The sequence below is a fragment of the Kitasatospora albolonga genome (assembly GCA_002082585.1).
Classification (GTDB): domain Bacteria; phylum Actinomycetota; class Actinomycetes; order Streptomycetales; family Streptomycetaceae; genus Streptomyces; species Streptomyces stephensoniae.
On sequence record CP020563.1, the window covers coordinates 7,979,720 to 8,027,788 of the forward strand.

Here is a 48,069-nt window from a genome sequence, read left to right on the forward strand (position 1 = left end):
GGAACGGTCCTCGGTACGGCGAAGATGAACCGGAACCACATGGGCAACGGTTCGCACGTCGCCAGCGCCACGTACATGGTCGACCCCGACCGCTCGGGCAGGGGCGTGGGACGGGCCCTGTGCGAGTACTCGGTCGAGTGGGCCCGCGCGTCGGGCTTCCGGTCGATGCAGTTCAACGCGGTGGTAGAGACGAACACCCGCGCGGTCAAGCTGTACGAGTCGATCGGCTTCGAGGTGATCGGAACCCTCCCCGAGGGCTTCAACCACCCGACCGAGGGCTATGTGGGGCTGCACATCATGCACAAGGCCCTCTGAAGCCCGTACGGCGTCGCCTTGTACGGCGTCGGTCCCGCATTGCATCCGCCCCGTACGGCGTCGCCGCCGCAGCCGCATCCGGGCACTGCCCGCCCGGCCCGGCCACTTGACCCACTGTTTGCCGACGGTGGCGTGAAGCGACTGTCCGCCTTGTGCGAAGTGGCGGAGGTATGGGTGCAGTTGGTTCGTGAGGCGGCGCACGGGGCGACTGCACCCTCCCGGGGCGATGGCAGTACTGTGCGCCCCACCGCCATTCGGGCGATGAGATCCAGCTGGAGGAAGTACCCATGATCATTTCCAGGAGGTCGTGGCGTGGCGCGGGAGCACTCGTGGCCGCCGCGGTCGTCGGTCTGACCGGAGGCGTCATCTCCGCCGGTCCGGCCATGGCCCACACGCCCACGTGGTCCGTGACCTGTTCCGAGGTGACGGTCGACCTCAAGGACTACACGAGCGGCGTCCCCAACACGGTGACCGTCTCCGTGGACGGCAAGGACCTGCTGCCCACCCGGACGTTCGACCGTGAGTTCCACGAGAAGCTCACGCTTCCCGAGCACTCCGCGCCGGTGACCGTCCGACTGGTCGTCAAGGACGCGGGCGAAGGCGGCAAGCACTCGCTCGACGAGACGAAGACGGCCGAGGTGTGCGAGGGGACGACTCCCTCGCCGACGCCGCCCTCGCCGACCCCGACCGTCACCGAGCCGACCCCGACCGAGTCGACGCCGTCGGAGACCCCGGGCACGCAGACGCCCGAGCCGAGCACCACCCCCAGCGGGCAGCCTTCGGAGTCCGCTCCCGCCGTTCCCGCCCCGAGCCCCACCACGCCGGATCTGGCCGAGACCGGTTCCTCCTCCGCCACGCCGGTCATAGGCGCTGCCGCCCTCGCGGTTCTGCTCGCAGGCGGCGGCATCCTGTGGGCCGTCCGCAAGCGGCGCACCTCCGAGAACTGACCCCGGACACTCGGCGGCCGAGGGGCGTGCCGCACCGCTGAAGGCGGTGCGGCACGCCCTCATCGCCGCCCGGCGGGCGGGGCCTGCGCCTCGGCGGCCGACGGAGGTGCGGCGGTGGCGGGCGGGGGAGCGGGGCCGATCTCGCACCAGACGGCCTTGCCCTCACCGCGGGGTTCGATGCCCCAGCGGGTGGCCACCGCGTCGAGCAGGAGCAGCCCCCGGCCCGACGTCGACGTCTCGCCCGGGGTACGCCGCCGGGGCCAGGCGCTCGACCGGTCCTGGACCGAAAGCCTGATCCGCCGCACCGGCTCGGGCAGCACCTCCAGGGTCAGGACCGCCCCGCCCTCGGTGTGCAGCAGCACGTTCACCAGCAGCTCACCCGTGACCAGTTCGGCGTCGTCGGCGAACTCGCCCATGTCCCAGTCGGCGAGCGCCTGGCGCACGATCGCCCGGGCGTCCGACAGCCCCTCCGGGTCCGCCTGATGGATGTACTGGTGCAGCCGGGGCGCGTGCGAGGACCCCACATCGGGGCTGCGCCGCAGGACCAGGAGGGCCACGTCGTCCCCCGACCCCCACCGTTCCCAGAGCCGGTCCGAGAGATGGTCGGCCAGCGCCTCGGCCCCCGCGGGCCCGGCGCTCACCTCGTTCCGCAGCGCCTCCACCCCGGTGTCCAGATCGGCGCCCGGCTCCTCCACCAGACCGTCCGTGTACAGGACGAACGTCTCCCCGGGCACCAGGTCGAGCCGGGTCTCCGGATACTCCTCGTCCTTGAACTCCGTGGAGATCCCCAGCGGCAGCCCGCCGCGCACCTGCGGACTGCCGACCCGCCCGTCGGTATGCCGGATCAGCGGCCCGAGGTGCCCGGCCCGGACCACCCGGGCCGCCCCCGTCGCCAGGTCGACCTGGGCGTAGGTGCAGGTGGCGAAGCGATCGGTGTCCAGTTCGGAGAGGAAGCGGGAGGCCCGCGCCAGCACGGTCGCCGGGGGATGCCCCTCGGCCGCGTACGCACGCAGGGCGATGCGCAACTGGCCCATGATCGCGGCGGCATGGGTGTCGTGCCCCTGGACGTCCCCGACGACGAGCCCGTAACGGTTCTTGGGCAGCGAGATCACGTCGTACCAGTCGCCGCCGACCTGCCGCCCGCTCCACGCCGCGTGGTAGCGCACCGCGATCTCGCCGCCCTCGATGTCCTGTATGCGGGGCGGGAGCATCGCGGACTGGAGCTGGGTGGCGAACTCCCGCTCCTCGTCGAAGAGCATCGCCCGCTGGAGGGACTGGGCCACGATGGCCGCGAGGCCCAGGCACAGAATCCGCTCGTCGGCGTTGAAGACCGTGCGCTCGCGGTAGAAGAGCGCGAGCCCGCCGAGCGACCGGGCCTGGGCCACCAGCGGCAGATAGGCGGCGGCCCGGAACCTCAGCTTCCCCAGATGCGGCTCCAGCACCGGATACCGCCGCGCCAGCGCCGCCAGGGACGTGATGAACCGCGGACGCCCGCTGCGGATGGCGTCCGCCAGCGGAAGGTTGCGCTCCAGGTCCCCGGAACCGAGCCCGTCGAGCGCCTCCAGCGACTCGCCGCTCAGCGCCACGATGTTCAGCGCGGAGTTCTCCACCAGCCCCAGGGCCAGCCCGTCCGCCCCCAGCCGGGCCAGTCCGCCCGGACCGGTGAGCGCGGCCGTCACATCGTCCACGGTCACCGCACGCGACATCGCGCTCGTCGTGCGCTCGACGATGCTGGTCTGACGCTGCCGCCGCTTTTCCAGATCGAGCACGAAGGCCGAATGGGTGACTTCCGCCGTCGCGTCGCGCACGATCCCCACGATCCGGTGGGCCTTTCCGTCCTTCGAGCGCAGGACGCGGGCCTGGACATGAGTCCACTGGGGCGTCCCGTCGTCCAGCGGAACCCGGAAGTGGACATTGAAGGAATTGGTGCCGCCGGTGATCGCCTCGTCGATCGTGACATCCAGCCGGGCCCGCTCCGCCGGCTCCAGCCGCTCCACCAGCGCGCCGGGGCTCGCGTCGAACGTCGCCGGGTCCACACCGAAGACCGCGAGCCCCGCGTCGTCGATGTCCAGGGTCCGGGTGTCGAGGTCCCAGTCGAAGCTGCCGGTCCGGTTCATGGCGAGGCGCTCCGCCGGCCCGATCTCACCGTTGGTCTTCCCGTCGGTCCGGCGGAGCGGAGCGGCTTCGGCGTCCTGCCGCTGTTCGTGGTCGGTCATGCATGCTCCGGAGGTCGTCCGGCGGGGCGCGCGGCGACGCGCCCCGTAGTCCTCAATTGTCGAGCCGCTTCCACCGGAGTGCCACAGCGGATCACCACCGGTTTGCCCTCCGGAACGCACGGAGCAGCGCCTGCCGCAACTCCTGTCCCGGCCCCCTCGCGCACCCCCCCCGAACCAGCCCGCCCGCCCCCCCGTGTCCCGAGCGGGGCCGGGGAGTCGCAGAATGGCAGCCCCAGGTCTCCACCGTGCCCAGTGATCGGAGCGCACACATGACCGACGACCGGCCCGTCCTGCTGGAGACCCGGGGGAGCTCCCTCCACATCGTCCTGAACCGCCCCCGCGCCATCAACGCCCTCACCCACACCATGGTGCGGCTGCTCGACGAGGCGCTCACCGGCGCCGAACAGGACCGGACCGTCACCTCGGTGGTCCTGACCGGAGCGGGCGACCGGGGCCTGTGCGCGGGCGGCGACATCCGCGCCCTCCACGACGACACCCGCGCCGGAGGCCGCGCGTCGCTGGGGTTCTGGCGCGACGAGTACCGCCTCAACGCCCGCATCGCCCGGTTCCCCAAGCCGTACGTCGCCCTGATGGACGGCATCGTGATGGGCGGGGGAGTCGGGGTCTCTGCCCACGGCTCCCTCCGGGTCGTCACGGAACGCTCCCGGGTCGCCATGCCCGAGACCGGCATCGGCTTCGTCCCCGATGTCGGCGGCACCCACCTGCTGGCCGCCGCCCCCGGCGAACTGGGCACCCACCTGGCCCTCACCGGCCGTAGCGCCGGGGCGGCCGACGCCCTCCTGTGCGGCCTCGCCGACCACTACGTACCCACCCTGCGGCTGCCGGAGCTCACCGAAGCCGTGGCCGCGGCGACGACCGCCGACGAGGTGGCGCAGGCGGTACGGGGCTCCGCCGGGGAACCGCCCGCCGGTGAACTCGCCGCGCAGCGCGACTGGATCGACGCCTGCTACGCGGCGGACACCGTCGAGGAGATCGTCCGGCGGCTCCACGACAGCGCTGCCCCCGCGGCGGCCGGGGCGGCGGCGGAGCTCTCGGGCCGGTCGCCCCTGGCGCTCAAGGTCACGCTCGCCGCCCTGCGCCGGGCCGCCCGCCTCGACAGCCTGGAAGCCGTCCTCGACCAGGAGTTCCGCGTCTCCGGCCGGGTACGCGAGGAGCCCGACTTCGTGGAGGGCGTACGCGCCCGGATCATCGACAAGGACGGCAGCCCGCAGTGGAAACCGGCCACCCTCGCCGAGGTGGACGACAGCGCGGTCGCCCGCTTCTTCGCCCCCCTCGGACCGGGTGAGCAGGAGCTCGGCCTCGCCCCCGGCACCGCCGACGGGACGACCTGAGACCGAGCCCCGACCACAGCCCCTCCCTCTGGACCGCTTCCCTTCCTACCGGTCGCTGCCGGACAGGCTCGGCTGCAACTCCCGCACCAGGGCGAACAGCCGGTCCTCGTTCCCCGCCAGCCCCGCGCCGCTCAGGGCCCGGTCGGCCTCCCGCATCGGTGAGGTGAGCAGCGGCAGGTACAGGGGTGCGTCTTCCGGGTCCGAGAGCGCGGCCCGGGTGGCCTCCAGCAGGCGGACGTACGCCTGCGCCGCGGCGAGCTCGTCTTTGTCCATCTCAGCGTCTCCTGGTCAGAGGTGTCGGACCGTCAAGCATCTCCTACGGGTCTGACAACGCCCCTCCGAGCCGGTCAGCGCACCCCGGGAACTCCCGCCGGTGGCTCAACCTCCAGATACCGCCGCCTGCGAGGACCCCGGTAGAGCAGCACGGTCCAGCCGAGCCCGCGCAGCACCTCGGCGCACTCGGCCAGCGCCTCCTCCTCGTGGTGGGCGGCGCCGCTGCCCGGCGGCCCGGCCCAGTCGACCCGTACCGACCTCGCCGCCTCACCCGCCCGCACCCGGTACCCGGCCGACACCCGGCGGCCCGACGCGTCAACGGCCGACGGAGCCGCCCCGGAACTCTCCAGGGCCAACGCGACCGCCCGCACCGGCCGGTGCAGCTCCCACGGGGCCGGACCGGCCCGCCCGCCGCCGGTCAGACGGCGGATCTGGAGCAGCCCCTCGAAGGCGGTCCGCACCGAAGCGGCGCGCGCCTCGGCGCTCCCGGCGAGCGGCGGCCCGTCCCCGGTCGCGGGTTCGAAACCGGTGCTCTCCCCACTGCCCATCCGTCCCCCTGAACTCGGACCACGCGTACGGGCCCAGTGTGCACCGGGGCAGTGACACCGCCCGGCGGCCGGAGCGGGACGTGCGCGGCGGCATGGTTCAGACCGCTCCCCGGAAGTCCTCCTCCACGGCGGCCTTGAGACGCTTGAGGGTGGTCCGGATGTTGCCGCGCTGGAACTGGGCGAAGGTCTTCCCGCCCGTCGCGACGCGATCGAAAGCGCCCGCCAGGAAGTCCGGCCAGGAACGCCGGTCGTCGGTCCAGGTCTCCGTCACCCGGGTCCCGCCGTCCACCGCTTCGAAGCGGTACTCCCAGGTGGCGATCGGCCCGGGAAGCCGGGGCCGCCGCAGGCCGATGGCGTGGACCCGGAAGGCGAAGCGCTCACCCGGGTCGGCCGCCGTCACGGTGCAGCGGGTCGTCCAGCTCATGGCGCCGCGCTTGTTCCGGCCCTCGAAGACCATGCCGACGTACGCGTCGCGCCGCTCACCCCGGACGGTCGCTCCCCGGTTCTCGGGGCTCCACCGGCCCATCGTGGTGGGGTCGCTGAGCCGGTCGTACACCTGTGCCGGAGGCGCGTCGATGACGATGCTGTCCGCCACGGACATGGTGCGGGGCATGGCGCAACTCCTTGTCCACGGTCGTCGTCGGGCCGTACCCGGGGCCGGACGGACCGTGGCGCCGACATCCCGGGCCCACACCTTACTCACGAGTAGCTACGTCTGTGGAGACGCGGGAGCACACCAGGGCCCCGCATCGGAGCCTGGGCATCCGAGCCCCCCGGCATTCGAGCCTCCTGGCACCAGAACCTCTGCACCAGATCCCCCGGCACCAGCCCCTCTGCACCAGACCTCCCCCGGCACCAGAGCCCCGGCACCCAGGTCACCGGGCCCGCCGCTCCCGCCGGTTCGCCACCCGCACCCGTACATCGGCCGGGAGATCGCGTACGCCCGCGCAGCGACGCGCGTCCTCGACGACCCCGGCGGCCACCCGGCGCACCACTTCCGCGGGCCGCGCCTCGGGCTCCACGACCAGCGTCACCGACGCCCGCAGCGGCCGGCCCGCCAGCCGTACCCGGGCGCGCGCCACACCGTCGACCCCGGCCGCCTGCGAGGTCATCGCCCGCTCCCACGCCCGCCGCCGCAGCGTGAGACCGGCACCCCGCAGACCGACCCACCGGGGACCGGCCGTCGACACCTGGGCCGCGAACCACCGGACCGACAATGCCAGTACGAGGGTGAGCGCCACGATCACCACAGGCGTCCACCACCCGCTCTCCCGCAGCCGGGCCAGCCCGCCGCGATCCAGCAGCACCCTTTCGGCCGCGCGCCCGGACCACCAGCCCGGCACTTCGCGCCCCGCCCGGCCCAGCCCCGAACCGTCCCCGACGGCCAGCAGGGTCCCGCCGCCCAGCAGGGCCAGGCCGACCGTTCCGAGCAGCACCCGGTTCACCGCGCCACGCCCGATCACCGACCTGCCTCCCACACCGCCGCTCACGCCCCGCCTCCGTCCCGGGGCCTGCTGACAGCCCCTTCCCCGTGCAGCTCCCGGGCTCCGCCGTCCCGCGGCTCGTCCCGCGCCCCGGACTCCTCGGGCACCCCGGACATGCCCGCGCCCGGTGACCTGACCCCCGTGAGCTCCTGCGGCGCCCGGCCGTACCCGCCCGCCTCGCGCCGTACCCGTACCCGGACCCGTAGAACGGGCGTACGGGCCAGACCCAGCTCCGGCAGGCTCGCGCCCAGTACCCGGACGGCCTCGGCGCGTACCTCGTCCGGGTCGCCGTACCCCACACCGGCCAGGACCCTCGCCCGTCGGCGCCGCACGCTCACCCGGGCGTGGACCACCCCGGGGACGCCGAGGGCCCGTTCCCGCAGGACGCGGGCCGCCGCCGTACGGTCGAGCGCCGCCCGTACGTCCGGGGCGGGCGCCGCCATCCGCAGCCGCCGCCGCAGCCCCGGCAGGAGCGCGCAGCCCAGCAGCCACGCGCCCACCAGGGCCGCGACCGCTCCGCCGAGCCGTACGGCGGTGTCCGCCGGACCGTGGCCCGACGCCCAGTCGAGCACCGCCGTACGCCACCCGGCCGGGGCTTCGCCGAACCGGACCGCGACCACATCCACCAGCACAAGCCCGCACGCCACGGCTCCCACGGCCGCCAGCACCGCCGCGGGAACGCGGCGCCGCGCCCTGATCCGCGGGCCGGAACCGCCCTTGCCGTCGCCCGGGCTGTTGGCCGCCTCCACGGCATCCAGGGCCGCCGTCGGAGCGCCGGGCGACAGCGCGTCGACACGGACCTCGGCGCGCGGCACGGACAGCCCGGTCAGGGTGGCCGTCCGGGTCGCCGCCCGCTCCCGGACCCGCCGCGCGGCCTCGTCGGCCCGCACCGGATAGGGCAGCCGCACCCCGACCGCGATCCGCGCGGAGGCCCCGCGCACGGCGGCCGAACCCCGGAGCACCGACCCACCGTCGGGCAGCGCCTCGGCGGCGGCCCGCTCGGCGATCCGCCGGACCGCACGCGGGGCCACCGTCGTCGTACCGCGTTCACCGGCGGGCACCGTCACCGCCGCCTCCCCGCAAGCGAGTCGAGGAACTCCTGCAGACCGGTGCCCTCGTCCACGAGCCGCCCGGCGAACCAGCCCAGGGCGCCGAGCGCGCCGACCACGAGGAACGCCCCGAACCCGCCGAACCAGCCCGCGAACCCCAGCGCCATGCCCGCCGCCGCCCCGAGCACGCCCCGGCCCGGCACACCGTCCGCCGGGCCGGGCCCTTCCACCCTCGATGTCACGCCGTCACGCCACGCGGGTCTCGGTCACGGCGGCCTCGTCGTCGTCCTCGGGCAGGTGCACGTCGTTCACGGTCACATTGACCTCGACGACCTCCAGGCCCGTCGTCCGCTCCACCGCCGCGATGACGTTCTCGCGCACGTCCCGCGCCACATCGGTGATCGCGACGCCGTACTCGACGACGAGGTCCAGATCGATGGCCGTCTGCCGCTCGCCCACCTCGACCTTGACGCCCCGTCCGACGTTCGGCCGGCCGCCCGGCACGCGGTCGCGCACCGCGCCGATCGTGCGGGAGAGGCCGCCGCCCATGTCGTACACGCCCGGAATCTCCCGGGCCGCCATCCCCGCGATCTTCACGACGACGGTGTCGGCGATCGACGTACGGCCCCGGGTCGCCGCGGGCTCGGACGCCCCGGTGGTCCCGTGCCCCACGGTCGTCGTGCCGTCGGTCCCACGGTTCTGCTTCGGCCCGCCCGCGCCCGCCCGTGTGTCGGCGGCGGGAACGGCTGCGGCTGTCTGGGTGGTGGTCATGGAAACTCCTCGCACATCGCTCGGCTCGTTCTGCCTGACATCTCGTTGGACACGCTGTCCGCCGATTCGTCACGCGGGTTCCCGGAAACTTTTCGCCGATTCCCGATCGGACAGCGCGACCGGGGGCACACCAGTGCGTGACGTTTCGCCGTACCGGGTGTCCAAGAGAAGACCGCGACGGCAGAAGAGAACAGAAGAAGACGACGGAAGAAGACCGACAGGACCCGCAGCACCGAGAAGGTGTCGTGCGACCGACTGAGGGAGGGGCTGGTCCGTGCCCGGCGACGGGAATCAGATGACGGAACGGGCGCCGGAGGGCGCCCGGACCGACGAGGCGCTGCTGGTCGTACGGGCCGGGGAGGGCGACGAGGACGCGTTCGAGACGCTGGTACGGCGGCACAGCCCCGCCATGCTGCAACTCGCGGTGCGGCTCCTGGGGGACCGGGCGGACGCGGAGGACGCCGTTCAGGACGCCTTCGTCAGCGCCTGGCGCAAACTCCCCGAGTTCCGCCGGGACGCCTCGTTCCACACATGGCTCCACCGCATCGTCACCAACCGCTGCCTCAACCGGCTCAGGTCGCGCAGACCGGCGGCCGACCTCGATTCGGTTCCCGAGCAGGCCGCCCCGGAGCACCAGGCATCCCCCGTACGCGCCGTCGAGTCGCGGGCCGCGGCCGACGCGCTGGCCGAGGCGATGGCCGGCCTCTCGCCCGAGCAGCGTGTCTGCTGGGTGCTCCGGGAGATGCAGGGACTGTCGTACGAGAGCATTGCGGAAACGGTCGGAATCAGTCTGCAGGCGGTCCGCGGCCGGGTCTTCCGTGCCCGCCGCTACCTGACGGAGGCGATGAGCGCATGGCGATGAGCGCCAACCCCGGCCGGCCGGAAGAGGGCCGGTACGAAGAGGAGGAACGGCTCGCCTGCGGGCGCCTGCTGAGCGATGTCTGGGACGCCTGGGACACCGGCCGGACAGCCGCCGACCCCCACCTGGCGTCCTGCCCGCACTGCTCGGCGGCCCTGGCGGAACTCACCGGACTGGGCGATGCCGTACGCCGTACCTGCGCCGAGGAGCCCGGCTTCCCCGAAGCGGCCACGGCCGCGGTCACGGCCCGTGTGATGGACCTCGTCCGGCTCGAACTGCGCCCCGGCCGCCCGCTCCCCCTCGGGGAACCGGAGGAGGACCACTGGATCGTCGAGGCCACGGCGGCACGGCTGCTGCGGGCGGCGGTCGACGCGCTGCCCGGGGTACGGGCCGGGAGCTGCCGGATCGCCCCGCTCGACCCGGCCGACCCGACGGGCCCCGTCCATGTACGCGTCGAGGTCGCGGCGAGCCTGGGCCGGTCCCTGCCGGACGTGGCCGACGCCGTACGCGTACGGATCGCCGAGGCCGCCGACCGGGACATCGGCATCCGCCTCGGAGCGGCCGACGTGCGGGTCGTGGACATCCTGGAGGAAGAGGACGGCGGAAGCGGCCACGGCAGGGGAGGAGCGGCGCGATGACCACGGACACACTCCGGGACCGGCTCGCCGAAGCGGCGGCCGGGGCCGCCCAGGACGTCCCCGGCGTCGCCTTCCTGCGCCCCGGCGTCGTGGACCTGCTGCGGACGCGGGTCGCCGACCGGGCGCCGCGTCCGGCCACAGGGCCCGGCGCACGGGCACAGGGGGTACGGGTGAGCCGGGACGGGGCGACCGGCGCCTGGCACATCGACATCCGCCTCGTCCTGCGGCGCGGCCACCGCGCCCTCGACGTCACCCGCGCCGTGCACGCCGCGACGCTGGCCGCGGTCCGCGCCGAGCCGTCGGTCTCGGTACGGGTGACGGTCACGGGGGTGGTCTGAGCGGCCCGCCCGGGGAGGGGCCTGATGGACGGGTCCTCAGACCCCTCCCGCCTCCGCGCCCCCGCTCAGGCGCGCCACTCCGCCGTACGCTCCGGCGACGCCTCCGCCAGCGCCTTCACGACGGTGTCGGCATCGCCCTGGTTGCCGTACACCGGCGTCCCCGGCTGCTGACGCCACGACTCGTCCAGGCCGCCCGCGTCGACCGTGTCGAAGCCGAGCTCGTCGATGAGGTCGCGGACGGTCCGCTTGGCCGCCGCGTCGTCCCCGGCCACCGGGAGCGCCTGCCTGCCGGGGCTGCCCTGCGGACGCCCCCGGTCCAGGATGTCCTGCGCGTACGTCCCGTTGAACGCCTTGATCACGGGGTGGCCGATCTGCCGCTCGGTCCACCGGCTCTCCGGCAGCCCGTCCTCGATGGCCGCGATCCGGCCGTCGCGTTGCCGCGGGTAGTAGTTCCCGGTGTCGATGACCACCGCGCCTTCCGCCGCCGCGTCCAGGAACCCCGCGGGCAGGTCGGGTACGGCCTTCAGCGGGACGGTCACGACGACGACACGGGCGTCCCGTGCCGCCTCGGACGCGGTCACCGGAGTGGCTCCGGTCTCCTCGGCCAGGGCGGTCAGGGTCTCGGGGCCACGGGAGTTGGCCACCGACACCTCGTGTCCGAGGGCGGTCAGGCGCCTCGTCAGATTGCCGCCGATATTGCCCGCGCCGATAATGCCGATCTTCATGAGATCCGACCTTCCGATGAGTCCGGGATGGGGAGGAAGTGGTGCTGCCGATTCACCAACTTCGCTCCCCGGGGGACTATTCCGGGGGTTATGCCGTTCGTGGCGATCCTGCCGTGCGGTGGCCGGCGACGGGGCATCAGGTGAGCAGACGGCGGCGGTAGCCCTCGGCCACCGCCGAGGCCCGGTCGCGGACGCCGAGTTTGCCGTAGATGTGCTGCAGATGGGTCTTGACGCTCGCTTCGCCGATGAACAGCGCCGCAGCGGCCTCCCGGTTCGAACTGCCGTTCGCGACCAGTTGCAGCACCTCCTTCTCCCGATCGGTCAGTGTTCCGGCGCCGGGCCTCCGGACCTGCCCCATGAGGTGCTGCGTCACCGACGGCGCGAGCACCGACTCCCCGCGCGCGGCCGCACGGACGGCGCGCATCAGCTCCTCGGGCAGGGCGTCCTTCAGCAGGTATCCGATCGCGCCCGCCTCGATCGCCGGCAGGACGTCGCTCTCGCTGTCGAAGGTGGTCAGGACCAGCACCCGGGTGTTCGGGGCCGACTCGCGCAGGGCCGCGGTCGCGGCGACGCCGTCCATCACGGGCATCCGGAGGTCCATGAGCACGACATCCGCCGCCAGCAGCTTCGCGCGTTCGACGCCCTCGGCGCCGTCCCCGGCCTCACCGACCACGACCATGTCCTCGGCGTCCGCGAAGGTGTCGCGCAGACCGCCTCGTACGATCGGATGGTCGTCGACCACCACCAGTCGGATCATCGGTCGGTCTCCCCCTCCGCTCCCATGCCTCCGGGGGCGATCGCCGGAACGCGCGCGCTGACGGACGTCCCTTCACCCGGTGCGCTCTGCATCTCTAGGTGACCGCCGACCCCTCTGATGCGCTGGCGCATGCTCGTCAGGCCGAAGCCGGTGCCGTCGCCCTCCGCGAACCCTCGTCCATCATCCCGTACGTCCAGCAGCACCTCGGTGCCCGTGTACGACAGCGTGACACCGACGCGCGAGGCCCCCGCGTGCTTCGCCACATTGGTCAGCGACTCCTGCGCCACCCGGAAGAGCGACACCTCGATCGCCGGGCTCAGCGGCTCCCGGGCGCCGGTGACCTCCACCCGCGCTTCGACCCCCTGCTCCTCCGACCAGCGCTCGGTCAACGTGCGCAGCGCGTCGGGGAGGCGGGCCCGCCCGAGTTCCTGCGGGGCGAGCGCCCGTACGGACCGTCTGGCCTCGGTCAGACTGCTGCGTGCGAGCCGGAGCGCACGCGTGACGTGCTCCTCCGTCCCGCCCCGCACACGCGCGGAACGCTCCGCCGCCTGGAGCTGGGTGATGATTCCGGCGAGACCCTGGGCCAGCGTGTCGTGGATCTCGCCCGCCAGGCGCTGCCGCTCGTCCTGCGCCCCGGATTCACGGGCCTGGGCGACCAGTTGCGCATGGAGTCCGGCGTTCTCGTGGAGGGCCGCCTCCAGCCGCTCGACGAGCTCCTCCCGCCTGCGTTCCTCCGGTTCGCTCCGCGCCGTCAGCAGGATTCCCACCCCGATCGCCGCGGTCTGCACGGCGACGATCAGGACGAACTCCGCGAGGACGTCCGGGGCCGGGTCCGCCCACACGCGCATCGCCGAGCCGTTGAGGGCCACGGAGGTGGCCAGGACCCCGAGCACCCCCACCGGCCACGGCCTGAGCAGATACGCGTGGAAGAAGCCCGCGACGGTGAAGACGAGGAAGATGCCGGAGTACGTCATCAGGGTGACGCACAGCGCCAGCAGCCCGACGAAGAAGACGCCCGCAGACACGGGCCGGAGCGTCCTCCTCCTGATGGGCAGCGTATGGCCGAACAGCACCCACAGCACCGAGACCGCGACCAGACCGAGGACGAACGCGCCCTCGGGCCGGAAACGTTCACCGGAGCCCGGAAGCGCCCACGCGAAGTAGACCGCCGTCGAGACCGTCAGCAGCAGCCACGGCGTGATCAGCTGCAGAAGGTCCCAGACCCGCAGCTGCTCCTTCTTCCAGGCCAGCCGGGAGCGGTTCACGCTCTCCGCCTCTTCCGCGATGGCGGACTCGCGCGTCCCGGGGCCCGGGCGCCCACCGGCCCCGGCATCCCGCGTCATCGGCATCTACTCCCAGCGGAAGAGCTTGGCGGCGAGCGCGCTCGCGGTCACCGCGATACCCGCCATTATGGCGATCTGCAGCCAGAAGGGCTGCCCACCGGCGGTGGCGGTGACCTCGCCCGCTTCGGCGGACCACGCCGTGGTGAGGGCCTGGAGCCCGGGCGGTATGAACTCACCGGCCTCGCGCAGCACATCGGGCATGAGCACACGGGGCAGGAAGGCCCCGCCGAAGAACATCAGCGCGACGAACAGGAGCGTACCGGCCTGGTTCGCGGCACTGCTCGTGCGGGCCACGGCCGCCGAGACCAGACCGAGCCCGAGCAGTGCCGCATAGCCGACGACGAAGGCGACGGCGAACTCCAGGGGCCGCTCGGGCGGCGCGATGTCCAGCACCGCCCACGCGAGGAGGATCATGAGCACCGCGGAGACGACCACGGAGGCGAACGCGACCGCCATCTGCGCGAGCAGGACACTCCGCGGATGCACGGGAGTGGTCGACAGCCTGCGCAGGATGCCGCGCTCACGGTACGTCGCGATGACCGCCGGGACGTGCTGCACGGCGATCATCACCATCCCGAACACCAGGGCGGTCGGCGCCCAGATGTCGATGGACCGGAGCCCGCCGGTTTCCGGCGACGACTCCCTGAGCGCCGGGACGGCACCCAGCCCGAGCAGGAGTCCCGCCGGGAACAGCACACCGAAAACGACGGTGGCGGACTCCCGGAGGAAGAGTCTCGTCTCGACCTCGGCCGTCTTCAGAAGAGCATGCATCAGCCGGCCCTCCTCTCCGGGGGTTCCGGGGACTTCGGGGCGCGGCCCGTGAAGGCCACGAACGCGTCGTCGAGGTCGCGCCGGTCGACGCGGAGATCCTCCGCCACGACCCGCGCCCTGGCGAGAGCCCCCGCGACGCCGCTCAGAAGCTGCCCCCTGCCGGTGACCAGCCAGCGGCCCTCGGTGTTCTCGACACCGGTCACATCGGGAAGCCCGGCCAGGACGTTCCTGTCCAGCGGTTGGCTCACCCGGAACCGGACCCGCTGCACCGCGCTCGACCGCGCGATCAGCCCCTCGGGCGTATCCACTGCGGCGACCCGGCCGCCGTCGATGACGGCGATCCGGTCGCTGAGGCGCTCCGCCTCATCCATGAAGTGCGTGACGAGGAGGACCGTGACGCCCGTGTCGCGGACCCGCTCGATGAGGCTCCAGGTGTCGCGCCTGGCCTGCGGGTCCAGTCCCGTCGTGAGCTCGTCGAGAATCGCGACCTTCGGACCGCCGACCAGGGCGAGCGCGATCGAAAGCCGCTGCTTCTGCCCGCCCGAGAGAGCCTTGTACCGCGTGTCGCGCTTCTCTGCGAGACCGAGGAGCTCCATGAGCTCGCGCCGGTCGGCGGGGTTGCGGTAGAAGGAGCCGTAGAGCTCCAGGGCTTCGGCGACCTTGATCGCGTCCGGGAGGCTGCTCTCCTGCAGTTGCACGCCGAGCCGCTCACGCACCTCCGCCCGGTCCTCGACCGGGTCGAGCCCCAGCACCGAGACCGAACCGGAGTCCGGCGTTCGCAGCCCGGCGATGCTCTCGACGGTGGTCGTCTTGCCGGCGCCGTTGGGCCCGATGATGCCGAAGATCTCCCCCTCCTCGACGGTGAAGGAGACGTCGTCGACGGCAATGTGCCGCCCGTAGCGTTTATGCAGATTCCGTACGTCCAGTGCGGTCATACCGCGAAGTTACGAGCGCACCGCACCCCGCCGCATCGACCGAGGAGTTCGCACAGGGGTTGATTCGCCCATCCACCGTTCGGTGGATGCGCAGCACCTCGCGGAGCGCCCGAAGCCCTGGTCCGGGCCCCGCCGGAGACTTCCCGCACCCGCCGGGCCGGTGTGGGCCATTTGAGTGTCCTTGCCGGGCGCTCGCGCGGGACGGGGAAGGATGTCCCACCGGACCGATCGCCGCGGGTCCATCCTGGTCGCCGAGTCCACACGGGCCGTTGACCGAAGGAGCGTCGCAGTGACGACGAGGGGCATCTCGCAAACGGTGGAGACCGATGCCGCCGAAGGGGACGAACTTCCGGTACGGCGCAAGGAGCCGGGGAGCGTCGTCGTCAAGTGGATGACGTCCACGGACCACAAGACGATCGGCTCGCTCTACCTCGTCACCTCCTTCGCCTTCTTCTGCGTGGGAGGGCTGCTGGCCCTGGTGATGCGCGCCGAACTGGCGCGCCCCGGAACCCAGCTGATTTCGAACGAGCAGTTCAATCAGGCGTTCACGATGCACGGCACGATCATGCTGCTGATGTTCGCGACGCCGCTGTTCGCCGGGTTCGCGAACTGGATCATGCCGCTCCAGATCGGCGCGCCCGACGTGGCGTTCCCGCGGCTGAACATGTTCGCGTACTGGCTGTATCTTTTCGGCTCGCTCATCGTGGTGGCCGGGTTCCTCACCCCGCAGGGCGCCGCCGACTTCGGCTGGTTCGCCTATGCCCCGCTGAACGACGCGGTCCGCTCGCCGGGCATCGGCGCCGACATGTGGATCATGGGTCTGGCCTTCTCCGGCTTCGGTACGATCCTCGGCTCGGTTAACTTCATCACCACGATCATCTGCATGCGCGCCCCCGGCATGACGATGTTCCGCATGCCGATCTTCACCTGGAACGTCCTGCTGACCGGTGTTCTGGTCCTGCTGGCCTTCCCGGTCCTGGCCGCCGCCCTGCTGGCCCTGGAGGCGGACCGCAAGTTCGGCGCCCACGTCTTCGACCCGGCCAACGGCGGCGCGCTGCTGTGGCAGCATCTCTTCTGGTTCTTCGGCCACCCCGAGGTGTACATCATCGCCCTGCCGTTCTTCGGGATCGTCACCGAGATCTTCCCGGTGTTCAGCCGGAAACCGGTCTTCGGCTACATCGGCCTGGTCGCCGCCACCATCGCCATCGCGGGACTCTCCGCGACCGTTTGGGCGCACCACATGTTCGTCACCGGAGCGGTCCTGCTGCCGTTCTTCTCCTTCATGACCTTCCTCATCGCGGTGCCGACCGGAGTGAAGTTCTTCAACTGGATCGGCACGATGTGGAAAGGCTCGATCTCCGTCGAGACCCCGATGCTCTGGGCGATCGGATTCCTGGTCACCTTCCTCTTCGGCGGCCTCACCGGCATCATTCTCGCCTCGCCGCCGATGGACTTCCATGTCTCGGACTCGTACTTCGTCGTCGCACACTTCCATTACGTGGTCTTCGGCACGGTGGTCTTCGCGATGTTCGCCGGATTCCACTTCTGGTGGCCCAAGTTCACCGGAAAGATGCTCGACGAGCGGCTCGGTAAAATCACCTTCTGGACGCTGTTCGTCGGATTCCACGGCACCTTCCTGGTGCAGCACTGGCTCGGTGCCGAGGGAATGCCCCGCCGCTACGCCGACTATCTCGCCGCCGACGGCTTCACCGCACTGAACACGATCTCCACGATCGCATCCTTCGTGCTCGGCCTCTCCCTCCTGCCGTTCTTCTACAACGTCTGGAAGACCGCCAAGTACGGCAAGAAGATCGAGGTCGACGACCCCTGGGGCTACGGCCGTTCCCTGGAATGGGCGACCTCCTGCCCGCCGCCGCGCCACAACTTCGTCACCCTGCCGCGGATTCGCTCCGAATCCCCGGCGTTCGACCTGCACCACCCCTCGGTGCGCGTGCTCGACGAGGCCGCCAACCGGCCCGACGCCTCCGCCACCGTGGCACCGGGGGACAAACAGGAGTGAGCCCGCTCCACCCCGACCCGGACGGCCCGACGAGAGGAGGACGCGTGAAACCCGACAAGGACAGCGCCCGCGGCCTGGCCCAGCTGGAGGGCTATCTGCTGTGGAACGCCGAGGTCGAGAGGGCACGGCGGCAGGCCCGCCGCTTCACCGACGAACTGCCCTGGCTCACCACCGCCCAGCGCGAGGACGTGGAGCGCGTCTACCTCACCGACCGGGTCGCGGTCTCCCGCGAGTCCCTCACCCGCGTCCGCGACCGGGCGGCCGAACTGCGCGGGGAGTACACCCGGCGCTACGAACGGCTCCGGGCGCGCTGCGTCGCACTCTCGATCGTGTCCGTGGGCGCGGTCACCTGCGTCGGTACGTCGCTGGCTCTGCTCCTGCGCTGAGCCGGCCGGGACCCGGTGCGGCCCCGCACCGGGTCCCGGCCGCACCCGAAGGGACGGCGTACGAGAGACGCGTACGAGAGACGTCAGTGCCGTACGAGACAGAAAGGGTGCCCGGCGGGATCGGCGTAGACGCGCCAGCCGCGCCGCCCCTCACCCCCGTCGAGCAGGGACGCCCCCAGCGCGAGCACCTGTTCGTGGGCGCCGTCCAGATCGGTCACGGCGAGGTCCAGGTGGATCTGCTGGGACGGCTCCTGCCCCGGCCACCGGGGCGGCCGGTGGTCCGGGACCCGCTGGAAGGCCAGCACGAGCCCGGCCGAGTGCACGGTGGACCAGTCGTCGTCCAGGGCCCACCGCCGGTCGGGCCGGTCGACCTCCCCGCCGAGCAGCGACGCGTAGAAAGCGGCCATTTCCCCCGGGTTCCGGCAGTCGAGCACCACGCACTGCAACTCAGCGATCATGAACGCATCGTAGAAGGTCCGCCGGACGGGCCCTCACACCAGCACCCCGGAGCGCGCGGACGCCCGGTGCGCCGCCTCGAGATCCGCCAGCTGCGCCGCCAGCCGCTCCGCGTGCGACGGGGGCAGCCCGGCCGCCCGGTCGCCGAGATGGACCGCACAGGCCGTCGTCGTGTCCACGAGCCGCTCCAGCGCACCGGCCACCGCCTCGAAACCGGCCGTGTGCCCCGCGACCGGCGGAAGTTCGGCCGCCGAGAGATCCAGCGCGGCCCGCGCCGCGGCGAGCGAACGGTAGGCGTCGCGGCGCAGCACCCCCCGCCCCGGGCCGTCCTGGGGGCGGGCCAGCACATGCCGCAGATACCGGTGCCCGGCCGCCACCGCCGTGTCCACCGCCTCCCGCACCCCGTGGCCCCGCCGCCCGGGCAGCGGCAGATGCCCCACCAGCAGCACGATCGCGCAGGCCGTCAGCGACTCCACCACCCGGCCCCAGGCGGCCTGCGGCTCGCCCGCCAGCACGACGAGGCAGAGCACGAGCACCGTGACGACCGCGGTCTGGGCCGCGAAGTGCCGGGCGGCGACCGGGATCAGCGCCCCGCACAGAGCCACGGCTACGACCGCGGGCAGCGGACCGGCCACCACCGCGGACAACCCGGCAGCCCCGGCGAACCCCGCGAACACGGCGGCGCCCACGACCGTCCCCGCCGCCCGGCTGAGCACCCGGGAGACGAGCGGCCCGAGATCCGGCTTCACCAGGAACACCGCCGTGGCGGGCATCCAGTACCAGTGCTCATGCTCCAGGGCCAGCGCCACCGCCGCACTCACCCCGCAGCACAGCGCCACCCGGACCCCGTACTCCCGCCCCGCGGGGCCGAGGGCCCGGCGCAGCGGAGGACCGAGCCCCGGGCGCCCGCGCACGGTCCGCAGCGACTGCCCGTCCCGGCGGTCGAAGGCATCCGCGGCCGCCAGCAGGGCGTCGTCCAGGGCGCGCAGCCCCGCACCGGAACGCACCGGCGCGGGCAGCGGCCCGCACGCGCTCCCCGTACGCACCGCGTGCGCCAGCCGCCGAGGCCCCTCCGCGACCCGGCCGGGCAACACCTCACCGGCCCAGGCCAGCGCCGTCGCCGCCTCGGCCAGCGGAAGCGCCGCCGCGTACCGGGCATGCAGCCGCCGCTCCGCCGCCGAGCTCGCGTACCGCCGCAGCCGGGGGCCCGACAGGGCGTCCTGCGCCTGGTCGAGCGCCGCCGTGAGCGCCGCCCGGCGGGCCGGAGCCTCCGGACCGCCCGCCGCGCTCAGCAGCCCGGCCACCGCCGCGTACACCCCGGCGACCGCCTCGCGCTCACCGTCGTACCGGAAAGGGCCACCGGTCCGCCGGTGCGAGGGCAGCACCAGCCGCAGCGACAACGCCCACCCCGCCCCCGCCAGGAACAGCAGCGCCCGCTCCCCGCCGGACTCCGGGAGCGGCATACCGGCCCCGATCACGGCCGCGACCAGCAGCTGCGTACCGCACGCCGAAGCCACGGGCCCAGTCGCGCTGAGCGCCCCCGCCAGGAGCCCCAGCGCACCGAGCAGCACCGGCAGCACGAACACCCCCGCCCCCGGCGGACCGGCCGCCGGGAGCAGCGAACCGGCCAGCAGCCCGGCGGCGCCCGCCAGCGCGGGGACCCCCACCCGCGACACGGAGGAGCGCCGCCCGCCCGGCCGGTCGTTGATCCCGGCGAACATCGCCCCCAGCGCCGCCGGAACACCCGCCGTCGGCCGGTCGGCGAGCACCGCGACGAGCAGCGGGACCATGGCGAGCGCCCCGCGCAGCACCGCCCCGCCACGGACGGGTCCGCGCTGCGTACGCAGTACATGGCCGAGCCAGGGCGGCAACGGCCGGACGGCGAAGGGGAAGAGAGGTGACACCACCGGGCTCCGGTCCACAGGGGAGGGGCGATCCGCCGGAGGACACCGTCGGCCCGGGCGCTGATGTCAGTCTGGACCGGCGAGGTGGAGGCGGTGCTTCCGCCGCGTTTCCACCAGGTGAAAGATCACCGCGTGCCGCTCAGCGCGCCCCGAACTTCTGCGTCCACACCGGGCCGCCCCCGGAGTCCACCTTCCCTATACCCATCTCCTTGAAGGAGCAGTTCAGGATGTTCGCGCGGTGCCCCGGACTGTCCATCCACGCCTGCATCACATCGGCCGCGGTCCGCTGCCCCTTGGCGATGTTCTCGCCGTAGGTGCTCCACCGGTATCCGGCCGCGGTGATCCGGTCGCCCGGGCTGGTGCCGTCCAGGGAGGTGTGCGAGAAGTAGTCCCGGGACGCCATGTCGGCGGAGTGCCGCTGCGCCGCCGTCGCCAGCAGGTCGTTGGAGGCCACCGGACCGCAGCCCTCCTTCGCCCGCTCGGCGTTGACGATCTGGAGGACCTGGCCGCCCACCGACGCCGGGGGCGCGGGCGCCGGTGCGGGCGGCGGCGGGGGCTTGGGGGCGGGGGCGGCCGAGCTCGGGGCGGGGGGCCGGGTGCTCTTCGTCGGGGAAGCCTTCGGCGTACGCGAAGGGGTCGGCGACGGGGACGCGCTGGCCGAGGGGGAGGCGGAGGAGGCCGAGGCCGACGGCGAAGGAGCCGTCGGCGTGGGTGTGGGGGAGGGGGCGGCCGTCGTGGGCGGGGCCGTCGCGCTCTCCGTCGGAGCCCCGGCGCTCAGGGTCGTCGCGTCCCGCTCTTCGCCGTCGGTGTAGAGGTGTACGGCTGCGCCACCGGTACCGAGCGCCGCGACGGCCACCACGGCGGCGATGGCCGAGTTGCGGCGCCGCCGCCGTACCTGGCCGCGCCTGCGCTCGGCGCGGCCCGCACCGGACTCGGGGGCCACGGTGAGGTGCGCGGCCGTCGGCAGGAGATCCGGGGCCACCATGCCTGCGGCGGCCCCGGCCACCGGGACCAGCGCCAGACCCACCAGCAGCCCCTCCGCGGGCACGAGCCCCGAGCCGTGCCCCGAACAGACGGTGCACTCACGGGCGTGGCGGGCGAGCCGCTTGCGCCACAGGGCGGAGGGGACCCCGTCCCAGCCCGCCGTCATGTCCTCCAGCAGTACGCACGGCGGGTCGGCCGCCAGCGCGCCCACCACGACCCTGGCCGCCTCCAGCTGCGCCTTCATCCGCTGGACGCGTACGGCCGTGTGCTGGGGGGAGAGCTCCATGGCCGCCGCGACCTCGGCCCGCGACAGCTGGCCCGCCGTCTCCAGCCACCACAGCGACAGCAACGCGCGGTCGTCCTCGTCCAGCCACCGCGTCGCCTCCGCCACCTGACGCCGCTGCCCGGTCAGCCCGAGCCGCAGAATGGTCACCTCGACGAAGTCGGCGCGCGGGTCGGGCAGGTCGTAGGCGTCGTCCAGCCGGTCGGCGGAGACCGTCCCCGCCTGGCCCTCGCGCCAGTGCCGGCGTATCTCGTTCATGGCTATCGCCACCAGCCAGGAACGGAACCTCTCCGGATCACGGAGCTCGGGCAGGCTGCGCAGCATGCGCAGCACGGTCTCCTGCACCACGTCGTCGACGTCCGCGTGCCCGTTCAACGCCCGGCCGACGACGTTGTACAGCAGCGGCAGATACGACGCGACGAGCCGGTCCTTGGCTCCCTGGTCGCCGCTTCGCGCCGCCTCGATCAAGGCCGTCCCGTGATCCTTGCCCATGCTGTGCTCACTCTTCCGGGGTCCGGTGCTGTCACTTCCCACACTCGGGAGATGCGGTGCGGGCCGGACAATAACAAGAATCGGATAAGCATCCCGGATTTCTTCCCGCACCTCCCGTGTCCTTCAGGGAGCACTCGGCGCTCAGTACCCGGCTTCAGGAAGCACCCGGCACCCGGACGGACAGCGCACCCGGCCCGTGCCACAGGGGTGACCCGTGGCACGGACCGGGTGCGAGCGGACAGGGGCCGGCCGACCGGCCGCGTTCAGGCGCGGGGCGGCCCGTCCTGGTCGCGCTCCGTGCCGAACTGCTGCTTGAGCTTGTCCTGGGCGGTGTCGACCTGACCGCTGTACTTGCCCTTGGTCCGGTCGTCGACCATGTCACCCGCCTTGTCGATGCCCTTCCCGGCCTGGTCCTCATGGCCCTTGAACATCTTCTTGATCTTGTCCAGTGCGGACATGCCTGATCCTCCTCGCCTCTGCACCCCCACCCATCAAGGGTCACCGCACCCGGCCCGGCCCGCATCCGCGCGGCCCCGGCGCAGCGCCCGGAGCCCGTCGCGCGGTGAACCGCGGAAGCCCGGAAGTGTGAACCCGCGTGGGCTGGGCAGATACCGGTCACCTGGAGGAGGTGGTGGCCATGGGCCGCATCCGCATCGTTGTCCGTCGACCCCCGCCCCCGTCCGGGCCGCCCCCGCTCGACCTGCGCACTCCGTCCGGGCGGCCACTGCCCTACTGAACGGAGTACGGCGACCGGGCACCGGCACCCAGCGAGTGCGGCGGGCCCGTCACCGGCCGGAGTGCGGCGGCTCGTCGTCGTACCGCCCCGAAGGCGGTCCCGGCAGCGGCGCGAGCTGCTCCACCAGCGCCTCCAGCTCCACCACCGCGTGCTCCGTTTCGCGGCGGATGTTCTGGTGCTCGGCCACGATCGCCCCGAGCAGCAGCGCCGTGAGCGCCACGCACCCGTTGAGCACGGTCAGATTGGCCATGATCTCCATCAGCGTGTGCCCCGCGAACGGGCCCAGCGCATCCGTCCCGGCGGTGATCGCCAGCACCGACACCACCAGGGCGCACGGCGCGCTGCCGGGCAGCTGGAAGCGGAGCGCCGCCCAGATGATCACCGGGAACACCAGATAGATCATCGAGAGCGAGCTCCTCGTGGAGATGAGCCCCGCCGCGACCACGACGACCGCCAGGAGGCACGCCTCCGGCCACCGGTCGGACAGCCGGGGCCACCGCACCCGGCTCAGCACCAGCAGTACGGGGGTGACCACGAGGACCCCCATGGCGTCCCCGGCCCACCACGACGACCAGACCAGCCAGAACCGTCCCGGGGGGACCTTGTCGTCGAGCATCAGCGTCACGCTCCCGGCGGTGGCGCTGATCAGCATCCCGGCGAACGCGCCGAGGAAGACCAGGCAGACCCCGTCCCGCAGCCTGGCCAGCTCGCCGCGGAAACCCACCCGGCGCAGCAGCGCGTAGGCGGCGAGCGGCGCGAGGGTGTTGCCGAGGACGATGCCCAGCCGGGACATGGTGAACGCGTCACCGATGGCGGAGACGGTGAAGAGCGCTCCCAGGGCGATACCCGGCCAGATCCGGGCCCCGAGGTACAGCAGGGCGGCGAGCGAGATCCCGGTGGGCGGCCAGAGCGGGGTGACCACGGCACCGTCCACCACCACCTGGCGCGTCAGCCCGAGCCGTCCCGACAGGTAGTAGGCGCCGGCCACGCCCAGGACCTGCGCCACGTACACGGCCCCACGTCTGGCTTCCTTGCTGTGGATCACAGCTCTCATCAGACACCGACCGCGCGGGGGAGACCGCCGGTGACACGCCCCCTACGGTTCCCGCGTCACCGTTCCCGTACCGCCGTCGCCGTGCCGCCGGGGCACCCGGTCACCGCCCCCGGGCCGGAGCATGGCGCAGTACGAGCACGGCCGCGTCGTCCTCGTGCCCCGTCAGCTCGGCCGCCCCCAGGACACCGTCGGCCAGCTCGTCCGCGTTCGCCCCGGCATGCGCGGCCACCAGCCGCCGCACTCGGTCCAGGCCGTCCTCGATCAGCAGCGACGGGCCCTCCACCACCCCGTCGGTGAGCAGCACGATCGCGCCCTCGGTGTGCAGGGTGCGCCGGGTGACCGGATACCTCTCACCCGTCTGGATGCCCAGCGGTAGTCCCCCCGGGTCCTCCGTGACGCCCGACCGCCCGTCCACGGTCGCCCACACGCTGGCCACATGCCCGGCCCGCGCACTGTGCAGCTCCCAGGTGCGCGGGTCCAGCCGCAGGAACGTACAGGTCGCGAAGAGACCGGAGTCCACCGAGAGCAGGAGGTCGTTGGTCCGGCCCATCACCTCGCCCGGGTCGGAGACCGTACCGGCGATCGCCCGCATGGCGATGCGCACCTGCCCCATGAAGGCCGCCGCCTCCACGTCGTGCCCCTGGACGTCACCGATCGCGAACCCGAGGGCACCGTCCGCGAGCGCGAAGCCGTCGTACCAGTCGCCGCCGATGTCCAGGCCGTCCCGGGCGGGCGTGTACCGCGCGGCGGACTGGAGACCGGGGAGGGCGGGCAGGGTCGCCGGAAGCATGTCGCGCTGAAGGGCCTGCGCGAGTTCCACTCTGGCCTGGTGGAATTCCACCTCCCGCCGAGCGCGGGCAGTGAGGCTCTGCAACGTGGTGAGCAGGTCCTCGGCGCTTACTGAGCGGGGAGTCCGACGCCGGTTCATGGGCTGCTCCGCGGTGCGTGAGTCCCTGAATCATATGGTCTGCACCCCCCAGCGGCGACTTCGTGGGGCTCCTCAGGGCCGCCGGGCCCGGTACAGATCGCGGAGCAGGGCGATCTCGGCTCCGTGGTGCAGGATCTCCTGGTTCACCCACCAGACGACATCGACGAACAGGTCCTCGGCATCGCTGCCGTACGGATAGACGCTGTGTCCGACAGTGTCGAGAGCGGCATCGTCCGCGCCGAGCAGCGCCGTGCGCCACGCGTCCGCCGCGGCGGAGAACGACGCCACCGCCCCGGCGGCGTCGCCGGGGACGGGGAGGTCGGCCCGGGACAGGGAGCGGCCGCCGTCCGTGTGGTCCGCGCGGAGCGTCAGCATCTCGCTCACATGGCTGAGCCGCCAGGCGATGGTGGTGAACGGCGGCGGAAAAGGGTGCGGCGACCGCGCGGAGTCGCGCCCCCAGTCGCCGCGCCCTTCGAGCACCGTGGCACGCGGCCCGGGCCCCGCCGCACGGCGGCGGACGGACCAGCAGTCCGGCACGGGCTCCCAGAAGTACTCGTCGTCGCCGAGCGGGGTGACGCCGATCCGGACACCGTTCCCGCTGTCCATGAGAGGCCCCGCCAGACGGCCGGTGAGCCGCTCACGGGCGAAGTCGAACTGCTCCAGCAGGGGGACGAGGCGTGGCGGTGTGACCATCGGGGGGGCTGCTCCTGAACGTGCGCGTCGCGTGGGGCCGGTCCGCCGGGACCCTTCCACACGGGTCCACCGACCGCATCCGCTTTCCTGCCGGGGGCTTCGAGGGCTCCGGGGCCTTTCGAGAGCTCCGGGCAGGTGCCGAGGGCGTCCGGCCCGACGCCCGGCCGGTGGCCGGATGGCCCCGCACGCCGGGCCGTTGTCAGTGGCCGGTGGGATGCTGCCTGCATGGACGAGCTGATGAGGCAGCGACGGGTGTACGGCACCGATCACGATGATCCGCACCCCGGCCCGAGGCCGGGCCACGACTACCGGGAACTGGTCGGCGGCCCGCTCGACGGCCTGCTCCTGGACGTCACCGGCTGGAGCGACGAGGCCCTGCGCGAGGGGGCCGGGCTGGTCACCGAGATAGGCGCCTACGGACCGGGCGGCCGTGCCGAGTACGGGCCCCGCTCGATCGACGGCCACCAGTGGGACTGGCGCGGAGACGTGCGCTGAGGGGGACCCGTTCTCCGGGGGAGGCCGCGCCGGGCACCGCCGCGGCACACGCCCGGCTGCCCAAGGCACCCGCCCCGGCCCCGCTGGACGGGAGACCAGCCCCGGCCCCGCTGGGCGGGGGAGGAGAACAGGACCGTCACACCGTCCGATAGATTTCCCGGTCATGTGGGCTTTGAGTGCTGTCGGACACCGTCGGCTGGGCGCGGCAGGCGCCCTGGCCGCCGCAGCGGGCGGCTGGATCTCCGGAAAGCTGCCGGCCCACGACCCCTGGGGCCTGTGGATCGACCACGGGCCCACCGTGCGGACGGCCGCCGCCGTCCTCGCCTACACCGGGCTGACCGTCCTCGTCGTCGCCTGGTGGCAGTACGGCAGAACCGCCTCCTCCGTGCGCGAGACGCTCGTCACCCTCGCCTGGTGGACGGCGCCGTTCCTGCTCGTGCCCCCGCTCTACAGCGCCGACGTCTACAGCTACATCGCCCAGGGCGCGATGGTCATCGAGGGCCACGACGTCTACAGCGTCGGCCCCTCCAGCCTGGACCCCGCCGGGATCGGCGGCGACGCGGCGGCGAGCGTCGGCAACCACTGGCGCGACACCCCGGCCCCGTACGGCCCCCTCTTCCTGCTGCTCTCCGCCGCCGTGGCCAAGGTGACCGGCGGCACGATCGTGCCCGCCGTCCTGGCGATGCGCCTCATCGCGCTCGCCTCGCTCCTCCTGATCGTCTGGGCCCTGCGCCGACTGGCCCGCGAGCACGGCCGCAGCGAGAGCCGCGCCCTGTGGCTGGGGGCGCTCAACCCGCTCCTGCTGATGCACGTGGTCGCGGGCATGCACAACGACGGTCTGATGATCGGCCTGATGCTGGCCGGGCTGGTGCTCGCGCTGCGCGGCAGCTGGGTCGCGGGCAGCGCCCTCGTCGGGCTCGCGATGATGGTCAAGTCCCCGGCCGCCGTGTCACTGCTGTTCATCGGTGTCACCGTGCACGCGTCGGCGACCGGTCCGCAGCTCCGCCGCTGGGCCAAGGGGCTCCTCGCACCGGGCCTCGTCGCGTGCGCCGTGGCCGGGTCCGCGACGCTGGTCAGCGGCACCGGCTTCGGCTGGCTCAGGACCCAGGGCGTCGCGGGCAACATCCACACCGCGCTCTCCGTCGTCAGCGACCTCGGTCTCGGCCTCGGCGAACTGGGCCGCCTGCTCCTGGGCACCGACCCCGAACCGGTCAAGTCCGCCGTGCAGACCCTCGGCCTGGCCGTCGCCGTCGTCCTGATCCTCGTCCTGGCCCGGAAGTCGATGAACGGCCATCTGCCCCCGGTCCACGCCCTGGGCCTGGCCCTGCTCGTCCTGGTCGCGCTCTCGCCCATGGTGCAGCCCTGGTACCTCCTGTGGGGGCTGGTCGTCGTGGCCGCCACCCAGCAGCACGGCCGGGTCACCACGGTCCTCGTCGTCCTGTCGGCGGCGCTCGTGTACGAGACCCACCCCACGGGAGCCACCCCGCCCTACGGGTTCGCCCTCGCCGCGGTCGCCGCCGTCATCGCCACGCTCGCCGTCCGCCGCACCCCGCTCCTCCCGGAGCCCGCCCAGGTGCCCGCACCCCGCAACGGCCGCCCGGCCGCCCCGCTGAACACCGACGCCCGGCTCAGCGGCTGAGCACCGACAGCACCGCGCGGAAAAACGCTCGACGCCCCGCACGGGCCTCCCGTACGCTGATCACGTCCTGTTGTCTCCGATAGAGGTGGACGTTGCGCATCTGAGGTCCGCGATCATCACGCGGTACGGCCCGGCCCGTACGCCGGTCACGACGCTGTCGGCACACCTGCCGCCCGTGGCCCCCGCGTGGATGCGACCTCGGTGCTGAGCCGTCCCGCCCTCCCGCAGGACCTCTCACCCCCACCCTCCGGTTTCCCCGGCCCGGTCGCCGCGTGCTGCTCGCATACGAAGCCCCCCTTCCCAGCGCCTTCGACTGCGAGAACCCACATGAGCCATCCCACCGCGCCCAGCGCTTCCGCCGCCTGTTCCGGCCTGACCTTCCACTGGCCCGACGGCACCACCGTCCTCGACGGGCTCTCCCTCACCGTCCCCCGGGGCTGTACCGGACTGGTCGGCGCCAACGGCACCGGCAAGTCCACCCTGCTCCACCTGCTCGCCGGACGGCTGCGCCCCTCCCAGGGCTCCGTCACCGTCGGCGGCAGCCTCGCCCACCTTCCCCAGGACATCACCCTCGACACGGACCTCAGGGTCGACGCGGCCCTGGGCATCGCAGGGCGGCGCGCCGCCCTGCGCGCCATCGAATCCGGAGACGTAAAAGAAGAACACTTCGAGACCGTCGGGGACGACTGGGACGTCGAGGAGCGCGCCCTGGCCACCCTCGGCTCGCTCGGACTCGGCTCCATCGACCTGGACCGCACCGTCGGCCGGCTGTCCGGCGGCGAGACCGTCCTGCTGTGTCTGGCCGCCCTGCTGCTGGAGCGCCCCGACGTCCTGCTCCTCGACGAACCGACCAACAACCTGGACCTGTTCGCCCGCCGTCGGCTCTACGAGGCCGTGGACTCCTGGCGTACGGGCATCCTCGTCGTCGTCAGCCACGACCAAGAGCTCCTGGAACGGGTCGACCGGATCGCGGAACTGCGCTCGGGCTCCGTCAGCTGGTACGGCGGCGGCTGGTCCGACTACCAGGAGGCTCTCGCCACCCAGCAGGAGGCGGCCGGCCGGATGCTGCGCTCCGCCGAGGCCGACGTACGGCGCCAGCAGCGCGAGCTGGAGGAGGCCCGGATCAAGGTGGCCCGCCGACAGCGCCACGACAAGAAGCTGAACGACCGGCGGCGGGCCCCGCGCATCGTCGCGGGCGAACGCAAGCGCAACGCCCAGGAGTCCGGCGACCGGCTGCGGGTACTGCACGAGGACCGGCTCGACGAGGCCCGCGAACGGCGGGAGGAGGCGGCCGAGGCGATCCGCCGGGACGCCGAGATCCGCGTGGACCTGCCCCACACCGCCGTACCCGCGGGCCGCACGGTGCTGACCCTGGACGGGCTGAGCCTGCCCTTCGGGGAACTGCGCGAGGGCAGCCTCCATGTGCACGGACCGGAGCGCATCGCCCTGGTCGGCCGCAACGGGGCGGGGAAGACGACCCTGCTGCGCACCCTCACCGGCGAGCTGGAGCCGTCGGCGGGCGAGGCCACCGTCTCCGTCCCGCTGCGCTTCCTGCCGCAGCGCCTGGACGTGCTCGACGACGGGCTGAGCATCGCCGAGAACGTCGCCCGCGCCGCCCCCGGCCTCACCGACAACCAGATCCGCTCCCAGCTCGCACGGTTCCTCTTCAAGGGAGCGCGGGCGGAACAGCCTGCGGGGACCCTCTCCGGAGGGGAGCGGTTCCGTGCCGCCCTCGCGGCGACCATGCTCGCCGCTCCCGCCCCCCAGCTGCTGATGCTCGACGAGCCGACCAACAATCTGGACACGGCCAGCGTCCGGCAGCTGACCGGCGCCCTGACGTCCTACGAGGGAGCGCTCCTCGTCGCCAGCCACGACCTGGCGTTCCTGGACGCGATCGGGATCACCCGCTGGATCATGCTCTCGGACGGGCTCCACGAGACGAGCGCGGAGGAGGTGCGCGAGCTGCTGGGCGCATCGGACACCGACTGACCGCACTGATCCGGCCGACCGCGAAGACGAAGACGACGAGTCCTGGACGTGGGCCGGGGTGCGGGAGTGGGGGCAACCGCCCGGGCCCGGTCAGGCCGCTTCGTAGCGGTGGGCCCGCCCACCGCGCCATTCCACCCAGACCGCGTTGTCGAGTATCCGGTCGGGGTCCTCCAGGCCCGCCCCGCTCAGGAACACGATGACGTCGTGATCGCTGTGGGCCAGCCCGAGTATCTCGTCCCGGCCTTCGTAGTGCACGGTCACCCGGCGGCCGCCCGAGGGGGTCGGCCGGTGGATGACGATCGGGGGAGTAGCCATGGCTCCACCCTGCGCCGGGCCCGCCGGACCCGCATCCCCGCCCGGACCCGCCTGCGGCGCCCGCGCCCCCCGCACAGGCCGCCGGAGGGGCTCATCGTGCCGTCGCCGTGAGTTCCACCGTTGTTGTGACGCGGACCAGCGAGGGCCTGCGCGGCGCGGAACCGAAGCCGAAGTCCACCGGGGGATCGAGCGGGGCGAGCCCACCGAGGCTCGTCCCGTCCAGCACCGCCCGCGCCTCCCGTACGGACCACAGCCCCCGCGCCCCGTACCACTCGCGCCGCCCCGACCCCGCGCTGCCCAGCGTGCGTACGCCGGGCATCAGCCGGGCCGGTACGTCGCACAGCGCCGCCCAGGTACGGCTCCGGGCGAGCGGGGCGGGCACGGCGGACAGGGCCAGCCCCAGGGCGGACCTCCGGCCGGTCCGCATCCACAGGTCCAGCCCGCCCGCCTCCACGTGCCACTCGGCCCCGGAGACGGTCACGGCGACGGGCACCACGTCGATCCGTTCGAAGTGGTACGTGGCGGAGACGAACTCCGCGACCCGCCGCGAGGGCGCCAGCAGTACCCGCTCACCGCCGGGCCGCTGCACCATCACATCGCTGAACGCGCCGAACGGTGACCGGGGCCAGTGCCCCACCACCAGCCGGGTCCCCGACGACGTCCCCACACCGGCGATCCAGCCGTCGAACCGGAGCCGTTCGCCCGCCACGGCCGCCTACTCGAAGCGCGACGGGTCACCGGCGCCCCGGCGCACGATCTCCGGTTCGTCACCGGAGAAGTCGATGACCGTGGTGGGCGAGGTGCCGCAGTCACCCGAGTCGATCACGGCGTCCACCTCGTGGTCGAGCCGTTCCTTGATCTCCCAGCCCTGCGTCAGCGGCTCCTCCTCGTCCGGCAGGAGAAGGGTGCTGGAGAGCAGGGGCTCGCCGAGCTCGGTCACCAGCGCCTGGGTGACGGCATGGTCGGGGATGCGGACCCCGACCGTCTTCTTCTTCGGGTGCAGCAGCTGGCGCGGCACCTCCTTCGTCGCCGGGAGGATGAAGGTGTAACTCCCGGGCGTGGCCGCCTTGACCGCCCGGAACACGTCGTTGTCGACGCGGACGAACTGCGCCAGCTGCGCGAAGTCGTGGCACACGAGCGTGAAGTGGTGGCGGTCGTCGAGGTTGCGGATCGTCCGGATACGGGCGATGCCGTCGCGGTTGCCCAGCTGACAGCCCAGCGCGTAACAGGAGTCGGTCGGATACGCGACGAGCGCACCGGAACGGATGCTGTCGACCACCGTGCCGATGGTGCGCGGCTGGGGATTCTCGGGGTGCACGTCGAAGTACTTGGCCATCCGCCGAGCTTACGTGTTTCCCGTCGGCCCGTCCGGCCGGTGGAGGCGACGAGGCCGGTGGAGGCGACGAGGCGGAAAGGCGGCCCGGCACACACCGGACCGCCTTCCCGCTCACCTCCGTACGGCTTTCCTACGGGGCTCCCTCGGATTCCGCGCGGTCAGACCGTGGCGGACCCGACCAGCTCCTCCAGGACGTCCTCCATCGTCACGAAGCCGATGACCGTGCCCTTGCCCCCGGCGACGGCGGCGAGGTGCGTACCGGCGGCGCGCATCGCCGTGAGGGTGTCGTCGAGCGGGGTGTCGATCTCGACCCGGATGACGGGGTGGATCGCGCTCGTGGGCAGCGGCTTGGTGCGCTCCGCGACCCCGAGGGCGTCCTTGATGTGCAGATACCCCAGCACCCCGTCGTCCGGCCCGGTCACCGGCAGCCGGGAGAAGCCCGAGGCGACCGCCGCCCGCTCCAGCTGCTGGGCGGTGATGCCGAGGTCGACGGTGACGGTCCGGTTCAGCGGGACCATCACCTCACCGACCGGCCGGGTGCCCAGCTCCAGGGCGTCCCGCAGCCGCTCGCCGTCGGCCGGGGCGAGCAGACCGGCATCGCTGGAGTCCTTCACCAGACGGACCAGCTCGTCGTCGGTGAAGACCGAGGAGACCTCGTCCTTGGGGTCGACCTTCAGCAGCCGCAGCAGCATGTTCGCGAACGCGTTGATACCGAAGATGACCGGTCGCAGCGCCCGGGTGAGGGCGACCAGGGCCGGACCCAGCGCCAGGGCCGTCGCCGTAGGCGCGGCGAGCGCGATGTTCTTCGGGATCATCTCGCCGATGAGCATGTGGAGATAGGTCGCCAGGGTCAGCGCGATGACGAAGGCGATCGGGTGGACCAGCGGGCCGGGCACCCCGATCGCGTCGAACGGCGGCTCCAGCAGGTGCGCGATGGCCGGCTCGGCGACGGCACCCAGCACCAGGGAGGAGATGGTGATGCCGAGCTGGGCCGTGGCCATGGCGGCCGACAGATTCTCCAGGCCCCACAGCGTGCTCTTGGCGCGCCTGCTGCCCTGTATGGCCTGCGGTTCGATCTGGCTGCGGCGCACGGAGATCAGGGCGAACTCGGCGCCGACGAAGAACGCGTTCGTGAGGAGCGTGAGCGCGCCGATGAGAAGCTGAACGGTGGTCATCGGGCGTCCTCCTCCACGAGGCTCAGGGCCGGTGCGGGCGCCGTGACACGCACCCGGTCGGCACGGTGGTGCTCGATGTCGAGCACGTCGAACTGCCAGCCGTCGACCTCCACCCGGTCCGTGCGGACCGGGATGCGGGCCAGCTGGTTGGCGAGGAGACCGGCGAGCGTCTCGTACGGGCCTTCCGGCGCGGAGAAACCGATCCGGTCGAGCTGGTCCAGCCGGATGCTGCCCTCGGCCTCCCAGACCCGGCGGCCGTCGCCGAGCGGCTCGGCCGGTGCCAGGTCGGGGCGCTCGTGCGGGTCGTGCTCGTCCCGGACCTCACCGACGACCTCCTCCACGATGTCCTCCACCGTGGCGACGCCCGCAGTACCGCCGTACTCGTCGATGACGACCGCCATCGTCCGGTGCCGCCGCATCTGCGCCAGCAACCGGTCCACCGGCAGTGAGTCCGGTACGAGAAGGGGCTCGGTCGCCAGGGCCGTGACCGGGGTCCGGGCGCGCTCGGCCTCGTCCAGGGCCAGGACATCGCGGATGTGGACCGTACCGATGACCTGGTCCAGGCTGTCGCGGTAGACCGGGAACCGGGACAGCCCGGTCGCCAGCGTCAGGTTGGCGGCGTCGGCCGCGGTGGCGTGGGCCTCCAGGGCCCGTACGTCCACACGGGGCGTCATCACGTTCTCGGCGGACAGCTCGGCCAGGTGCAGGGTGCGGACGAAGAGCTCCGCGGAGTCCTGCTCGATGGCGCCCTGACGGGCCGAGTGCTGGGCGAGAGCGATCAGCTCCTGCGGCGTACGGGCCGAAGCCAGCTCCTCGGCCGGCTCCAGGCCGAACCGGCGCACGGCACGGTTGGCCGTGTTGTTCAGATGGCGGATCAACGGGGCGAAACAGGCCGTGAACGCGCGCTGCGGGCCCGACACCACCTTGGCGACGGCGAGCGGACTGGAGATCGCCCAGTTCTTCGGGACGAGCTCACCGATCACCATGAGGACGACGGTGGACAGCGCCACACCGAGCAGGGTGGCGACCGTGGACACGGCACCCCCCGGCAGACCGGCCGACTCAAGGGGGCCGCGCAGGAGCACGGCGATGGACGGCTCGGCGAGCATGCCGATGACCAGGGAGGTCACGGTGATGCCGAGCTGGGCGCCGGAGAGCTGGAACGTCAGCCGCTTGGCGGCCTTGAGCGCGCTCTCGGCACCGCGCTCACCGGCCTGCGCGGCGCGTTCGAGTTCGCCGCGCTCGATGGTGGTGAGCGAGAACTCTGCCGCGACGAACACCGCGCACGCCAGAGTCAGCCCGAGGGCGAGAAGGAGCAGGAGCACTTCGCTCACCGTGTCACCTCCGTCCCCTGGTGTGCCGGGGCAGGGATGACACGGTTCGTACTGGGAGGCTCACCCATTGCGGTACCGCAGCTCCTTCTCTGTTCGGGTCGTCGGGCTCGACGTTGAGGGGCGGGCGAAACCCGCCCTGTTGATAGTAAAGGGACCGCAAAGCAATGGGGAGTGGTGCGCATCACAGCGCGTGTCCGCCGGACAGGGCCCCGAACAGGAGCCTTCCGTCCCGGCGGGCTGATCCACGTGGCCGGAACCGCACGTATACGGACCGGCTCCGGGAACCGCTCCCCCTCTCCGGGCAGTTTGCCGGGCGAGGCGCGGCACGAACGACGGGAGGCGCCGGTGGAGAGCACCGGACCGGCTGGCACACACGGCATGGACGCTCTCGAGCGTCGTGGCCGGGCGATACCCGCCGGGCGTGCCCGGCGAGGGTGATCCACGCCGGGAGGTGATGGATTCCGGTCAATGTGGACCGGGCTTTCGAACCATTTCTCTCCTGACCGCCCACGCACCCCGCGTACACCCGCACACACCCCCTCGATCCCATATGACCAGAGAATTCTCCCACCCATCCAGAGAAGGAGTGGACGCCGGACATGGTGTTCAAGAAGTTGCTCGGAGCCCTCGGCGTAGGCGGCCCCTCGGTCGACACCGTTCTGCGACCGGGCCCCGCCCTTCCGGGCGGCCCGCTCTCCGGCGAGGTCCGCCTGAGCGGCGGCGGCAGCGACGTGACGGTCGAACGGATCTCCCTCCTCCTGGTCGCCCGCGTCGAGATGGAGGGCCATGACGAGGAGCAGGAGGGCACGGTCGTCCTCGAACGGTTCACCGTCGGCGGCGGATTCCGCCTCACGGAAGGCGCCGAACACGTCGTACCGTTCACCGTCACCCTGCCCTGGGAGACCCCGGTCACCGAGCTCCACGGCCAGCCCCTCGGCCCCGTGCTCGGAATCAGGACGGAGCTGGAGGTGGCCGGAGCCCGGGACAAGGGCGACCTCGACGCGCTCGCGGTGGCCCCGCTGCCGGCCCAGGAAGCGATCCTGGAGGCATTCGGACAGCTCGGCTACGGCTTCAAGTCGGCCGATCTGGAGCTCGGCCACATCCGGGGGACCGGCCAGCAGCTCCCCTGCTACCAGGAGATCGAGATCGTGCCGCCCGCCGGTCAGGCCCACGCCGTGAACGAGATCGAGGTGACGTTCCTCGCCTCACCGGCCGGCCTGGAGGTCGTGATCGAGGCCGACAAGAGGGCCGGGCTCCACTCGGAGAGCCACGACACGGTGCACCGCTTCACGACCTCGCTCCACACCGTGCCGCAGCCCGACCGCAACGCCGAGGTCGACGCCTGGCTGCAACAGGTGATCGGCGCCCACACGGCCCACGCGGCGCCGTACCCGTACGCACAGGGCGGCGGCCACCACCACGACGACGGACACCGCCGCTCGGGCCCCGGCACCGGAGCGGTGGTGGCCGGAGTCGCGGCAGGGGTGGCGGTCGGTGTGGTCGGCGGGATGGTCGCGGCCGAAGTGATCGACGAGATCGGCGACGCCTTCGAGGGCGATGAGGACGGGGAGGGCGACGAGGAGGGGTGACCCCCGGCACGGCCCCGCGCGGCACGAAGGCCCCTTCCCAGGGCTGCCCCAGAACCCGCCGCCCGAACTACCGCCCGAACTGCCGGTGAAGGTATCCGAGACGTCCTAGCGTGCCGGTACGCCCCTTTCGTACAAGCCGATCCAGGAGGTTTCACCATGAAGCACACGAGTCGCCCCACTGTCGGGGGCACCGCGGCAGCCGTCGCGGCTGCCGCACTCGTTCTCGGCGGAGCGGGTACCGCGGCCGCACAGCCGTCGCCCAAGCCCCAGCAGATCGCCTCGGCGCAGCTGCAGACGCACCTCGCCAAGGCGATCGGGCAGGAGCGCACGGCGGCGGCCTGCCTTCCGGTCTGCGCCGGCCAGATCGTGTAGCAGTCCCACCGGACTGACGAGGAGGTAGAGATGAGCACCGCGGACCGTTCCGAGACAAGCAGAACATGGTGCCCGAGCGGAAAGGCCGACGCGCCGGAGTCGGTGGTACTAGGCGTGCGCTCCGGGCAGGGCGGAGAGGTCGTGTACCTCGCCGACCCCGTGCCGGCCAGAGATGTCCTCCCGGTCATCCCGAAGGACGTCGAGCCGACCCGGGTGCTGCGCTTCGCGTCCCACTGCGTCAGCAACTGTCTGCACCGCAGGGGCAATGACTGCACCCTGGTGGAGCGGGTGGCGGCGACGCCGACGGACGAGAACCGGAGCGTGCCGCGGTGCCATCTGCGAACCCACTGCAAATGGTGGGTGCAGATAGGTGTGGACGGGTGCCGCCGGTGCCCGGCCCTGGCCACCACCGTCGTCGAGGGCGACGACCTGGGCGTGCTGGTCGCCGACCCCGGTACGACCCGGGAACAGCTGGAGGCATGGATAGCGGAGGCCGAAACCGAGGCCCCCGCACGGTAGGCGGGCCCACCGAGGCGCGGTACGCAGCGCCTCTTCCTCCGACCGGCACATGCGAGAACACGTCAGCCCGGCAGACAACGACTGCCGGGCTGACGTGCGGGTGGGCGAACGGGTTCCGGCCGCGTCACCTAAGGCTGTGCGTCGCTCTGCGGGCTTCTGCGGGGCCACAGAGGCGGCACCGAAACCGGCCGCCCTCGCACGACACCTCCCCTAAGCGCCGGTCGGCCCCGCTTGCTGCACGACTTCGAAAGACCAGACGGTGGACCCGCTGGCAGCCGACTTGGGCCGCTCCCCACCGCTGTCGCCGCCCTGGTGGGATGCCTTCATCGGCCCCTCCATCCACGCCTGGAAGGACGCCTCGTCACGCCAGCGCGTGTAGACGAGGTAGTTGTCCGTGCCCTCGACGGGGCGGAGGAGCTCGAACCACTCGAATCCGTCGGAGCCCTCGACGGCGTGGGCCCGGGAGGCGAAGCGCTTCTCGAGCGTTTCGCGTTGTTCCTGGGGGACGGTCAGCACATTGATCTTGACTACGCTCATGCGTTCATCCTGCCGCATGCCTTCGGGGGGTCTGCTCTTTGGGGAGGGGTTGTCGGCCGGGGTGCCCCTGCGCATCCCGATGGCCTTGCCGAACCACGGTCACTTCCATGCCGCTCCTCCGGGCGCGTACTGGTACCAGATCGGCACGGTGAGCGGGGCGCGCCCCTCCTCCGCCGAGTCCACGGCCAGCGCGGCGACATGGGGTTCGGCCAGGAACTGTTCACGCTCGTCGTGGGTGAGAGCCACAGATACTCCTCCATCGCGGGATGTCCTGCGCCCAGGTTGCCGCACTTTGTGATTGGCGGCTGCCCGGACGGTGACATCGTCGTACGTCGCCTGTCTGCGGGGCTGTGGACGTCCGGCGGTACGACGGTGCTGTTGTCAGGGGTGTCGAAGTCGGCGGTGGGCCGGATCATCGATCGCCTCGGACCGATGCTCGCTCTCCAGCCCCGCCAGCGGTTCGCCAAGGACATCGTGCTCATCGTGGACGGCACCCTGGTGCCCACCCGGGGTTGTGTGTTGGTTTGTGTTGGGGTTGATGGTGTGGGTGTGTAGGTGGAGTGGTGCGGCGTGTGTTTTGGTGGTTTGGGTTGTGTGCCAGTAGGTCTGGGCGGTGGGTGTGGTGACGGTGCCGTGGACGAGTGGTAGGTCTGTTGTGGAGGCGTGGAGGAGTGATTCGAGTCTGCAGGAGGCGATGGTGTTGGGGAGTTGGGGTTGTGTGAGGTAGCCCGTGATGGCGGCGGGTGGGAGTCCTTGGGCGAGGTGGCGTTGGACGGGGCCGATGTGCAGTAGTCCGCCGCCGGCGATGAGGACGTCTTTGGTGCGGGTCATCCGGGTGATGGCGCGTGTGGTGTCGAAGCAGTGGGGGAAGGAGTCGTCGATGACGGTTGTGCCGGGGTGGAGGCGGTCGATGTCGAGGAGTGTGGCGTCGCCGCTGACTGCTGTGACGATCAGCCGGGCTTTGTAGACGGTATCGGGGAGTTCCCGGTCTGATTCGAGTATGTCGATGGTGTTGGCGAGGCCGTGTTGGCGGAGGTGTTCGGCGAGTTGGTTGAGGCGTGGCCGGCTGCCGGGCAGGTCGCAGAGCAGGAGCCGGGCGGGTGGGGTGGGGGCCTGGCTGAGCAGTAGTTCCAGGGAGGAGGAGCCGATTGAGCCGAGTCCTACGAAGGCGACGGTGAGGTCGCCGAGTTGTTGTCCGGTGGCGTCGAGTGCGGCGTGGACGGTTTTGACGACGGAGACGACGGTTGTGGCGTGGCCGGTGGTGACGGCTGCGGTGGTGGTGGCGCGTAGGACGTCGAATCCGTAGTTGGTGTGTGAGGGGATCATGCCGGCGAGGGAGACGGTCCGGGCGCCGAGGGACGAGGCGAGGTCCACGCCGTGGACGGTGTGTCGTAGGAGGGTTTCGCCGGGGGCGAGTTCGTCGGCGAAGAGCGGTATGCATACGAAGCCGGAACGCCCCAGTGGTGTGCTGAGGGTTTCCAGGAGCCGTGGGTGTCCGTCGGGGAAGAGCAGGGTCCGCAGTTCTTCGCGGGGGAGTGCCGTTTCGGGGAGCTGTGCGAGGTGGGCGAGGTGGGCGGGGGAGGGCAGGTAGCCGATGAGGGCTGCGTCCATGGGCTGTTCCTGCCGGGCTATGCCCTGCCCCTGCCCCTGCCCCGGTCCCTGCCCCGGTCCCGGCCTCGGGCTCGGCCTTGGCCCTGGTCCTGGTCGCGGTGCGGTCCGGTTCCCGGTGCTCCGCTGTTCCGTGACCTGTCCGGTGGGGACTTGTCCGGCCGGTCCCTGTCCGGCGGGGGTGGTCGGGGTGGGGGTGGCCGGGGGCTGTTTCAGGGCTGGTGCGGCGGTCTGGGTGGGTGTGGCTGGTGGGGGTGTGTCTGCGGCGTGGTTCAGGTCGTCGCGTACCGCGTCTGCGAGGGTGGCGAGGTCTTGCGGGGTGAGTGCTGTGGCCGATGCGCGGAAGGTGAGCCGCAGTCGTCCGGAGTCCAGGGCGGCGGCCAGGAATACGTCCGTGCCGACCGGAGGCGGTGTGTACTCGCTGTCGCTGTTGTCCTGGGTGATGGTCAGTGTCTGTCCGCTCTGTGGTTCCAGGGCGGTGAAGTCGAGGTAGGTGAAGAAGAACTGTGAGGTCAGGGGCAGTCCGTGGGGCAGGGCCGGCACGGGGCCGTCGTGGATCTGTGCTGCGGTGGCCTCGGCGGCGATGTGCCGCAGGTCGTTCTCGAAGCCCGCGGTGGGGGGCCGCCCGGACTCCGGGCCGGCCGGGCGCAGGGGTACGGCGGTGGCGTAGGGGCCGAATACCCGGTGTGCGTCGGGCAGGGAGGGGTTCCGGCCGCTGACGGCGAGGCCGAGTATCAGGTCGCTCTGCCCGGTCGTTGTGGCGAGTGCCCGGTAGTACGCGGTGAGTACGGGGGTGTGGAGGGAGGTGCTGTTGCGGGAGGCGAGGTCGCGGAGCTTTGTCACCTGGCCGGTGCCGATCGTGAACCCGTGTGTGTGGAAGGGGGTGTGGGGGCCCGTTGTCTTCCGGCTGCTGTTTTTGGCTTCCTTGCCCAGTACGGGCAGGTGGTAGGGCGCGTTCAGCCGTGTCCACCGGTCCTCGCTGCCCGGCTGCTGCGCTGTAACAGTGCCTGTTTCGGGGCCTGTTGAGGTGGCCGAGCCGTTTCGTGCGGGGAGGTGGGTGGCGTGGTCGCGGAAGGTGCCGCGCAGTGGGGGCAGGGCAGGGTCCTCGCCCCGGGACAGGGCGTCGTACGTGGTTGTCAGTTCGCGGATCAGGAGTGCCGCGCTGTATCCGTCGCCGATGATGTGGTGGGCGTGGACCAGGAGGACGTGTTCGTCGGGGGTGAGGGTGAGTACGCGCAGGCGCAGCAGTGGCCAGGCCCAGGGTTCGAAGCGGCGTGTGCGTTCGGCGGCGACCCGGGTTTCCACGTCGTGGGGGTCGGTGAGGGTCTCGAAGTCGACGGGCAGGCGCAGGGAGGGCGGGAGTTCCTGCTGGATGGCCGGTCGTGTTCCGGCGGGGAAGACGGTGCGCAGCATGGGGTGCCGGGCCACGAGGGTGTCGACGGTGCTCTGGAAGCGGGTGGTGTCGAGGGGGCCGTGCAGGCGCAGCCGGGTGATCCAGGACGATGTTGTGCCCGGTGCGATGGCCTCGGCCAGCAGGAAGCCCTGCTGGGTGGGTGTGAGCGGGAAGGGCGTGGGCCCGCCCCCGGCCCCGGCCCCGCCCCTGGTCCGGGCTTGGTCGTCCGTTGCTGCCGGGGTCGTGCCGGGTTTCTGTGCCGGGGGCTCTCTGTCTGTTTTCCGTACCGGGGGCTGCGCTGCGCCTGCGCCTGCGGTGGTGGTGTCTGCTGCTGTGGTGGTGTCCAGGGTGGCGGCGAGGGAGGTGAGGGTGCGGTTGTGGTAGATGACGGTGGGCCGGGGGAGCACCCCGCCCTGCTGCTTTTCCAGTTGGGCGAATACTTCGAGGACGAGCAGGGAGTCGCCGCCCAGGGTGAAGAAGTCGTCCTCGCGGCATATGTCGTCGGTCTGGAGCAGTGCGGACCAGATGCGGGCCAGCCGGATTTCGGTCGGTGTCACGGGCGGTGTGCGGGGGGTGTTGCCGGGCTTTGCCGCCGCTTCCTCTTTCCCCGCCGTCTGCTGTTCCTGCGCTGCTTCGTGCGCTGCTTCGTGCACCGTTTCGTGCGCCGTTTCGTGCGCCGTTTCGTGTTCGTGTTTGTGTCTGTTTTCCGGTGGCGTGTCCGTGTGGAGCGAGGGCAGTTGGCGGCGGTCGATCTTGCCTGTGCCGGTGAGGGGCATTTTGTCCAGGGTGGTGATGCGGGAGGGGAGCATGTACGGCGGCAGTGCCTGGGCGAGGTGGAGGCGGAGTGCCATGGGGTCCGGGCCGGGGGTTCCGGGCCGGGGGGTGACGAAGGCGGTGAGGCGTTTGCCGTGGAGGAGGACGACGGCCTGGGTGATGTCGGGGTGGGTCTGGAGCACCGCTTCGATCTCGCCGGGCTCGACCCGGTTGCCCCGGACTTTCACCTGGTCGTCCAGGCGTCCGAGGAAGTCCAGGGTGCCGTCCTCGGACATCCGTACCCGGTCGCCGCTGCGGTACCAGCGTTTGCCCCGCCGGGTTGTGAACGCGGCTTCGGTCAGGGCCGGTTCGCCGAGGTAGCCGGGGGTCAGCCCGGTCCCGGTGATGAGGAGCTCGCCGGGTTCGCCGGGCCGCCGGGTCTCCCCGTCGGGGCCGACGACCTCGACCTCCGTACCGGAGACGGGGCGGCCGATGGGCAGGTGCCGTACGTGGTCGCCGGGGCGGGTGCGGATGATGTGGCAGGTCGTGTTGATGGTCGCTTCGGTGGGGCCGTAGAGGTTGGCGATGTGCTGGCTGCTGCCGAAGAGGTCGAACCAGCGGCGTACGTGGGCGGGTGAGAGGGTCTCGCCGCCGACGTGGAGCCATCTCAGCGCCGACAGGTCGGGGCGGGGTGCGCCGGAGCGGACCCGTTCCTCGGAGGCGGTGAGGAGCTGTTCCCAGAGGGTGGGTACGGAGCTCCACACGGTGATCCGGGTGCGTTCGACGTGTGTCAGGAGGAGTTCGGGGTCGCGCAGGAGGTCCCGGTCCACGGTGACCACGGTCGCGCCGGTGAGCAGGGGGGCGAGGAGCTGGCGTACGGAGGCGTCGAAGCAGAGGGATGCGGTCTGGGCGAGGCGGTCGTGCTCGTTGTAACCGAAGGTGCTGATGGCCCAGTTGAGGTAGTTCTCCATCGAGCGGTAGGTGATCGGGACGGCTTTGGGGCGGCCGGTGGACCCGGAGGTGAAGATGACGTAGGCGAGTGAGTCCGGGTCGGCGGGGCGGTCCGGGGCGGTGGCTTTTTCGGGGCCGTCCGTCTGCTGCGGGGCGGGCTCGGGTGTGTCGGCGGAGATCAGGGTGATGTCGCCGAGGGTTTCGCCCGTCGCCCGGGTGGCCGCGTGGCAGAGGACGGTGCGGGTGCCTGAGCGGGTGAGCTGGTCGGTGAGGCGTGCGGGCGGGTGGCTGGGGTCGAGCGGTACCCAGCCCGCGCCTGTGCGCAGGACGGCGACGACCGAGACGACGGTGTCGGGGCCGGGTTCGGTGAGGAGTCCGACGAGGCTTCCCGGGGTGACGCCGGTGGCCAGGAGCCGGGCCGCCAGTGTGCGGGAGGCGCGGTCGAGTTCCCCGTACGTCAAAGTGCCTGTCCCCGTTCCGGTTCCCGTTCCGGTTCCCGTTCCGGTTCCCGTTCCGGTTCCCGTTCCGGTTCCCGTTCCGGTTCCCGTTTCGGTTCCCGTTCCGGTTCCCGTTCCGGTTCCCGTTTCGGTTCCCGTTCCGGTTCCCGTTCCGGTTCCCGTTCCCGTGCCGGTGCCTGTCCCGATGCCCGTCCCCGTCCCCGTCCCCGTGCTGGTGCTGGTGCCGGTGTCGACGGCGACCGCGTCGGGGGTGGCACGGAACCGGGCGAGGAGCCGTTCCACGATGGTGGTTCCCTGGGCAGGGGCAGGGGTGGTTCCTGGGGTGAGGGTGCTCAGTTCGTTGTGGAAGTCGCGGTCCAGGCGGGCCACTGTTGCCGGGTCGAAGAGGCGGGCGGGGTAGTTCCAGGAGAGGCGCAGGGTTGTGCCGTCCTGCCAGCACAGCAGGCTGAGGCGGGTTGTGGGGGTTCCGGTTCCGGCTGCGGTCGGCCGTACGGTCACCGGGCAGTGTTCGTCGAGGGTGGCGGGGAAGCGGGCGAAGCTGAAACCGGCCGGGCTCGCTGTCCGCAGCCCTGTGCCCGGTCGGCCCGGGGGCAGCAGCCGGGCCAGGTCGAGGCTGGTGGGTGTTGCGTGCTGCTCGTTCTCCAGCCAGATCCGCCCGACCCGTTCGGCCAGGGCCCATACCGGTTCGTCCGGGTCGGTCTCGCAGAGGAGGGGGAGGGTGTCGGCCAGTGGCCCGACGAGCCGGTCCAGGCCCGGTAGCCGTCCCTCGCGCCGGGCGCGGGCGACGTTGACGGTGATCCCGCGCTGTCCGCTCCAGCGGGCCAGGCAGCGTATCTGGGTGGCGAGCAGGAGGTGGAACAGGCTGACTCCGTGGGCGGCGGCGCGTTCTTCCAGCAGGGTGGTGAGTGCCGGGGTGAGGGCGCTCTGGTGGGCGGTCAGGGGAGCCGCGGGGAGGGTGGCGGGGTCGCTGTCGTAGGGCAGTTGCAGTGTTCCGTCCCGGCCGGTCAGCCGGTGTGACCAGTACCGCAGGTCGGCGGCGAGGGCGGTGGAGCCCGTCGTGGAGGAGCGCTCCTGGGCGGCCGCGGCCGCGTACCGGGCGAAGTCGGCGGCGAGGGCGGGCAGTGGCGGCGCGCCCCCTCCCTCCTTTTTGCCCCCGCCCTCTTCCTTTTGGAGGGGCTGCCCGTGGGTGAGAGCGGTGTAGAGGGCCCAGAGCTCCTGGGCGAGGACGTTGAGGCTGTAGCCGTCCCCGGCGGCGTGGTGGATCACCAGCACGAGATGGGCCAGGTCCGGGCTTTCCCGGGCGAGGAGTGCGCGTACGGGGGGTTCGGCGGCCAGGTCGAAGGGCCGGTTGCGCAGGGCGGTTTCGAGGTCCTCGATCCGGCCGTGGCACTCCCGTGCCTCGTACCAGGCGGACAGTGCTGTGGGCGGTGCGATGTGCTGCTGAGGGCCTGCTGTGCTGTTGTCGTTGCTGCTGTTGTGGATGCGGAGGCGGAGCATGGTGTGCCGGTCGGCGAGCGCGGTGAGTGCGTGTTCGAGGAGTCCGGTGTCCAGGGGGCCCTGGACGGTCTGGCGGACGTAGCCGTGGGCCGGGAGGCCGGGGTGGAGCCGGCTGCTGGTGTGGAGGGCCAGTTGGACGGGGGTGAGCGGGAACGGTACGCCGTCCGCGACGGGGGAGGGGGCCGCCAGGGCTACTGGGGGCACCGGGGGTGTTGGTGGGGGGTCGGTGGGGGTGTCGAGGTGTGCGGCGAGTTCGCGGACGGTCCGGTACTCGAAGAAGAGTGTGGCGGGCAGCGCGGTGCCCAGTTCGCGTTCGAGCTGCCGTACGAGGTCGACGGCGGCGAGTGAGTCGAGTCCCAGGGTGAGGAACGGCTCGTCGTCGGGGATCTGGGCGGGCGGCAGCCGCAGCGCACCGGCCAGGAGCCGGCGCAGCAGGGCGGCGGTGCCGGTACCCGTTTCCGTACGGGTGCCGCTGCCGGGTATCCGCTCCGTGGCGGGCGCCGGGCTGCTCAACGGCGCGGACGACGGCTCGTTCAAGGACGACGGCCTGTGCGGGGCAGACGGCGTGTGCGGGGGTGAGGGCGTGTGCGGGGGTGAGGGCGGGTGGGGGGCCGGGGGTGTCAGATCGGCGAGCAGTACCTGTGCGGTATCGGCCCCGCAGGCCGTACGGAGTGCCGCCAGGGCGGGTGCGGTGGCGACCGGCAGGCTTCCGGCCCGTTGTACGGGGGCGGGGCCCGGCGCCGTCCGTGTGCCGAGACCGGTGGCCATGCCCGTCCCGGCGATCGCGGCGAGGTTCACGGACTGCCACGGCCTGCCCGCCCGCCGCTGCGACGCGGCGAACGCGTCGAGGAAGGCGTTGGCTCCGGCGTAGTCGCCCAGGGCGCCCGCCAGGCCGGGGAGCAGGGCGCAGACCGAGGAGAACGCCACGCAGACCGCGGGGTGGAGGCCGTGCCGTCGCAGCCCGAGGGAGAGCAGCACGGTGCCCCGGGTCTTGGCGGCCAGGGCCTGGGCGGTCTCGTCCGTGTTCCGGTTGCGCAGGGTGCCGGGGCGTACCACTCCGGCCGCGTGGAACAGGGCGTCCAGGCGCGGCAGCTGGGAGAGGAGTGTGTCGGTGTCCTGCTCGGAGGTGATGTCGGCCGTGTGGTAGTGGGCGGTTGCGCCGAGCGTGCGGAGTTCCTCGAGGAGTCCGGCGGGGGGCCGGGGTGAGCGCCCGGCGAGTACGAGGGTGGGGCGGCCGCGTGCGGCCAGGTCCCGGGCGAGCGCGCCGCCGATTCCGCCGCCGCCTCCGGTGATGAGGAAGGTCCCGTCGGGCGGCAGCGGGGGCGGTGCCGCGGTGCCCGGTGCCAGGGGGACGGTGCCACGGACGAGTCTGCGGCCCGCACGCCGGGCGACGGTGGTGGCCTGCCCGGGGGCGGTGTGTGCCCGGAGTTCGGCGAGTACGGCGTCGAGCCGCTGGGCGGGGGTGTCCAGTGAGCAGAGGTCGAGGGCGGTGGCCGAGCAGCCCGGGGTCTCCTGAGGCAGGGCCAGCAGCAGCCCGTTCAGCATGGCGTGGGCCGGCCGCGGCCGTTCGGGGGCGGCGCCCGTGGTGTGGACGTCTTCCGTGAGCACGACCAGCCGGCCGGCCTGGGTCGCATCGAGCAGGGCGAGAGCCTCGTCGAAGGCGGCCAGTGCGGCATTCTGCGCCGCCCCGAGCGTGTCGGCGTCGTCCTGGGCGGGCGCGGGCCCGGCCACCAGGACCACGGCGTCCGGCGGCCCGTCGCCCGGGGCGTGCAGGCGCAGGCCCGCGGCGGAGAGCTCCCCGGCGAGCCGGTCGGCCGACGGGGCGTCAGACCCGGTCAGCAGCACGGAAAGCGCCGCGTCCGGCAGGGTTTCGGGCAGGGGGGCGTCCTCCCACAGCACCTGGTGGAGCAGCGGGTTCACCGGCGGGTCGGCGGCCCAGTACCGCCGCCGCTGGAAGGGGTAGGGAGGCACCGGAACCCGCTGGTGGCCGGTGTCGAGCGAGGTGCGGTCCAGCGGTACACCGCGCGCCCACAGCCGCCCGGCGGTCTCCAGGAGCGCGCCGCGCCCGTCGTGCCGCAGCGGCCGGTCGCCGGAGTCTCCCGGCAGGGCGGGTATCACCATTACCCGCCCGCACGGACCACTGCCGCCGCCGCTGGGGCTGCCTTCGGTTCCGGTGTTCCCGCCGCCACTGGCGTCCGGGCCTCCCGCACGCCGTACCCCAGCCCCAGCAGCAGTCGAAGCCGCAGCCGCAGCCGCAGTCGAAGCCGCCGAAGCCGCATCCGCAGCCGAAGCCGTCGCATCCGTATCCGCGGTCGCAGCCGCTGCTGCCGCGTGGGCCGCGCCCGACAGGGTCGCCCCGTGCCCGATCTCCACGAACGTGTCGAATCCCTCCCCGGCCATGCGCTCCACGGCGGCCCCGAACAGCACGGGCCGCAGGGCGTGGCCGCGCAGGTACTCGGGGCTGAGGACGGGCTGCCACTGTGCGGTGACGGTGCTCATCAGCGCGATGGCCGGGGGGTGGAGGGTGAGTGCGCGGGCGGCGTCGGCGAGCCGGCCGGCGACCGGCTGCATGAGCGGTGAGTGGAAGGCGCGCGAGACGTGCAGGCGGCGTACGGGGACACCCCGGGCGCTGAGGTCGCGGGCGGCGCGTTCGACGGCGGGGACGGTGCCGGAGAGGACCTGGAGCCCGGGGCCGTTGTACGCGGCCACGGTGAGGTCACCGCCGGCCCCGGCCACCGTGTCGGCGACCGCGTCGGCGGCGGGCTTCTCTGCGGCGCGGACGGCGAGCATGGCGCCGGGCCCGGTGAGCGTCCCCATCAGGCGGCCGCGTTCGGCCGCGAACCGTACGGCGTCCTTCAGGGTCAGTATCCCGGCGGTACAGGCGGCGGTGATCTCCCCGACGCTGTGCCCGGCGACGGCGTCGGGCTCCACGCCCCAGTCCCGCAGCTGCCGGGCGAGGGCGACCCCGGAAGCGACGAGCAGAGGCTGCGCCACCTCCGTCATGGTCCGGCCGGCGGGGTCCGTCCCGGGGTCCAGGGCCCAGTCCACAAGGGGCCGCCCGTTCACGGGCCCGGCAAGCGCGGACGCCTCGTCCAGGGTGTCGCGGAACACCGGCGCCGTACGGTACAGGGCCCGGTCCCGGCCCGGGGACCGGGCGCCCTGCCCGGGAAACAGGAAGACCAGGCGTGCCCGGGTGGGGGCAAGGCCCTCGATGCGTGCGGCAGGCATGCCGAGCCGGTCCCGCAGATCACCGTCCGCGACGACGGCGAGGCGGTGGGGGCCCTCGTCGCGGGATGTGCTCGCGCTCAGGCAGACGTCCCCCTTCGTCGAGCTCCGGGTGCTCGTCCAGGCGGGCGGCCAGCTGTGCTGCCGCCTCCCGGAGTCCGGCGGCGCTGCGGGCCGACAGGGTCAGCAGATGGGGCCCGGTGCCGTGGCCGGCGGACGGGGTGCGGGGGGCGGGGGGCGGGGCCTGTTCGAGGACGGCGTGTGCGTTGGTGCCGCCGAACCCGAAGGCGTTGACGCCCGCCACGAGCGGCCCGGCACCGGTCCACTCCCGGGCCTCGGTCACCACGGAGAACCCCGGCGGGTGCGAGCCCCGGCGCGGGCGGTGCGTGGTGGAGCGATGCGGGGAGCCTGCGGTGGCCCAGGGCGAGGACGACCTTCACCAGGGAGGGCAGGGCGGCCGCGTTGAGGAGATGGCCGATGTTCGTCTTCACCGAACCGAGCAGCCGGGGCTCGCCATCAGCCCGTACGGGAAAGGCGTGGGGCGAGCGACCGCAGCTCGATCGGGTCACCCACGGCCGTACCCGTGCCGTGGCCTCCACGTAGGAGACCGCGGCGGGTCGGTACCGGCTTCCTCGTACGCCCGGGTGATGACCTCGCGCTGCCGCAGCGGGTTGGGTGCCATGAGGCTCATCGACCGGCCGTCGTTGTTGACGGCCGTGCCCCGGACCACCGCGAGTACCGGGTCGCCGGTGGTGCGGGCGGTGTCCAGCCGGGTCAGGACGAGGGCGGCGCCGCCCTCGCCGGGTACGAAACCGTCGGCACGGGCGCTGAAGGCGCGGCTGCGGCCGGTGGGGGAGAGAGCCTGCGCCTCCTCCAGCAGCCGGTGGCCGGTGGAGGTGAGGTGGAGGTTGACACCGCCGACGACGGCGAGGTCGCACTCGCCGTCCAGGAGGCTGCGCCGTGCCAGGTGCAGGGCCACCAGCCCCGACGAGCAGGCGGTGTCCACGGCGAGGGCCGGCCCGTCGAGGTCGAGCTCTGGGACCCGGGCGGCGATGAGGCTGGGCAGGTTCCCGGTGAGAGCACCGTGCACAGGAACCCCCTCGGCGCGGGCGCGGTCCAGGACGCTCCGGTAGCCGCTGTCCCCGACGGCGGCGAAGACACCGATCCTGCGCCCGCGCCGTCGGGCCGGCGTATCCGGCCCGCTCCAGGGCCTCGTGCGCGAGTTCCAGGAAGAGCCGCGCCTGCGGGTCCAGCGCGCGGGCCTCCTCCTCGCCGATGCCGAAGTATTCGGCATCGAACCGGTCCACCCGTCGAGCAGGCCGCCAGCGCTTCCCTCCGCCGCCCTGCTCGTTCCACCGCTCTTCCGGTACGGGGTGACGGCGTCGTGTCCGCTGCTGAGCAGGTCCCAGAACGCCTCGGGGGTATCGGCGCCGGGGAACCGGCACGCCATCGAGATGACAGCTGCGACGGGGTTGCCCTGACCGCTGTTCCGGCTCGCCCGCCGCTCGCTCTCCGGGGCGTCCAGGGCGGACGGCGAACGATCCGGGACAGCGGTCAGAAGATGACCGGCGAGCGCGGCGACGGTCCCGTGGTCGCGGATCACCGCCGAGGCAGAGTCACACCGAAG

Annotated in this window: 41 protein-coding genes and 4 pseudogenes (1 of these 45 running past the window's edge); 15 read left to right on the forward strand and 30 right to left on the reverse strand. The window is 72.6% G+C overall.

Annotation, left to right across the window (positions count from 1 at the left end; translation table 11 throughout):
• A protein-coding gene (locus B7C62_34680; GenBank protein ID ARF76865.1) for a GNAT family N-acetyltransferase crosses the window boundary here: on the forward strand, positions 1-315 show its 3' portion. The gene continues 174 nt to the left of window position 1, outside the view; the window shows 315 of its 489 coding nt (coding positions 175-489); its start codon lies off the left edge, out of view; its stop codon occupies positions 313-315.
• A 287-nt stretch (positions 316-602) separates the two neighbouring features.
• Complete coding sequence (locus tag B7C62_34685) at positions 603-1,262, forward strand: hypothetical protein (GenBank protein ID ARF76866.1); 660 nt, start codon at positions 603-605, stop codon at positions 1,260-1,262.
• Between the two features lie 59 nt (positions 1,263-1,321).
• On the opposite strand, the gene B7C62_34690 is transcribed toward B7C62_34685, so the two are convergent.
• Entirely contained in the window at positions 1,322-3,478 is a 2,157-nt protein-coding gene (locus tag B7C62_34690; GenBank protein ID ARF76867.1) for a protein phosphatase, read from the reverse strand.
• Positions 3,479-3,747: 269 nt separating this feature from the next.
• Between B7C62_34690 and B7C62_34695 the strand changes: the two genes are divergently transcribed.
• Positions 3,748-4,830 (forward strand): 3-hydroxyisobutyryl-CoA hydrolase, encoded by a 1,083-nt coding sequence (locus B7C62_34695; protein ARF76868.1) that lies wholly within the window; start codon positions 3,748-3,750, stop codon positions 4,828-4,830.
• Between the two features lie 45 nt (positions 4,831-4,875).
• On the opposite strand, the gene B7C62_34700 is transcribed toward B7C62_34695, so the two are convergent.
• The 7 genes from B7C62_34700 to B7C62_34730 all read right to left on the reverse strand — a co-directional run bounded on the left by B7C62_34700 (position 4,876) and on the right by B7C62_34730 (position 8,955).
• Positions 4,876-5,103, reverse strand: a complete 228-nt coding sequence (locus B7C62_34700) for a hypothetical protein (protein ID ARF76869.1) — start codon at positions 5,101-5,103, stop codon at positions 4,876-4,878.
• Between the two features lie 74 nt (positions 5,104-5,177).
• On the reverse strand, positions 5,178-5,651 hold the full coding sequence (locus B7C62_34705) for a hypothetical protein (protein ARF76870.1): 474 nt from the start codon (positions 5,649-5,651) through the stop codon (positions 5,178-5,180).
• A gap of 97 nt (positions 5,652-5,748) precedes the next feature.
• Complete coding sequence (locus tag B7C62_34710) at positions 5,749-6,264, reverse strand: polyketide cyclase (protein ARF76871.1); 516 nt, start codon at positions 6,262-6,264, stop codon at positions 5,749-5,751.
• A 262-nt stretch (positions 6,265-6,526) separates the two neighbouring features.
• Positions 6,527-7,129, reverse strand: coding sequence for a hypothetical protein (locus B7C62_34715; GenBank protein ID ARF77519.1), 603 nt, complete (start codon positions 7,127-7,129; stop codon positions 6,527-6,529).
• 8 nt (positions 7,130-7,137) lie between these two features.
• Complete coding sequence (locus B7C62_34720; protein ID ARF76872.1) at positions 7,138-8,202, reverse strand: DEAD/DEAH box helicase; 1,065 nt, start codon at positions 8,200-8,202, stop codon at positions 7,138-7,140.
• Positions 8,199-8,426: a hypothetical protein gene (locus B7C62_34725; GenBank protein ARF76873.1), complete on the reverse strand. Its 228-nt coding sequence runs from the start codon at positions 8,424-8,426 to the stop codon at positions 8,199-8,201. The genes B7C62_34720 and B7C62_34725 overlap by 4 nt, the downstream gene beginning before the upstream one ends.
• Positions 8,427-8,430: 4 nt before the next feature.
• Entirely contained in the window at positions 8,431-8,955 is a 525-nt protein-coding gene (locus B7C62_34730; GenBank protein ARF76874.1) for an alkaline-shock protein, read from the reverse strand.
• Between the two features lie 295 nt (positions 8,956-9,250).
• Between B7C62_34730 and B7C62_34735 the strand changes: the two genes are divergently transcribed.
• The 3 genes from B7C62_34735 to B7C62_34745 are packed head-to-tail and all read left to right on the forward strand — an operon-like array spanning position 9,251 to position 10,790.
• Positions 9,251-9,817, forward strand: a complete 567-nt coding sequence (locus tag B7C62_34735) for an RNA polymerase subunit sigma-70 (GenBank protein ID ARF76875.1) — start codon at positions 9,251-9,253, stop codon at positions 9,815-9,817.
• Positions 9,808-10,452, forward strand: a complete 645-nt coding sequence (locus B7C62_34740) for a hypothetical protein (GenBank protein ARF76876.1) — start codon at positions 9,808-9,810, stop codon at positions 10,450-10,452. The genes B7C62_34735 and B7C62_34740 overlap by 10 nt, the downstream gene beginning before the upstream one ends.
• Positions 10,449-10,790: a hypothetical protein gene (locus B7C62_34745; protein ARF76877.1), complete on the forward strand. Its 342-nt coding sequence runs from the start codon at positions 10,449-10,451 to the stop codon at positions 10,788-10,790. The genes B7C62_34740 and B7C62_34745 overlap by 4 nt, the downstream gene beginning before the upstream one ends.
• A 65-nt stretch (positions 10,791-10,855) precedes the next feature.
• Here the strand turns inward: B7C62_34745 and B7C62_34750 are convergent, their stop codons facing one another.
• The 5 genes from B7C62_34750 to B7C62_34770 all read right to left on the reverse strand — a co-directional run bounded on the left by B7C62_34750 (position 10,856) and on the right by B7C62_34770 (position 15,321).
• Positions 10,856-11,515 (reverse strand): NADP oxidoreductase, encoded by a 660-nt coding sequence (locus tag B7C62_34750; protein ARF76878.1) that lies wholly within the window; start codon positions 11,513-11,515, stop codon positions 10,856-10,858.
• Positions 11,516-11,651: 136 nt separating this feature from the next.
• Positions 11,652-12,272, reverse strand: coding sequence for a DNA-binding response regulator (locus B7C62_34755; GenBank protein ID ARF76879.1), 621 nt, complete (start codon positions 12,270-12,272; stop codon positions 11,652-11,654).
• Positions 12,269-13,615 carry a hypothetical protein gene (locus B7C62_34760; GenBank protein ARF77520.1) on the reverse strand — a complete coding sequence of 449 codons (1,347 nt, stop codon included), beginning with the start codon at positions 13,613-13,615 and terminating at the stop codon, positions 12,269-12,271. The genes B7C62_34755 and B7C62_34760 overlap by 4 nt, the downstream gene beginning before the upstream one ends.
• A gap of 6 nt (positions 13,616-13,621) precedes the next feature.
• Entirely contained in the window at positions 13,622-14,386 is a 765-nt protein-coding gene (locus tag B7C62_34765) for an ABC transporter (protein ID ARF76880.1), read from the reverse strand.
• The gene (locus B7C62_34770; protein ARF76881.1) at positions 14,386-15,321 is read right to left on the reverse strand and encodes a multidrug ABC transporter ATP-binding protein; all 936 of its coding nucleotides are present in this window, start codon (positions 15,319-15,321) and stop codon (positions 14,386-14,388) included. The genes B7C62_34765 and B7C62_34770 overlap by 1 nt, the downstream gene beginning before the upstream one ends.
• A 289-nt stretch (positions 15,322-15,610) precedes the next feature.
• Between B7C62_34770 and B7C62_34775 the strand changes: the two genes are divergently transcribed.
• On the forward strand, positions 15,611-17,341 hold the full coding sequence (locus tag B7C62_34775; protein ARF76882.1) for a cytochrome c oxidase subunit I: 1,731 nt from the start codon (positions 15,611-15,613) through the stop codon (positions 17,339-17,341).
• Positions 17,342-17,385: 44 nt separating this feature from the next.
• The gene (locus B7C62_34780) at positions 17,386-17,727 is read left to right on the forward strand and encodes a hypothetical protein (GenBank protein ARF76883.1); all 342 of its coding nucleotides are present in this window, start codon (positions 17,386-17,388) and stop codon (positions 17,725-17,727) included.
• A gap of 83 nt (positions 17,728-17,810) precedes the next feature.
• Here B7C62_34780 and B7C62_34785 read toward each other — a convergent pair whose 3' ends face one another.
• From B7C62_34785 to B7C62_34815, 7 genes are all read right to left on the reverse strand, one after another.
• Positions 17,811-18,185: a glyoxalase gene (locus B7C62_34785; protein ID ARF76884.1), complete on the reverse strand. Its 375-nt coding sequence runs from the start codon at positions 18,183-18,185 to the stop codon at positions 17,811-17,813.
• A 33-nt stretch (positions 18,186-18,218) separates the two neighbouring features.
• Positions 18,219-19,994, reverse strand: coding sequence for a hypothetical protein (locus tag B7C62_34790; GenBank protein ARF77521.1), 1,776 nt, complete (start codon positions 19,992-19,994; stop codon positions 18,219-18,221).
• A 232-nt stretch (positions 19,995-20,226) separates the two neighbouring features.
• A complete protein-coding gene (locus tag B7C62_34795) occupies positions 20,227-21,846 on the reverse strand; it encodes an RNA polymerase (GenBank protein ID ARF76885.1) in 1,620 nt (539 codons plus the stop codon).
• Positions 21,847-22,109: 263 nt separating this feature from the next.
• Positions 22,110-22,304, reverse strand: coding sequence for a kanamycin biosynthetic protein (locus tag B7C62_34800; protein ARF76886.1), 195 nt, complete (start codon positions 22,302-22,304; stop codon positions 22,110-22,112).
• A gap of 327 nt (positions 22,305-22,631) precedes the next feature.
• On the reverse strand, positions 22,632-23,636 hold the full coding sequence (locus B7C62_34805) for a hypothetical protein (protein ID ARF76887.1): 1,005 nt from the start codon (positions 23,634-23,636) through the stop codon (positions 22,632-22,634).
• A gap of 100 nt (positions 23,637-23,736) precedes the next feature.
• Positions 23,737-24,564, reverse strand: a complete 828-nt coding sequence (locus tag B7C62_34810) for a serine/threonine protein phosphatase (protein ID ARF76888.1) — start codon at positions 24,562-24,564, stop codon at positions 23,737-23,739.
• A 72-nt stretch (positions 24,565-24,636) separates the two neighbouring features.
• Positions 24,637-25,257: a hypothetical protein gene (locus B7C62_34815; GenBank protein ARF76889.1), complete on the reverse strand. Its 621-nt coding sequence runs from the start codon at positions 25,255-25,257 to the stop codon at positions 24,637-24,639.
• 225 nt (positions 25,258-25,482) lie between these two features.
• On the opposite strand from B7C62_34815, the gene B7C62_34820 reads away from it, so the two are divergent.
• The 3 genes and pseudogenes from B7C62_34820 to B7C62_34830 all read left to right on the forward strand — a co-directional run bounded on the left by B7C62_34820 (position 25,483) and on the right by B7C62_34830 (position 29,380).
• On the forward strand, positions 25,483-25,752 hold the full coding sequence (locus tag B7C62_34820) for a hypothetical protein (GenBank protein ID ARF76890.1): 270 nt from the start codon (positions 25,483-25,485) through the stop codon (positions 25,750-25,752).
• Between the two features lie 163 nt (positions 25,753-25,915).
• Positions 25,916-27,474, forward strand: a pseudogene (locus tag B7C62_34825) (hypothetical protein).
• 244 nt (positions 27,475-27,718) lie between these two features.
• The gene (locus B7C62_34830) at positions 27,719-29,380 is read left to right on the forward strand and encodes an ABC transporter (GenBank protein ID ARF76891.1); all 1,662 of its coding nucleotides are present in this window, start codon (positions 27,719-27,721) and stop codon (positions 29,378-29,380) included.
• Between the two features lie 90 nt (positions 29,381-29,470).
• On the opposite strand, the gene B7C62_34835 is transcribed toward B7C62_34830, so the two are convergent.
• From B7C62_34835 to B7C62_34855, 5 genes are all read right to left on the reverse strand, one after another.
• Positions 29,471-29,695 carry a hypothetical protein gene (locus B7C62_34835; GenBank protein ID ARF76892.1) on the reverse strand — a complete coding sequence of 75 codons (225 nt, stop codon included), beginning with the start codon at positions 29,693-29,695 and terminating at the stop codon, positions 29,471-29,473.
• 91 nt (positions 29,696-29,786) lie between these two features.
• A complete protein-coding gene (locus B7C62_34840) occupies positions 29,787-30,404 on the reverse strand; it encodes a hypothetical protein (GenBank protein ARF76893.1) in 618 nt (205 codons plus the stop codon).
• A gap of 6 nt (positions 30,405-30,410) precedes the next feature.
• Positions 30,411-31,031 carry a threonylcarbamoyl-AMP synthase gene (locus B7C62_34845; GenBank protein ID ARF76894.1) on the reverse strand — a complete coding sequence of 207 codons (621 nt, stop codon included), beginning with the start codon at positions 31,029-31,031 and terminating at the stop codon, positions 30,411-30,413.
• A gap of 158 nt (positions 31,032-31,189) precedes the next feature.
• Positions 31,190-32,206 (reverse strand): hypothetical protein, encoded by a 1,017-nt coding sequence (locus tag B7C62_34850; GenBank protein ARF76895.1) that lies wholly within the window; start codon positions 32,204-32,206, stop codon positions 31,190-31,192.
• A complete protein-coding gene (locus tag B7C62_34855) occupies positions 32,203-33,540 on the reverse strand; it encodes a hypothetical protein (GenBank protein ARF76896.1) in 1,338 nt (445 codons plus the stop codon). Before B7C62_34855 ends, B7C62_34850 begins: the two co-directional genes overlap by 4 nt.
• A gap of 599 nt (positions 33,541-34,139) precedes the next feature.
• Here B7C62_34855 and B7C62_34860 point away from each other — a divergent pair.
• From B7C62_34860 to B7C62_34870, 3 genes are all read left to right on the forward strand, one after another.
• A complete protein-coding gene (locus B7C62_34860; protein ID ARF76897.1) occupies positions 34,140-35,129 on the forward strand; it encodes a sporulation protein in 990 nt (329 codons plus the stop codon).
• Between the two features lie 156 nt (positions 35,130-35,285).
• Positions 35,286-35,501 (forward strand): hypothetical protein, encoded by a 216-nt coding sequence (locus tag B7C62_34865; GenBank protein ID ARF76898.1) that lies wholly within the window; start codon positions 35,286-35,288, stop codon positions 35,499-35,501.
• A gap of 30 nt (positions 35,502-35,531) precedes the next feature.
• Positions 35,532-36,020 carry a hypothetical protein gene (locus tag B7C62_34870; protein ARF76899.1) on the forward strand — a complete coding sequence of 163 codons (489 nt, stop codon included), beginning with the start codon at positions 35,532-35,534 and terminating at the stop codon, positions 36,018-36,020.
• Positions 36,021-36,230: 210 nt separating this feature from the next.
• Here B7C62_34870 and B7C62_34875 read toward each other — a convergent pair whose 3' ends face one another.
• Together B7C62_34875 and B7C62_34880 are read right to left on the reverse strand one after the other, a co-directional pair.
• Entirely contained in the window at positions 36,231-36,557 is a 327-nt protein-coding gene (locus tag B7C62_34875; GenBank protein ID ARF76900.1) for an antibiotic biosynthesis monooxygenase, read from the reverse strand.
• 114 nt (positions 36,558-36,671) lie between these two features.
• A pseudogene (locus B7C62_34880) lies at positions 36,672-36,803 on the reverse strand (pyridoxamine 5'-phosphate oxidase).
• A 48-nt stretch (positions 36,804-36,851) separates the two neighbouring features.
• On the opposite strand from B7C62_34880, the gene B7C62_34885 reads away from it, so the two are divergent.
• Positions 36,852-37,112, forward strand: coding sequence for a hypothetical protein (locus B7C62_34885; protein ARF76901.1), 261 nt, complete (start codon positions 36,852-36,854; stop codon positions 37,110-37,112).
• Between the two features lie 1,326 nt (positions 37,113-38,438).
• On the opposite strand, the pseudogene B7C62_34890 reads toward B7C62_34885, so the two are convergent.
• The 3 genes and pseudogenes from B7C62_34890 to B7C62_34900 form a co-directional block, all read right to left on the reverse strand.
• Positions 38,439-46,445 (reverse strand): annotated as a pseudogene (locus B7C62_34890) (non-ribosomal peptide synthetase).
• A 19-nt stretch (positions 46,446-46,464) separates the two neighbouring features.
• The gene (locus tag B7C62_34895) at positions 46,465-46,788 is read right to left on the reverse strand and encodes a hypothetical protein (GenBank protein ARF76902.1); all 324 of its coding nucleotides are present in this window, start codon (positions 46,786-46,788) and stop codon (positions 46,465-46,467) included.
• A gap of 43 nt (positions 46,789-46,831) precedes the next feature.
• Positions 46,832-47,887, reverse strand: a pseudogene (locus tag B7C62_34900) (hypothetical protein).
• Positions 47,888-48,069 lie beyond the last annotated feature (182 nt).

Bases quoted from the DNA above. Each gene is read 5' to 3' on its own strand.
- B7C62_34760 (ARF77520.1), bottom strand. From the start codon at position 13,615: ATGACGCGGGATGCCGGGGCCGGTGGGCGCCCGGGCCCCGGGACGCGC.
- B7C62_34835 (ARF76892.1), bottom strand. From the start codon at position 29,695: ATGGCTACTCCCCCGATCGTCATCCACCGGCCGACCCCCTCGGGCGGC.
- B7C62_34740 (ARF76876.1), top strand. From the start codon at position 9,808: ATGGCGATGAGCGCCAACCCCGGCCGGCCGGAAGAGGGCCGGTACGAA.
- B7C62_34870 (ARF76899.1), top strand. From the start codon at position 35,532: ATGAGCACCGCGGACCGTTCCGAGACAAGCAGAACATGGTGCCCGAGC.
- B7C62_34765 (ARF76880.1), bottom strand. From the start codon at position 14,386: ATGCATGCTCTTCTGAAGACGGCCGAGGTCGAGACGAGACTCTTCCTC.
- B7C62_34830 (ARF76891.1), top strand. From the start codon at position 27,719: ATGAGCCATCCCACCGCGCCCAGCGCTTCCGCCGCCTGTTCCGGCCTG.
- B7C62_34815 (ARF76889.1), bottom strand. From the start codon at position 25,257: ATGGTCACACCGCCACGCCTCGTCCCCCTGCTGGAGCAGTTCGACTTC.
- B7C62_34770 (ARF76881.1), bottom strand. From the start codon at position 15,321: ATGACCGCACTGGACGTACGGAATCTGCATAAACGCTACGGGCGGCAC.
- B7C62_34750 (ARF76878.1), bottom strand. From the start codon at position 11,515: ATGAAGATCGGCATTATCGGCGCGGGCAATATCGGCGGCAATCTGACG.
- B7C62_34850 (ARF76895.1), bottom strand. From the start codon at position 32,206: ATGACCACCGTTCAGCTTCTCATCGGCGCGCTCACGCTCCTCACGAAC.
- B7C62_34860 (ARF76897.1), top strand. From the start codon at position 34,140: ATGGTGTTCAAGAAGTTGCTCGGAGCCCTCGGCGTAGGCGGCCCCTCG.
- B7C62_34695 (ARF76868.1), top strand. From the start codon at position 3,748: ATGACCGACGACCGGCCCGTCCTGCTGGAGACCCGGGGGAGCTCCCTC.
- B7C62_34805 (ARF76887.1), bottom strand. From the start codon at position 23,636: ATGAGAGCTGTGATCCACAGCAAGGAAGCCAGACGTGGGGCCGTGTAC.
- B7C62_34875 (ARF76900.1), bottom strand. From the start codon at position 36,557: ATGAGCGTAGTCAAGATCAATGTGCTGACCGTCCCCCAGGAACAACGC.
- B7C62_34810 (ARF76888.1), bottom strand. From the start codon at position 24,564: ATGAACCGGCGTCGGACTCCCCGCTCAGTAAGCGCCGAGGACCTGCTC.
- B7C62_34685 (ARF76866.1), top strand. From the start codon at position 603: ATGATCATTTCCAGGAGGTCGTGGCGTGGCGCGGGAGCACTCGTGGCC.
- B7C62_34700 (ARF76869.1), bottom strand. From the start codon at position 5,103: ATGGACAAAGACGAGCTCGCCGCGGCGCAGGCGTACGTCCGCCTGCTG.
- B7C62_34705 (ARF76870.1), bottom strand. From the start codon at position 5,651: ATGGGCAGTGGGGAGAGCACCGGTTTCGAACCCGCGACCGGGGACGGG.
- B7C62_34735 (ARF76875.1), top strand. From the start codon at position 9,251: ATGACGGAACGGGCGCCGGAGGGCGCCCGGACCGACGAGGCGCTGCTG.
- B7C62_34755 (ARF76879.1), bottom strand. From the start codon at position 12,272: ATGATCCGACTGGTGGTGGTCGACGACCATCCGATCGTACGAGGCGGT.
- B7C62_34800 (ARF76886.1), bottom strand. From the start codon at position 22,304: ATGTCCGCACTGGACAAGATCAAGAAGATGTTCAAGGGCCATGAGGAC.
- B7C62_34785 (ARF76884.1), bottom strand. From the start codon at position 18,185: ATGATCGCTGAGTTGCAGTGCGTGGTGCTCGACTGCCGGAACCCGGGG.
- B7C62_34690 (ARF76867.1), bottom strand. From the start codon at position 3,478: ATGACCGACCACGAACAGCGGCAGGACGCCGAAGCCGCTCCGCTCCGC.
- B7C62_34795 (ARF76885.1), bottom strand. From the start codon at position 21,846: ATGGGCAAGGATCACGGGACGGCCTTGATCGAGGCGGCGCGAAGCGGC.
- B7C62_34730 (ARF76874.1), bottom strand. From the start codon at position 8,955: ATGACCACCACCCAGACAGCCGCAGCCGTTCCCGCCGCCGACACACGG.
- B7C62_34865 (ARF76898.1), top strand. From the start codon at position 35,286: ATGAAGCACACGAGTCGCCCCACTGTCGGGGGCACCGCGGCAGCCGTC.
- B7C62_34710 (ARF76871.1), bottom strand. From the start codon at position 6,264: ATGCCCCGCACCATGTCCGTGGCGGACAGCATCGTCATCGACGCGCCT.
- B7C62_34745 (ARF76877.1), top strand. From the start codon at position 10,449: ATGACCACGGACACACTCCGGGACCGGCTCGCCGAAGCGGCGGCCGGG.
- B7C62_34845 (ARF76894.1), bottom strand. From the start codon at position 31,031: ATGGCCAAGTACTTCGACGTGCACCCCGAGAATCCCCAGCCGCGCACC.
- B7C62_34820 (ARF76890.1), top strand. From the start codon at position 25,483: ATGGACGAGCTGATGAGGCAGCGACGGGTGTACGGCACCGATCACGAT.